This is a genomic window from Burkholderia sp. 9777_1386, assembly GCF_015712265.1.
Taxonomy (GTDB): domain Bacteria; phylum Pseudomonadota; class Gammaproteobacteria; order Burkholderiales; family Burkholderiaceae; genus Burkholderia; species Burkholderia cenocepacia.
Genome location: NZ_JACCQB010000057.1, coordinates 1 through 40,718 on the forward strand (window position 1 = coordinate 1; position 40,718 = coordinate 40,718).

The following is a 40,718-nucleotide window of genomic DNA, read 5'->3' on the forward strand; positions in this document are numbered from 1 at the left end:
GAGCTGTGATTCGAGCTTAACGGCTCGCAGGAGACACAAGCTGTGCCGTAGCCGCCAACCGGCAAAGCAGCGCGCCAAACGGCGCGCCACCACTGAAGTTTGAAGCAAATCGAAGATATAAGGAGACAAGCGATGTTGCTCGACAACAGGACCATCATCGTGACCGGCGCCGCATCGCCGCGCGGAATCGGCAAGGCAACGGCCCGCGCGCTGGCCGCGCACGGCGCACGCGTGGCGATCCTCGACCTTCGCCGCGAAGACGCGGAAGCGGCCGCCGCCGAACTCGGCGCCGGCCATCTCGGCCTCGCCTGCGACGTAACCGACCGCGACGCGTGCGCGGCGGCAGCCCGCGTCGCGCTTGAGCACTTCGGCCGCATCGACGGCCTCGTGAACAACGCCGGCATCACGCAGCCCGTGCGCACGCTGGAGATCTCGGCGCGCGACTTCGATGCGATCGTCGACGTGAACCTGCGCGGCACGCTGTACATGTCGCAAGCGGTGCTGCCCGCGATGAAAGAGCAGCGCGGCGGCAGCATCGTCTGCATGTCGTCGGTGTCCGCGCAACGCGGCGGCGGCATCTTCGGCGGGCCGCACTATAGCGCCGCCAAGGCCGGCGTGCTCGGCCTCGCGAGGGCGATGGCGCGCGAATTCGGCGCCGACCAGATTCGCGTCAATTCGATCACGCCCGGCCTGATTCAGACCGACATCACCGGCGACAAGCTGACGCCCGCGATGCGCGATGACATCATCAAGGGCATTCCGCTCGGCCGGCTCGGCGATGCCGACGACGTCGCCAATGCGTGCCTGTTCCTGCTGAGCGACCTGTCGATCTACCTGACTGGCATCACGCTCGACGTCAATGGCGGGATGCTGATTCACTGAGAACGGCGCCGCCCGATGCGCGGCGCCGACCATCATGCACCCGGGAAAACCCGGGGCCATGGCAGGAGACAAGGATGAGAGCAAAGTACCCCGCACCGCCCGTTGAGGGCGAGATGCTGCAACGGGACGACGCCCGGACGTTCGAAGCGGTCACCTACGCGAAGGTCGCGCGACGGCTGATCCCGTTCCTGATGTTGTGCTACCTCGGCGCGTATCTCGACCGCGTCAATGTCGGCTTCGCGAAACTGCAGATGCTCAACGACCTGCGTTTCAGCGAGACGGTCTACGGGATGGGCGCAGGCATCTTTTTCCTCGGCTATTTCCTGTTCGAGGTGCCGAGCAATCTCATCCTGCATCGCGTCGGCGCGCGCCGCTGGCTCGCACGAATCATGCTGACGTGGGCGGTGATCTCGGCGAGCTTCGTGTTCGTCAAGTCGCCCACCGCGTTCTACGTGCTTCGGTTTGCGCTCGGCGTCGCCGAAGCCGGCTTCGCGCCGGGCGTGATCCTGTATCTCACGTACTGGTTCCCCTCGGCGCGGCGCGCGAAGGCGCTATCGCTGTTCTTCATGGCGATTCCGCTCGCCGGGATCATCGGCGGGCCGCTGTCGGGCGCGATCATGCATTCCCTGCACGGCGCGATGTCGATGGCCGGCTGGAAGTGGCTGTTCCTGCTCGAGGCGCTGCCGTCGTTTGTGTTGGGCTTCGCGATCCTGCTGTATCTCGACGACGGCATCTCCGGCGCGAAATGGCTGACCGATGCCGAAAAAGCTTTGCTCGCGCGCAACGTGTCGGCCGATGCCGCGCACACGACCGCCCACGTGTCGATTCGGACGTTCGTCGCGGATCGCCGGCTGTGGCTGATGGCCGCGATCTACTTCTGCGTGGTGCTCGGGCAGTACGGCCTCACGTTCTGGCTGCCGACGATCATTCGCAGGGCCGGCGTGGCCGATCCGCTGTGGGTCGGCCTGTTCACCGCGATTCCGTATGCGTGTGCGATCGTCGCGCTGCCGCTGATTGGCATCAGCGCCGATCGTCGCCGGGAGCGCCGCTTCCATCTCGCGGTGCCGATGCTGGTCGCGGCGGCGGGCTTCGCCACGTTGCCGATGCTCGGCAGCGTCGCCGCGTCGATCGTGTGTCTGAGCATCGCGTCCGCCGGCATCCTCGCGTCGTCGTCGCAGTTTTGGTCGCTGCCGACCGCGTTACTGGGCGGGATGTCGGCGGCGGCGGGCATCGCCGCGGTCAACTGCTTCGCGAACCTGGCGGGCTTCGTCTCGCCGGCGATCGTCGGCTGGCTGAACGACCTGACCGGCAAATCCACCGCGGGGCTCGTGTTCATCTCCGTCGCGATCACGGCCGGTGCGCTGCTGGTGTTCCTCGTGCCCCGATCGGTGAACCGCTGACAACCACTGATTCATTTGCATTCCTTCCGACCCGATACTGGAGTGATCGATGGCTACCGAAACCATCCATGAAGCGGTCACGCTCGCCGAGCGCGCGTACCGCATCCGAAGAAACGCCGTGCTGATGGGCGAAGTGCAGGGGCAGGGCTATGTCGGCCAGGCGCTCGACATCGCCGACGTGCTGGCCGTCGCGTATTTCGGCGCGATGCGCTATCGCGCCGATGATCCCGACTGGGAAGGGCGCGACCGCTTCCTGCTGTCGAACGGGCACTACGCGATCGCGCTGTACGCGGCGCTGTTCGAAGCCGGCATCCTGCCGGCTGCTGAACTCGAAACCTATGGCAGCGACGACAGCCGCTTGCCGATGTCCGGCATGGCGAGCTACACGCCCGGCATGGAAATGTCCGGCGGCTCGCTCGGGCAGGGGCTGACGATCGCGGTCGGCCGGTGCCTCGGCTTGAAGCGCAAGGGCTCGGACGCGTTCATCTATACGCTGTTTTCCGACGGCGAGCTCGACGAAGGCGCGATCTGGGAAGGGCTGATGTCGGCCGCGCACTGGAAGCTCGACAACCTGATCGCGATCGTCGACGTGAACAACCAGCAGGCCGACGGCCCGTCGACGCAGGTCATGGCGTTCGAGCCGCTGGTCGACAAGCTCCAGGCGTTCGGCTGGTACGTGCAACGCGTGGACGGCAACGACATCGACGCGGTGAAACGCGCGTTCGACGATGCGCGCGGGCATCGCGCGCCGCAGCCGCGCATCATCGTCTGCGACACCAGGATGGGGTGCGGCGTGCCGTTCCTCGAAGCACGCGAGAAAAGCCATTTCATCCGGGTCGAAGCGCACGAGTGGCAACTCGCGCTCGACGCACTCGAAGCAGGGAGACACGCATGAGCACCGTCGACAACAAGCCGCGCCTGAAGACCTCGGCGATGATCGCCTCCATCGCGGCCGAAGGGCAGGCGACCCGCTCCGCGCCGTTCGGCCATGCGCTGACCGAACTCGCGCGCACCAACGGCAACGTGATCGGCATGACGGCCGATCTCGGCAAATACACCGACCTGCACATCTTCGCGAAGGCATTCCCCGAGCGTTACTACCAGATGGGCATGGCAGAGCAGTTGCTGATGGGGGCCGCCGCCGGGTTCGCGCACGAAGGCGCGCAGCCGTTCGTCACGACCTATGCGGTGTTTGCGACGCGCCGCGCGTACGACTTCATTCATCAGGCGATCGCCGAGGACAATCTCGACGTGAAGCTGATCTGCGCATTGCCGGGGCTCACGACCGGCTACGGGCCGAGCCACCAGGCCGCCGAGGATCTGGCGCTGATGCGCGCGATGCCGAACATGACCGTGATCGATCCGTGCGACGCGCTGGACATCGAACAGATCGTGCCGGCCATCGCCGCGCACAAGGGGCCCGTGTATGCGCGTCTGCTGCGCGGCAACGTGCCGGCCGTGCTCGACGAATACGATTACCGCTTCGAACTCGGCAAGGCTAAGCTGCTGCGCGACGGCAACGACGTGCTGCTGATCTCGTCCGGCATCATGACGATGCGTGCGCTCGAGGTGGCGAAGGCGCTCGAAGCCGATCGCGTCGATGTCGCCGTGCTGCACGTGCCGACGATCAAGCCGCTCGACACGGCGACCATCGTCCGCGAAGCCGCGCGAAAAGGGCGCATGGTCATCGTCGCGGAGAACCATACGACGATCGGCGGGCTCGGCGAAGCGGTCGCGACCGCGTTGCTCGCGGCGGGCGTCGCGGTGCCGTTCCGGCAGATCGCGCTGCCGGATGCGTATCTCGCCGCGGGCGCGCTGCCGACATTGCATGAGCGCTACGGGATCTCGCCTGGCGCGATGCGCGCGAATATCCGGTCGTGGCTCGGGTGACGGATCGGAATCGCTGGTATGCCGGTAGACCGGTATCTCGCGCAGCGACGTCATTTTGGCCGTTTTCCTGATCCGGCCGAGGCGAGAGGCTGATGTGGGCCGCGCAAGAGTCGCGGCCACTTTGGCTATCGCCAGATGTCGGCCTGGCTGGCGTTGAGCGAATCGCGGGGCGGCGACTGTGGCGAGCGCTGCAGCTCGACATTCCGCGATTCCGAGAATCTCGACGCGAGACGCGCGGTACGATTCGTCACGGAATTCCGCCGCGGGTCAGCGTGAGCACGTCCCGCAAATGAAGCCCATCATATCGACCTTGCGCCTGCTGCCCAGTGTGCAGGAAAACCCGCCACGCATATCGCAGGTTCGCAGCAGACAACATCGAACTTTGCCAATCCGTGGATATGGAACGGGTCTTCGGCAATCATTGTCTCTATATCCCGTGGTTGGCCCGCATACGCGAGCACGAAACCGCCGCTTTCTCCATGCAGCGGACCCGCGGCAAGGATATTTCCCGCTTGCGCGTATTTGATGAGCCACGCCTTGTGAGCATCGAGATGCGCCTGGATTTCTTCGATGGGACGGACGTAGCCGAGCTTGATGGCGAACAGCATAAGCGACTCCTGTTACTGGATGGTTTGCGCACCGGACGTGCGTATGTCGACGAGTACGTCGGTCAGGGTCGCCCTGGCAAGCGCGATGCTCTCGTCCCGGACGGCTTGACCCTTCGACGCTCCTTCGGCCCGCACGAAGCGGACGTCGGTGATGCCCAGGAAACCGAAGAACGCCTTCAGGTAGCTTTCCTGGAAGTCCATGTATGAGAGCGGTGCGTCCGCGTAAAATCCGCCGCGCGCAGAGGCTACGATCACCTGCTTGCCGCCTGCCAGGCCGACCGGGCCGTTTTCGGTATACTGGAACGTGCGCCCGGCCTGGGCTACACGATCGAGCCATGCTTTCAACTGACTCGGCACCGAAAAGTTGTACATCGGCGCACCGATGACAATGACGTCGCTCGCTAGAAACTCCTTGACGAGTGCTTCGGAGAGCTCATGTTCGCGCGCGGTGGCGTCGTCGAGAGCACCGACGTCGATCTGCCGAAATCCTGCTGCGATTGGGCCGGTGAGATGCCGGATTTCGTCGTGGACGAGATCACGGTACGTCACATGCGCCGACGGATGCTGCGCCCGCAGACCAGCTACCACGGCTGCGGACAGCTCTCGTGTGATGGAACTGTTGCCGAGCATGCTCGAATCGAGATGAAGGATATTCATTGAAGCCTCGCTGACAGGGGAGGAGTGAAGCGCGTCGAAACGCGCTGGAATTCATTGCGATGCCTTCCGGGCGGCCAGATCGATCAGCCTCGCGACCTCGTCCGGGTGAGATAGCATCGACATGTGGCTGGAGCGAATCGACGTGACCGTTGCCCCGATGTGCTGCGCAATGGCTTGCTGCACGGCGGGCTTCAGCGCATTGTCGTTGGTGGTTCGCAGATACCAGACAGGCTTGTCGTGCCAGGCCGCGTGCTGGATTTTCCCAGTGAAGCAGGCCGCTGCGACAGGCTGTTGAACCGATGCCAGGACGCGAGCCTGTTCGAGCGGAATGTCCGCTGCCATGACGTGCTGAAACGCTCGCGCATCGTCGAGCCAGATTAGCCCATGGGCGTCCGATGCGAGGCCGGTCATCGGCGCGTGGAGGCGTTGCAGCAGGTCGGCGACGGACTCGCCGTCGTCCGGTACCAGCGCGGACAGATAGACCAGGCCTTTCACACTGGCAGCGTTGCCGGCCTGCGTGACGACCGCGCCGGCCCAGGAGTGGCCCACCAGTAGTACGTCGCCGGTTTGCCGATGCAGGACGCTTTCGGTGGCGGCAACGTCGTCTGCGAGCGAAGTGAGGGGGTTTTGCACGGCGGTGACCCGGTAACCCATGCGCTGTAGCCGGACGATCACGGGACTCCAACTTGATCCGTCCGCAAAGGCGCCATGCACAAGCACGATGTTGCGCACTGCCGGCGCCGCAGTCGCTGCCGCATGAGCCGTCGTCAGCGTCGCCGTGAAGGCTACGGCAGCAACTAGTCGGCTGAACCATACGGACCGACGGCGCGCCCTTCTCTGAAAGAGCGAGACCGGACAGTCGTGAAGGAATGGGAATTTCATGTGAAAGTGAATCATTGAGGGGACGTGCCAAATTTATCCGGCTTCAGCGAACCGTTGCAGGTGGCAAACTCGCCAACATTCATGCAAAATTCGCCAACCCCCTGAGACACGGAGCGCGCCGTGCGCATAGGAATCGTTGCCGTCGAAGGCAGCCTGCTGTCCGCCATCAGCGGCCTTGCCGACCTGTTCTGGATGACCGAGCAAGCGTTACGCGCACCGCCTGCCGACGCGTCATATGACCTGCCTGGCCGAGCTCTCCCAACCTTCGAGACCATCATCGCAAGCGCGGATGGGAAGGGCCTGCGCGATCCGCAGGGCCGGCAGATTCCGATCGACGCCTCGTTTCGGGAATTAACGCAATGCGACGTGGCGCTTGTCACAGGTATGGCGCTGGGGCCGGACCGGCTCCCTCCTGTATCCGCATCGATCGGCCACGCGGCAACGTGGCTGCAAGAGCGTCATCAGGCCGGTGCGCTAGTGGGCGCTGCGTGTGCAGGTACCTTCGTGCTCGGAGAGGCCGGCTTGCTGAACGGCAGGCGCTGTACGACCACGTGGTGGCTCCACCATGCGTTCAGGCAGCGGTTTCCCAAGGCACGCGCGGTGTGGGGCACAGCGGTGGAAGAGCAGGATCGGATCGTGACGACAGGCGGTCCGCTGTCCTGGGTGGATCTGGCCTTGCACGTGATCAGGCGCGAGGCAGGGCCCGATGTGGCCCGTCTCGCCGCAGATATTTCCGTGGCCGACAGCTTGCCGCTGCCGCAACTGGTTTATGCGCCCCGCGGGTTCGTCAACGCCACCGACTCGCTGCTTCTGCAAGCAGAGCAGATCGTTCGCCATGCCAGCCCTGGATTGACCGCTGAAGCGCTGGCGAGCGCGCTGAGTCTCAGCGAACGGACACTGCACCGGCGGCTGAAGCGCTTGACCAACGAGTCACCCAAAGGGTTCATTACCCGCGTGCGGATCGAAATGGCTTGCGTGTTGCTCGAGCGGCCTGGAGCAAGCATTAAGCAGGTAGCACTGCAATGCGGCTACAGTGAGGAAACGTCGTTTCGGCGTGCCTTCAGCCAACTCACCGGCATGACGCCAGCCGACTACAGGCGCTGGTCAGATGGGCGAAACGTCAGGCGTCTACCCAGTCCCCACGCACTCGAGGCCAGCGGCGATTGACACCGCGGCTGTCGCGCCTGCAACGATAGCGGCGCTATTTGACTGGAACCTCGCTGACGTTGCGCATTACTGTCCTCAAGTAAGCCATCACGTCGGCGACCGCTGCGTCGCGCGCGTGCGCGCACCTTAGCCAATAGGAATCAATCGATAGCCGTCCTGTTCCCGCGCCAAGTGGCCCAAAGCCGGAAATGGAAAGTGGAATCCTTGAATGAGCATCCCTTCCGCTACGGCCCGGTCATACAGTTTGATTCGTGCTTGCTGTGCCATCTCAGGATCCATGTCCGTGGCTCCGTGCCAGTGCGGATGGCGGATGAATAGCGCTGGATGTGTGGTCACGTCGCCTTGAATGACCACCTTATCGGCGCCAGATTCGACGACGAAGGACGTATGTCCCGGCGTGTGACCGTGTGTGGCCATGGACGTGACGCCTGGTGCAACCTCTGTGTCCGGCTCGAATGTTCTGACGGAATCGCCGAGAATCCCGAAAATGCGGCGTGCGCGCTGGAAATTCGCCATTGTGGCTTCCGATTCCGCTCGAGCCATGTTTGCGTCGTTCAGCCAAAACGCGTATTCAGCTGCCGGTACCCAAATATCGGAATTCGGAAATGCTGCGCGGCCATCTGCAGTCACCAGCCCACCAATGTGATCGGCATGGAAATGCGTGATCAATACCCGATCGACGGCGGCCGCATCGTAGCCGGCCGCATCAAGGTTGGTATGGAACTGTCCGCCGACGCCGTTGCTCTGTCTGAAGGCCGCTTCCCCGAGTCCGGTATCAATTACGACCACGCGCCCGTCAGTTTTGAGGACGACCGGGGTGAACGTTAGCGTGATGGTGTCTGTCGGCAAACGAGCAGCCTGCAGTGCGCGGACGACGTCCGCTGGCGGAACATTCGAGACGAAGTTTTCTCGACGCGGAAAGCTGTTGGCGCCATCGGAGACGGAGAGCATCTCGATCTTCCCGACAGTCCGCAGGAATACTCCGGGTATGGGTGCGGTCATGGCCGGCGATGAAGCCTCGCGAGCCGTTGCGTATTTCCCCGGCGCAAGCGTCGCGACTGCGGCTGCTGCGGTTCCTGCGAGGAAAGTTCGACGCGAATGATTTGTCATGGCTGTTACGTCCGTGGTGGTTGGAGACCAGACGATGTGCGGGGAATATCGCTCGTCATCTGTTACGTCTTGCACACCATCAATTTTGCGGGTTTACACCATTGAATTGCAGGTATAAATAAGAAAAACAGTTATATTGACAAATCATGAAACCGGGGCCGGAAACGCATGAACCGAGATGACCTAATCGACCTGAATGCCTTCGTCGCTGTTGCAGAGGAAAGGAGTTTCACGCGCGCCGCAGCTCGTCTGCTGACGTCGCAGTCCGCTCTAAGCCATACTTTGCGGCGGCTTGAAACGCGGCTCGGTGTTCGTCTTCTGACGCGCACCACACGAAGCGTCGCGTTGACTCCGGCAGGCGAGACCTTCTTGCAGGGACTGAAGCCGGCTTTCGAAGCCATTGACCTGACACTTGGTACTGTCGGCTCTCTACGGGAAAGCCCCCGGGGCACTCTCCGCATCACTACCCCGCGGCATGCCGCGGTTAGCGTGTTATGGCCTGTGCTGCAGAAGTTCGTCAGAGACTACCCGGACATTCAAGTCGAGGTGAACATTGACGCAGCTTTCCGCGACCTCGCGGACGATCGATTCGATGCCGGTATCAGACTAGGGGAGCTCGTGGCGCCAAACATGGTCGCCGTAAAAATCGGCCCCGATCTCCGCCTGGCGATCGTGGCCACGCCCGGCTACGTTGCTCAACGCGGCATACCTACGCATCCCCATCAGTTGGCCCAGCACGCCTGCATCAATTTTCGCCTGCCCGGCTCAGGGGCGCTCTATGCCTGGCAGTTCAAAAAAGGCCAACAGGAAATGAAAGTGCGCGTTGAAGGACCATTGACTTTCGATGACCCGGACATGATCCTGGCGGCTGCGGTGGACGGGCAGGGTATTTCCTGCCTCGTCGAAGACCATGCTGCCCCGATGATTCGCGATGGTCGTCTCGTTCGTCTTCTTGAGGATTGGTGTTCACCCTTTTCCGGCTACCATCTCTATTACCCGACAAGAAAGAACAAATCTGCAGCGTTCCGCTTGCTGGTTGACCGACTGCGCACTCAGCCCTGACATTCTTGGAACGTAAGAAGCCTGACGCCCCCCAAGCATGCGAGGTGGCCGCGATTGACGCCGCGGCGAGCCTGATTGCCGCGACGACGAGCTAGTTGCCCGGCGCGTCGCCGCCGCTACCCAGCACTGTCTTGAGATACGCCATCACGTCGACGATTGCCGCGTCGCGCGCTTGCGCATTGCCTCCAACGTGAGGGTCGGTCTGAACGCAATCATCGTGAAAGGAAAAGGGCGCACCGGTCGCCTCGTTCACCAGTTCGCCGCTTTCGTTTTCGACGATACGGCACGCACGTACCGTTTGCGCGCCCTTTACGACGACAGTGGGCATCGCGTACGGCATGTCGAACGCATGCGATGCGTGCGGAAAGACTGTCATGGTGGCGTCTCTGCCGGCCTGTTGCAGCCGCTCGAAGTATGCGGCACAGGCCGGCGCGGGGTCGTAGTCGTCGTCTGCCCCATGGAATTCGCGGATTGGCCCGTTGACGTCGGTGTCGTCGCGATAACGGGTCATGCAGTCGGGATAGAAAGGCATATAGGCGCGAAAGCGAACACCAGACGTATTCCACAGGCGATTGAGTCGCGTCATGGCGGCGTAGAGCGTTGCCTGTCCACCTCTCGAAAAGCCCATCAGCATGATCTTGTCCGGATCGACGCGGGAATCGTGCGAGAGCAGGTCCAGCGCCCGATATGCGTCGAGAACGAGGTTCAGCCGACCAAGCTGCGACTGATCCTGGCTGGTGGACCTGATCCCGCGGCCGGTGAATCCATCGATTGCGAACGTCCCGATACCGTTCTCGTTGAACGTGCGCTCCCACATTTCGATGTTCGCGCCCATTCCGCTCGAACCATGAATCAGCACCACTACCGGCTGTCTTCCCGTGTGCTTCGCGAGGCGCAGGATGCCGGCTACCGTCACGGCTTTTCCATTCTTGTTGCCGGTCAGCATCTGACTGTCGGTGAGGGTGAGTGAGGAAATCTGGTGGACCTCGACGTGGGCAGCCATGTCGGAACTGCTTCGCGCGTGTGCACACTGCGCGGCAATCCATAGCGCGGCGACGAACAGCGCTTTGATGAGCTTCATTGATGCGTCTCCAGGATGACGGGCTAACGGCTGCGCTGCCTCAAGCGCCCGATACTTTTGATTACTCCGTGGCGGTCGCGTATCGCCGGCCGGGCAGCCCGACACAAACGCTCGGCGCCGCCCGCGCTCGACGTCGTCAATGTCCGGTTTGCAGAGTGCCCCGCGCGATTTGATCGCGTTCGAGCGACTGGAACAAAGCCTTGAAGTTGCCTTCGCCGAAACCGTCGTCGCCTTGTCGCTGAATGAACTCGAAAAAGACGGGCCCGAGCAGCGTTTGAGAGAAGATCTGCAGCAACAGGCGTGGCTTTTCATCTGCCGTGCTGCCGTCCAGCAGGATGCCGCGCGTTTTCAGTTGGTCGACCGGCTGGCCATGCCCCGGCAAGCGCGCTTCCAGCGCGTCGTAGTAGAAATCGTTGGGCGCGGTCATCAACGGCACACCGGCGAACTGCAACCGGTCGATCGTGTCCACGAGGTTATCCGTAGCGAGGGCGATATGCTGTATTCCTTCGCCGTTGAACTGCATCAAGAATTCCTCGATCTGTCCGCTGCCGCGCGACGACTCCTCGTTGAGCGGGATGCGAATTTTGCCGTCAGGCGCTGTCATCGCCCGCGAAGCGAGGCCCGTGTACTCGCCCCGTATATCGAAGTAGCGAATCTCGCGGAAGTTGAAGAGCTTCTCGTAGAATCCGGCCCAGTGCGCCATTCGGCCGCGGTAGACGTTGTGTGTCAGATGATCGATGCGCGTCAAACCGTGCCCGACCGGATGTCGGTCAACGCCTTCGATGAACGAAAAGTCGATGTCGTAGATGGACTGGCCATTTTCGTACCGGTCGATCAGGTAGATAGGTGCGCCGCCGATGCCGCGAATCGCGGGGAGCCGCAGTTCCATTGGCCCAGTCGGAATGTCGACGGGCTGGGCGCCCATTGCAAGGGCGCGATCGTAGGCACGGTGGGCATCGCGGACGCGGAACGCCATCCCGCAGGCGCTCGGACCGTGCTCAGCAGCGAAGTACGCAGCCTGGCTTTGTGGCTGACGGTTGACGATGAAATTGATATCGCCTTGTCGGTACAGCAACACGTCTTTCGAACGATGGTGCGCAACCAGCGTGAAACCGAGTTTCTCGAAAACGGGTTCAAGGGTGCCGGGAAGAGGGGACGCGAATTCGACAAACTCGAATCCCATCAGCCCCATTGGGTTCTCAAAAAGGTCAGTCATTGTGGTTCTCCACGGAATGCACAGGGTCAGGCCGCATTACTGCCGAGTTCGCTGATGAGCTCCGGCACGAGCGCGAACAGATCGCCGACGAGGCCGTAATCGGCCACGCTGAAGATCGGTGCTTCGGGATCCTTGTTGATCGCGACGATCACCTTCGAATCCTTCATGCCGGCCAGGTGCTGGATCGCACCCGAAATGCCGACCGCGATGTACAGCTGCGGCGCGACGATCTTGCCGGTCTGGCCGACCTGGTAGTCGTTCGGCACGTAGCCGGCGTCGACTGCCGCGCGCGATGCGCCGAGCGCTGCCGACAGCTTGTCGGCCAGCGGCTCCAGCACCTTCGTGTAGTTCTCGCCGCTGCCCAGGCCGCGGCCGCCCGACACGATGATGCTCGCCGACGTCAGTTCCGGACGGTCCAGCTTCGTCACTTCGCGGCTCACGAACTGCGACTTGCCGGCGTCGGCCGCCGCTTCGATCTTGTCGACCGCTGCGCTGCCGCCTTCCGCTGCCACCGGATCGAAACCCGTCGCACGCACCGTGATGACCTTGATCGGGTCGCTCGACTGCACCGTCGCGATCGCGTTGCCCGCGTAGATCGGGCGCTCGAACGTGTCGGCACTGTCGACCGCCGTGATGTCCGAGATCTGCGCGACGTCCAGCTTCGCGGCGATACGCGGCGCGATGTTCTTGCCGTACGCGGTGGCCGGCGCGAGGATGTGCGAGTAGTCCTTCGCGATGTTCAACGCGGTTGCCTCGACGTTTTCCGCCAGGCCCGCGGCCAGTTGCGGCGCGTCGGCCAGCAGCACCTTGGACACGCCTGCGATCTTTGCTGCCGCGTCAGCCGCTGCTTGTGCATTGTGGCCCGCGACCAGCACGTGGATGTCACCGCCGATCTTCGCTGCCGCCGCCACCGTGTTCAGCGTCGCGGCCTTGATCGACGCGTTGTCGTGTTCTGCAATCACCAGAATCGTCATTTCTTTCCGCTCCCTCTTACAGCACCTTGGCTTCGGTCTTCAGCTTCTCGACCAGCGTCTTCACGTCCGGCACCTTCACGCCGGCCGCGCGCTTCGGCGGCTCGACCACCTTCAGCGTCTTCAGACGCGGCGCGACGTCCACACCGAGGTCTTCCGGCTTCACGGTTTCCAGCGGCTTCTTCTTCGCCTTCATGATGTTCGGCAGCGTCACGTAACGCGGCTCGTTCAGGCGCAGGTCGGTCGTCACGACCGCCGGCAGCGTCAGCGACAGCGTTTCCGCGCCGCCGTCGACTTCGCGTGCAACCGTTGCCTTGCCGTCCGCGATCGTGACTTTCGACGCGAACGTCGCTTGCGGCAGGCCGGCCAGCGCGGCCAGCATCTGACCCGTCTGATTCGAATCGTCGTCGATCGCCTGCTTGCCGAGGATCACGAGCTGCGGCTGTTCCTTGTCGACCAGCGCCTTCAGGATCTTCGCGACGGCCAGCGGCTCGACGCTGTCGTTCGATTCGACGAGGATCGCGCGATCCGCGCCGATCGCCAGCGCCGTGCGCAGCGTTTCCTGCGCTTGCGTGACGCCCACTGACACCGCGATCACTTCGGTCGCGACGCCCGCTTCCTTCAGGCGCACGGCTTCTTCGACGGCGATTTCGTCGAAAGGGTTCATCGACATCTTCACGTTCGCGATGTCGACGCCCGTGTTGTCCGACTTCACGCGGACCTTCACGTTGTAATCGACCACTCTTTTCACCGCGACGATTATCTTCATGTATCTTCCGTTCAGTCTTTTCGTAGAATCCGGCCAGCATTCAGTACGCCTGCCGGGTCCAGCAGGTCCTTGATCGCTTGCATCAATGCAATCTCGTCGGCAGAACGGCTATGGTGCAGAAAGTCGCGCTTCACGACTCCGATGCCGTGCTCGGCAGAGATCGAGCCGCCCACGTCGGCGACTGCCCGGTAGACGAGATCTTCAACGCGATGCAGGTCGTCCGGGCTGCCGTGGGGACCCGAAAGCACGTGAAGGTTTCCGTCGCCGATATGGCCGAAGAACAGGTGACGTTGGCATGCAAATTGCTGCGTTAGCGCTTTGCGCGTCGAATCGACGAACCGCTCCATTGTTGCCATCGGAATGCCAACATCGAAAGCAGCGTGCGGCTTGAGATGTGCCAGCAGTTCGCCTATGGCTTCGCGATAGGCCCAAAGCCGCTGCGCGTCGTCGATCGATTGGGCTACGACGGCATCGGTCGCGAGACCATGGTCGAACGCATTGGCCAGAAATTCCTCGAGTTGTCGCCGTTCGTCCGCTTCGTCGGTACCGAGCGTCTCCAGCAATGCGTACACCGGCGCGGGGGCATCGAAGGCTGGGCGCAACTTGTGGACTTCGCGAGCGGCGGCCATGAAGTCGTCCCACATGACCTCGAACGCGGAGAGGCCCGGCAGTGTGGCGCGAGCGTCGCGTATGAGCTGCGTTGCGGCGTCAAACGACGGAAGCGCGCAGAGCGCAGTGCATGCGCTCGTAGGCAGGGGAGAAAGCTTGAGGACGAGTCTGGTAATCACGCCCAAAGTACCTTCGCTGCCGATGAACAGGTGCTTCAGATCTACGCCGGTTGTGTTTTTCGTGACGCGATTGAGCATGCTGAGGAGACGCCCGTCGGGTAACGCGACTTCGAGGCCAAGCACCATATCGCGCATTGTGCCGAACCGGATCACACGGTTACCACCAGCATTGACAGCGGCATTGCCGCCGATCTGGCATGAACCGCGAGCGCCGAGATCGAGCGGAAAGTACCAGCCTTGTGCTTCGACGCGTTGCTGCAGTTCTTCGAGAACGACGCCAGCCTGCACGGTGGCGGTGCCTCCGATGGTGTCGATTTCCTCGATTGCATCGAGCTTCGATAACGAAAGCGCAATTTCCCCTTCGCGCGGCGTCGCGCCACCGGCGAGACCTGTCAAGCCGCCTTGCACGACGGCACGGCGACGAAAGCGGCTGCAGATCTCAAGTGTCGCCGCCACCTGTTGCGGCGTGCGCGGGAACACGACGATGCCCGGCATGCAATGTGGTGCTTCACTCCAGTCGCCGGCGTGGGCCGACGCGACAGACGGGTCGAGCACAACCGAGCTGCCGCCGAGCGTGCTTTCGAGCGCTGCGACGAATAGGTCGACAGGCTGTTCGATGAACGGAGTCATTGAGTGTGTCCGATGTTGAGTTGCCGATCCCGCCCGGCATTGCGCGGCATCGCAGCGACGATACCGGCCGACAGCAGCAGAAACGCTGCGGTGACGTAAAGCGCGACGCTCGCGCTGCCCGTGCGGTCTACGATCCAACCGATCATGTAAGGGCTGACGAACCCGGCAAGGTTGCCGATCGAATTGACCAGTGCGATGCCAGCGGCCGCAGCAACCCCACCCAGCAACGAAGTTGGAATGCGCCAGAACACAGGCGCAAGGCACTGCAATCCCATGCATGCAACCGTCAACGCCGCAAGCGAAACCACCTGGTGGCCGCTGTACAGCGCACTTGCGACGAGCCCGAGAGCCGCCGCAGCGCACGGTATGAGGTAATGCCAGCGATGTTCACCGCTTCGATCCGCGCTACGGCCGACCGCCAGCATCGCGCCGATGCCGAACGCGTATGGAATCGCGGACAGCAGGCCCACGTTCAGCGCAGACGCGACGCCCATATGTTTGATGATCGACGGAAGCCAGAAACCGAAGCCATACTGTCCCATTGCGGCACCGAAGTACGCCAATGCCAGCAGCCATACTGCGGGCCGACGCAACGCTTCGGAAAGCGATACGGTTTGTTTGCTTTGCGACTCTGCTTCGATGTTCGCCATCAGCCGGACGCGCGCTTCGTCGTTCAGCCACTTCGCGTTGCGGATACTGTCGTCGAGATAAAACAGTGCCGCGATGCCGACAATCAGCGACGGTACGCTCTCGAGCACAAACAGCCATTGCCACCCGGATAATCCAGCCGTGCCGTGGAATGTCGACAGAATCCATCCTGAGAGAATGCCGCCGCAGACGCCGGCGATCGGAATGGCGGTCATGAATGTTGCGATCACGCGGCTTCGGCGCTTCTCTGGATACCAATATGTCAGGTAGAGGATAATCCCAGGGAAGAAGCCCGCTTCGGCGGCGCCAATCAGGAAGCGGATCACATAGAAGGCCGTCGTCGTGTGCACGAATGCCATGAGGCCCGTCAGCACTGCCCAGGAAATCATGATTCGGGCGATCCAGCGGCGTGCGCCGACCCGATGCATGATCAGATTGCTCGGAACCTCGCATACGAAATACGCGAGAAAAAAGATACCGGCGCCGAAACCGTAGATCTGCTCGCTCCAGCCCAGCTCCGACACCATCTGCAATTTCGCGAACGCGATGTTGACGCGATCGAGGAACGCGATGACGAAGCACAGACAGAGGAACGGCACAAGCCGCCAGGTAACGATCGAGTAAGCGCGTTCTTCGAGCTGTTCCTCCTGCTCGAGGTGCGCGGTGAATGATTGCGCCACGGTGTGTCTCCTGAGTTGGAATAGTCGGTCTTTGTGGCGAAAGTTTGCGTCGGGCTATTCAATAAGACAAACGATGATTTCTGGCCTATTATTGAGAAAAACTTGTCAATGGAAAGAAGTTATGTCCGGGGCGCGATTCACACCAAGGCAGCTTGCTGCTTTCCTTACCGTGGCGGACGTCCGCAGCTTTGCGCGGGCCGGCGAGCGCCTGAACCTGTCGCCGTCCGCCGTAAGTCTGCTCATTGCGGAACTGGAAAGCGGTGTGGGCTTTCGTCTGTTCGATCGCACCACGCGCAGCGTCGCACTGTCGCCGGCCGGACGGGAGTTCGTCGTTCACGCGAAGAGCGTGATGAGGAATATCGAGCTTGCGCAGGCCGCGGCGGACGATATCCAGAATCGCGCTGCAGGGATCGTTCGGATTGCAGCTCCGTTGGTAATCGCGACGACGATGATGCCCACTGCGATCAAGAGATACGGGCTAACTCATCCCAAGGTGGTGATACGGATTCGGGATGCCGCAGTTGATAACCTCGTAGACATGGTTGCCAACGGGGACGTCGACCTCGCAGTCGGCCCCGATCAAGCTGTTGGTGATGACGTGGCGCGTATCGAACTGTTCAAAAGTCCTTGGGTGCTTTGGTGTGCGTCGGACAATCCTCTCTCAAAACGTGGGCGGATTACGTGGACCGACCTGCGAAAGCAGCCGGTTGTCGCGGCGGGGCGAGACTATGAACGTAACGTTTCACTTATGCGCGCAGGCGTCGCAGACGACGAGCGTATCGCGCCAATGGACGTCGTCGACAACATCAGTACCGCTCTCGGGATGGCGGCCGCCGGACTTGCGTTGACGCTGGCGCCGGCATATGTTGGCCTGCTGGCGCGACCGCTTGGTTTGATTATGCGCCGGATTGTAGAACCGGAAGTCATGCGTCAAGTGTGTCTTTACCATTCAGCAAACCGCGCGGTTTCACCAGCCGCCGAGGGCTTCCGGCAATACCTTGTAGACTCGTTGAGTGGCATGGAGTCGCTTGGAATAGCTCGGCGAAGTGCCAGATGCTGACCTTGTGCTACCGCACGGTAAGGCCGGCGAGCGTCCCGGATTGAAATGGGCGCAACGATGTGAGTGCGGGAAAACGCCGTGAACTTCGGTTGTCGGGGATGGATCGATACAGCATGGCTCTGTGCTTGAACGGCAGCGTTTGAAAATCGCGCAGGCTGAGCTGACCCGATGACCGCGCGTGGAATAGGATGCCTCGTTACAGCGATCTTTCATCATGCGCTCCTGCTCGATCAGTGTGGCAAGGAGACGGTACGCTCGCAGGCAAACGGCGTCGGCGGCAGTGTCATCCGGAGGAGACGAATGCGTTCCTGAATCTTGTTAGTAACTTGTTCTCGTCACCCTCGCGCGTAATCGTGACGAGCGTCGTGGTGAGATCAAGGTCCGTGACCGGCATGAACTTCACATCCCGACGATTGTTTCTGGCGATAGATCGCCCGACCAAGGTCGCTCCGAGTCCGGCGCCGACGAGCGCAAGTGCCGTATTAATCTCGATCGCTTCGTGGCCGACCAAGGGGCGTCCGCCCGAGGCCTGAAGCGCGCTCAACATCTGATGGCCAAATGGACTACGCGGATCCTTGGGATAAAGGATGAACGGTAGCGACGATAGTTCTGCCGTCGTCACCGCCTTCTGTTTCGCGAGCGAGTGATCTAGCGGAATCACGGCGACGAACGACTCGTCGCATATCAGCGAGTAGGAAAGGCCTTCATGCCGGTCAATTGGCCCGATGAAGCGCGATATACCAAAATCGATGCGCCCTTGTAGCAGCTGCTCAGGTTGATATTCGGAAAGCACTTCGACGAGATCGAGATGCACTTCCGGACAGGACTCGCGAAATCGCCTGATCGCGCGGGGCAACACGGAAAACGTCGTCGATCGTACGAATCCAACCCCCAGCCAACCGCGCTTGCCTGCCGCAATGCCGCGCGCTTCGTCATCCAGACGGCCCACATGTGACAGCAGTTCCTTCGCGCGCGGATAAAAATATTTGCCGAGGGAGGTCAGTTCCATCGGTCGCCGCGAACGATCGAACAGTTCGCCCCCAAGATGCGCCTCGAGTTGTGCGAGTTGCATGCTGATCGCGGTCGGGGCGACGAATAGCACCTCGGCGGCCAACGCAGCACTACCCGCATCTACGACCGCACAAAAGTAGCGAATCTGTCTTAAGTTCATAAATATTGATTTAGTATTCAAAAAACGATGTTTGATATCGATTTTATTTTATCTAAAAATGCATGTTCATTCAACGCATGGACCCGACATGAGTCGTTTTCACGCTTCCGCAGTGGACCTGCAAACGTTACGCGACCTCGGTAGCGCGACCGTATACGAAGCCCAAGGGGCAAAGGGCGCGTTGGACAGCGGCATCAAGCCGATTCATCCGTCGATGCGCGTTGCCGGCCCCGCGATGACGGTCGACATTCGCCCGGCCGACAATCTGATGCTCCACTACGCATTGCTCAAGGTGCAACCTGGCGAAGTGCTCGTGGTCGACGCCAAGGCGTTCGTCGAAGCGGGTCCCTGGGGCGACGTGCTTACCGAACAAGCGATCTCCAAGGGCGTGGCAGGTCTCGTTATCAATGGGGCGGTGCGAGACGCAACTTCAATCACCGAGATGGGCTTCCCGGTGTTTTGCCGGGCGCTGAGCATTAAGGGGACCGGCAAAAATCAGCCGGGCGAGATCAACATTCCGGTCCACATCGGGGGCGTGCGCATTCGCTCCGGCGACATCGTCGTGGGCGATCAGGACGGTATCGTAATTGTGCCCCGCGAGGACGTCACCCAAGTCGTCAGTAACGGCCTCGCACGTGAAGAAAAGGAAGCGACGTACCGGGCCCGGATCAAGGCAGGTGCGAACACCGTGGAATTGTTGGGACTCGAAGATACACTCCGACGACTCAACCTCGAATAAATCACAAACTTGGAGCGAGACGATGAAAAGAAAAGAGGCGGACTACTCTGCCCGTGACGCCGCGACCGCGCTCAAGCCGACCAGGTATCGCTGGACGATTGCCGCGCTGTTCTTTGTGATATATACGATCGCGGCTGCGGACCGCGCGAATCTTGGCATTGTGTTGCCGTTTCTGCGTCGGCAGGTCACGATGAGCAACGCAGAGGCCGGTGCACTAGTGAGTCTCTTCCTCGTTGCATATGCATTCGCTCAGCTTCCCTCCGCATGGCTTGTATCGAAGTTCGGCGTCCGCAAGGTTTTTTCGTTGTCGATGATCTTTACGTCAATCGCAACCGGCCTGACCGGCTTGGTCGGATCCTTGTTCGCCCTAAAGCTGTGTCGCATCGCACTCGGCTTCGCCGAAGGTCCGTTGCCGATCGGCATCGCGACGACGATCAATAACTGGTTCCCGTCGAAAGAGAAAGGCACTGCATCGGGCATTTTCTTGTCGGCTGTGAAGTTTGGTCCAGTCGTCACGCCGGTCATTGGCGCTGCGGTCATTGCCGCGTGGGGGTGGAAAGAGGTCTTCGTTTTGTTCGCGATGCCGGGGATCGTCTTGTCGGTCGTGTGGTTTGCCATGGTGGCCGACGCGCCTTCGAAAAGCCGCGCGGTCAATGAATGCGAGGTCAAATTGATCGGTGACGAACGTCATACGAATAGCTCACACGGTCTCTTGCCGATGTCGAAGCCGATACCTTGGCTCGACAAGTGGATTCGCACACGTGATGAGAAGGTGATCGACACGACGCGCGGCGTGTTCACATCATGGAACATCCATGGTTGCGCGCTTGGCTATTGTTGCCAGCTTGGTATTTCCAGCGTTCTTCTGGCGTGGATCCCAACGTATCTATTGACCGTGAAGAAGTTCACGGTTGTCGGCATGGGGTTTGTTGCCGCGGCGCCGTGGATCGGCGCTGTCGCGGGCAACATTTTCGGTGGGATTCTTTCAGACCGCCTACTTGGAAAGCGTCGCAAGCCGGGCATGATGCTGTCCGCGGCCACTACCGCAGGAATGATGTTCGCGCTCATCCATTCGCCTGAGAACGCGGTACTTTACGCGGTCCTGTTGTTTGCAACGGGCGTGCTGCTGAGCATCGGCTTCTCCGCCTACATGGTGTATCCGATGCCGTTCGTGTCGGAAGCTAAATTCCCGATCGCGAATGCTGTCGTCAACATGGGAGGGCAACTCGGCGGAGCGGCCACGCCGTTCATCACAGGACTGCTGCTGGATCATTACGGCTGGGATTCGGTGTTCGGCTTCATGGCTGGAATTTCGGCACTGACATTCGTCGTCCTGCTCACGATCTCCGAACCAATTAGGCTTAGGTCCGTACCTGACGTACGGTAGAGGCGATGCAGATGCTAAGCCGCAAACGATTCTTCTCCCTTAGACCGATTGATTTGGCTATGCGGCCGGGTCCGGTCCTTCGCACCCATGCATAGTCCCCTGGAAAACCGAAGAACCATTCCGCGACGTTTGCAGCGGATTCTTTGTCTTGACGACTTTGAGTTGGCCGCGCGCGCGCATCTGCCGCGGTCGCTGTTCGGATATGTCGCCGGCGCCGCCGAAACCAACGCATCGCTGAACGGCAATCGTGCGGCGTTCGACAAATATCGCTTCGTGCCCCGCGTAATGGTCGACGTCTCGCGCCGTAGCACTGAAACTTCGCTGCTTTCTCGAACTTATGCCGCACCATTTGGTATCGCGCCGCTTGGTCTTGCGGCGTTGATCGCATACCGGGGCGACCTGACGCTCGCGAAAGCGGCTGAAGCATCCGGCGTGCCGATGATCATGAGCGGATCGTCGCTAATCCGGCTCGAGGAGGTTGCATCACAGTGCCCGCAGGCGTGGTTTCAGGCCTACTTGCCCGGTATGCCGCACGAGATTGCCGCTTTGGTTGAACGAGTGCGGCGCGCCGGGTTCCGGACGCTGGTCGTCACGGCCGACACGCCCGTGGCAGCCAATCGCGAGAATAACGTGCGAGCTGGTTTTTCTACACCGCTTCGACTCACTTCCCGGCTTGTGCGGGATGGCTTCGCTCACCCCCGATGGCTTGCCGGCACGTTCGCCATGACGATCCTTCGGCACGGCTTGCCGCACTTCGAAAACAACCATGCTCGGCGCGGCGCGCCGATTCTATCGACGCAGGTCGAGCGCGACTTTTCAGATCGTGGACGGCTTGACTGGCGGACCTTCTCGGCGATTCGTCGTCAATGGAACGGGCAGTTGATCGTCAAGGGCATCCTCAATGTCGCCGATGCGCGCACCGCGTGCGAGCTCGGAGCGAGCGGCATCATCGTCTCCAATCATGGGGGGAGGCAACTGGATGGTGCGGTATCCCCTCTTGTCGTTCTGCCTGACATCGTGGCCGCATGCCGTGACGTTCCGGTAATGGTAGATGGGGGCATCCGCCGGGGCAGCGACGTGCTGAAGGCGCTCGCGCTCGGTGCCCGGTTCGTGTTTGTCGGGCGCCCGATCCTGTATGCCGCAGCGGTTGCCGGTGAAGCCGGCGTTGCCCATGCGATCAAGCTGCTAACGAGAGAGATTTCTAGGAATATGGCCATGCTTGGCATTACGTGCCTAGCGGAAATTGATGCACAAACGCATCTCACTGTAGTGGTCTAATGAATCCGGACACTGATTTAGGCGAGAATGGTCGCCATGAAGAGGTGCCTGATGAGCAAGCAACGACGTACGTTTTCCCCGGAGTTCAAACAACAAGCCGCCTGTCTGGTGCTCGACCAGGGCCTACCTTGATTTCGACACAATATTCCGGTTGGAACGCTTCGGGCTACAAGCGTCCGAGCGCACTGTCCCGGTTAAAAATATAAATAGAATCAAATGGTTACTATCTGCTTGCCAGCACCATTGGCCAATTTCATGAGCGCAGCAACAAGCGGTGATCAACGGTTATCCGGCTGGCCCGCCCGCGCCGAATCACCGAACGCCCGCTTACTGGCCGCCGGGCGGCTTTTTGACGATCGGTCTGGTGTTCATGGAAGTCACGCCCGGGCCATTCCGGGCGATTTCGGCAACCTTGTCGATCCGGGATGCGTCGAGACAGTATGCGCACCTGGATCCAGCAGGTTCGTACTGAAATCGCACGTCTGCGTCGCTAGTCGAACGATGTCGGTGGTCAGCGAATGAGCGTGTTCCGCACGATGCAGCGCGACATAGCGCACGGGCGGTAGTGCCGGCCGCGTCCGCACGATGCCCAGCGCATTGCAGGCGACCAGATGCGCGACGCATGCCTTTGGCAGATAGCTCACACCCAGTCCCGACAGCGTCAGGCCGATCTGCGCGATCAGGCTGTTGCTCGACAGCACGCGCTGCATGGCTACCCCATGCTCCTGCAGGAACCGCGTGTAGAGATGCCCCGTGCCCGACAGGCTACCCTGCAAGATCAGCGGAAACCGGGCGATGTCCGTTAACGAAATGGCGGCCTTTGGCTTCGGCATGAATCCGGCCGCACACATCCACGCATTGTCGACCTCGCCGACCAGCGTCGCCATGAACGATTCCGTCGCATGAATCTGCGGGACGACGATCAGGTCGATCGTGTCGGCCGCGAGACGCTCGCGTAGCGTCGCGGTCAGGTCCACTTCGGCCTCCACATGCACGCGTGGATACGTGGCCTGGATCGCCGAGATCAGGCGCGGAAGCCACGTCAGCGCGGTCAGCTCGGTCACGCCAATCCGGACGTGACGCACCAGGGCTTCCCTCGAACTCATCTGCTCGACCAAGCGGTCGCGCTGATCGAGCAATGCCTTCGCATGGTCGAACAGCTCCGCACCCTTGTCGGTGAGCCGCGCACTGCGATGCGCGCGATCGAACACGGTCAGGTCGAACGCCCGCTCGAGCTCCTGGATCCGCTTCGAGATGGCCGACTGCGTCGTGTTCAGGCGCGTCGCGGCCGCGTCGAACGAGCCGAGCTGCACGATCCAGTACAGCGCTTCCATCTGCTTGAACGTCAGCATCGTGTGTCACTCGATAGATGAATAAAAGCGATATTTTCTCATGTCAAAAAATCGCTTTTTTTACATATTTCGGCTGTTTAAGGTGCTTCCGTTGCGTCGCCTGGCGAGTGCGTTCATCAGAAAACGCGCCGCATCGCACCCAGCGGTCAATCGAACCCCTTTTTGGAGATTGCATGGACACCGTCATCGACTCCCCGCCCGTCGCAGTCGCGGCCCGCAAGCCGCGCGTCGGGCTCGCATGGCAAATCGTCATCGGCCTTGTCATCGGCATAGCGACCGGGCTCGCGTTGAACCGCTTCCCGCAATTGCGCGACACCGCCGTTTCCGGGTTGTTTCAGCCGGCCGGCGACATCTTCATCAAGCTGGTGCGGATGATCGTCGTGCCGATCGTGTTCACGAGCATGGTGATCGGCATCGCCGGCGTCGGCGACGGCAAGTCGCTCGGCCGTCTCGGCATCAAGACGCTGTTCTATTTCGAGGTGATCACGACGATCGCGATCGTGCTCGGCCTCGTGATCGGCAACGTGCTGCAGCCGGGCGTCGGCACCGACATGTCGCAACTCGGGCACACCGACATTTCCCGTTACCAGCAGACCACGCAACAGGTGCAGCAGGCACACCACGGGCTGATGGCGCTGGTGCTCGGCATCATTCCGGACAACATCGTCGCGTCGATGGCGAAGGGCGACCTGCTGCCGGTGATCTTTTTCTCGCTGCTGTTCGGGATCGGGCTGCAGTCGGTGCCGGAAGAACATCGCAAGCCGGTGCTCGCGATGCTCAAGGGCATCGCCGATGCGATGTTCAAGGTGACGAACATGGTGATGCGCTATGCGCCGGTCGGCGTGTGCGCGCTGATCGCGGTGACCGTTTCCAGCTTCGGCTTCGGATCGCTGCTGCCGCTGCTGAAACTCGTCGCCGTTACTTACTTCGCGATCCTGCTGTTCGCGATCGCCGTGCTCGGCGTGACCGCGCGACTGTTTGGGTTCCGCATCCTGACGCTGCTGCGCGTGATCAAGGACGAGCTGATCATCGCGTTCTCGACCTGCAGCTCGGCGACCGTGCTGCCGCAGTTGATGAAGAAGATGGAGGACTACGGCGTGCCGAAGAGCATCACGACGTTCGTCGTGCCGACCGGCTACACGTTCAATCTCGACGGCGCGTCGATCTATCTCGGCATCGGCACGCTGTTCGTCGCGCAGCTCTATGGCGTGCATCTCGGCTGGCAGCAGCAGGTGCTGCTGACGCTGACCATGGTCGTCACGTCGAAGGGCGCGGCCGGCGTGCCGGGCTTCATGTTCGTGATCATGCTCGCGACCCTCGCGAGTGCCGGGCTGCCGCTTGAAGGGCTGGCGTTCATCGCCGGCGTCGACCGAATCATGGACATGGGCCGTACCGCGCTGAACGTCGTCGGCAATGCCCTCGCGCCGCTCGTTATCGCGAAATGGGAAGGCCGGTACGACGCGGAGAAGGGCCGCGCGTACCTCGAATCACTCCGCGGCTGAACGCCGCCATTCAGGTATCGCACAACATTCGGAAGCAAACAGGAGTATCGAAGATGAGCAGTTCCCGAGGGGCACTTTTTCCCGACGCGTTGATGCAGCAGGTTAAGGCGCGCTTTCATCATGTCGATCGCGATATCGACGGCCGCGCGCGGCTGTTCTTCGACAACGCGGGCGGATCATTCCGGCTGAAGGCCGCAGTCGACGCATACACGCGGATCGATGCGCTGCCCGACTGCCCGGAGCGCATTCATGAGCGTGCGGTCGATCTCCAGGCGATCCAGTCGAGCGGCGAGGACGACGTTCGCACGATCCTGAACGCGCGCGACGGCACCGTGTATGCGTCGCTGACGGCGTCGGGCGCGATGTTCGACATGGTGCGCGCGATCATGGAGAACGTGCCTGGTACCAATGCGGTGACGACCGTGCTCGAGCATCCGTCGTCGTACGATGCGATGACGTATTACGCGGAACGTACCGGCAAGGCGCTGCGCATCGCGCCGAGCAATCCGCAGACCGGCGGCGTGGACGTCAATGCGATCGTGTCGCTGGTCGATGCCGACACCGCGCTGCTGAGCGTGATGGCCGCGTCGAACATCTCCGGCGCGAAATTCGACATCGAGACGATCGTCGCGCGTGCGCGGGAGAAGAAGCCAGACCTGTTCGTCGTCGTCGATGCGGTCCAGCATGCGCCGCACGGCATCATTGACGTGCAGCGCATGCCGGTCGACGGCATCAACTTCGCACCGTACAAGTTCTTCGGTTGCCGCGGGTCGGGCGTCTCGTGGCTGTCGCCCCGCGCGGCCGCGTTGCCGCATCACCGGCTTGCCGCGAAGGAGCGCGGCGTGTGGGAACTGGGCAGCCCGGCGCCTGCGCAATTCGCGGTCGTGACGTCGATCGTCGATTACGTGACCTGGATCGGCCGGTATTTCCTCGATTCGGACGACCGGCGCACGCTGTTCGTCGAGGGCATGCACCGGATCGAACTGCATGAGCGAGCGTTGCTGGCTGCGCTGCTCGACGGATACGGTGGCCGTCGCGGGCTGCGGTCGATCGACGGTGTCGAGGTCTACTGGGATCACGACGACCTGACGAAGCGCGACCTGATCGTCGGGATCGGCTTCGCGAACCTCGAACCGACGCAAGCGGTGCGGGAGTATGAGAAGCATGGAGTGATCGTCTACGAGCGCGTCGCGTCGAGCCTGTATTCGGGACGGATGCTGAAATCGTTCGGCCTCGGCGGCGCGGTAAGGATATCGCCGCTCCATTGCCATGCTCCTGACGATATCGCGCGATTCCTGGCGATTACCGACACGCTGGCAGCGCACCGCTGATCGACGACACGGCCCGGATCATCCGGGCCGTGTCGCATTCGGCGCAGGAATAAGCGCAGTGCAATTGTAGGCGTTCGTTATTAGCGCTAGCCGTGTTCAGAAACGTTGCTAGCGGAAATTCTCAAAGAAGCCTTGGCGAACAGGGGCTTTTTGATGTTTTCTGGCGGCTGCTTAGTTGTTGCGTTTCTGCAACGGAAACCTGGTCAATGTTCACTAACGTTGCTAGCACGTTGCACGTGTTCTTTAATCCTGCTAGCGCAAGTGTCGCGTGGATTGATAGGAATCCATATGGCTTCGATCGAAGAGCGTGCCGCTCGAGCAGCGAAGATTGCGTCCGTGCTTCGACCGCTTGGCAACGGCGTGCTTTCCCGACAGCAGGCTGAACGAGCAGCACAGCTATTCGGCGTTCACTGCACCACCGTATATCGCCTGCGTCGACTTTTCCTCGCAGATCCGGTCGTCAGCACATTAGAGCCAAGGCAGCCGGGTAGGGCGACCGGGGGCAGACTGGACGCCGCCGTCGAATGCGTCATCGACGAGGCCGTGCACGAATGGCTCCCTGATCAGCGACACCTTGCGCAGCCTGCAACTGATCTTGTACTTGAGGTGAAACGTCGCTGCAGCGTTGCAGGTCTATCGCCTTCAAGCGGGTGTTGCTGCGGTCCACCGCAACGCGACCGTCATGTCGCCGCTTATCTCGCCGCACGCCAGGGCGGCGCAGCAGCAACTGTTGCTCCCGCATGACCCGATACACGCGCTTGGCGTTGATGCACGGCGCACCGGTCTGCTCCCGACTGCGGCGCAGCAGCGCCCAGACACGCCGGTAGCCGTAGGTCTGCAGATGCGCCACATGGGCCTGAATTTCCTCGACCAGCCCGGCATCATTGGTCATGCGGGCACGGCGACCATCGCGCCAGTCAGACGAGCGAGCTCGCTTCACCGCCACGGCAGAGCGCGCCACGCCGAGAACTTCGCAGACCGTCTTCATCGGTCGTCCCCCGGCAGCAAGGGCGAGCACGCAATCAGGTTTTTTGAACGGCCCCATTCCACGGCTTCTTTCAGGATTTCGACCTCGAGCGTCTTCTTCCCTAGTAGCCGTTGCAGTTCCTTGATTTCCTTGATGGCGGCGGCCAGCTCAGATGCCGGCACAACGGTTTCGCCTGCCTTCACCGCTACCAGACTGCCTTCCTGGGATTGCTTGCGCCAGCCGAACACTTGGTTGGCATTGACGCCGTGCCGACGTGCAACGGCCGACACCGACGCTCCCGGCTCCCATGTTTCCTGAACGATGGCGATTTTTTCTTGCGCCGTGCGCCGACGACGGCGCTCCGGCTCGGTCAGAATTTCGATGCTTTCCACGTAACGACTAAGCTTACCGAGAGGCGCAAGACTATCCGTTATTTTAAGAGAGTCCTCGTGTCCTCAGATACGTGGGGCCGCTCCATTGGGCTCGATGCCATTCGGCTTGCACGTCACGACGAGAATGTCTCAAGTCCGCAAAAAATCCATCGCTGTACGCCTAGACTTGTACGTGCGCATCTGAGCAGCAATCAATGACAGTCCAACCTCGACCCATCAGCGTGTCGAGTTCCCCAGGCCCAAACGCATCCTTTCGCATCGCCAAGCACAGCAGATGGGTCGGGCGAGTCATCGCGACGTAATGTAACTTGAGCCGCCCGAGCGTTCTCGGGCCTTCAGGGACTTGCCGGCCCCTGGCGTTTGTCGAAAAGCCGCCCGACTTCGTGCCCAGCAACCATGGCTTCAGTTCGCTTAGATGATGCGCGTGGTAGAAACTGTCGAGGACGAGTGTCGCCGTGTGCGTTTCGCCCTTCACCGCATGGATCGAGCTCAGCCGAATGTGTACCTGCGGGGCGTCGGGCGGATAAGCAAACAAATTGTCTGCGCACGCGGCAATTGCGGCTTCGCCCTCAGCTACGGGCTGAGCCTGCGGCAGCGCTAAGAAGGTGGCAACATCCTCGCCGAGCACCTCTGCACCGCTCAGTTGCCGGATCACCGCCTCAATATGGGCTTGTGCTGCCGCGGCACAGAGCGCAGGGGTGATATCCCCTTGGTGTGTCAAGATGATTTCTTGCAATGCGAGATATTCGCATCTCGCGTCGCTGTCGCCAAGAATCTCGACCACCCGGCGATGAGGCGATTTTCGTGCGCTCGCCCCATACGGGACGCCGGCAAGCTCGCTTGCGGCGAGGAGCGCCGCCGCCACGGCGTTGATAAGCTTGCCCGTGTTTCTGCTGCCAGCCATCTCAAAACGAGCCCGCGCAAGGTATTGGGCGAAGCTGCTCGGCGTAGACTCCTTCCGAACGCATGCCGGGTCGTAACTGGGCACATAGTGTCCCATCGCTCGCGGGATGCGATCGTCGTCTCCGGGTTCGTGAACCCCAGCCACTGCAGTGAACACTCCGTTTTCCAGTACAGCCGCATCGAAGCTATCCAGCAGATGCTGGCCATAGCGCTCCAGCACTCTCTGGACCGACCCGTCATCGAAAAGGAAGATTGCCGACGCCTTAGGATCGGCGCTGAGGTGATCCGGTGGACCGGCGCCGATTAGCGCATGCGGCGTAACCCCCAATCCCTTTACTTGGTCCGCAAGATTCTGACCAAAACGGTAGCTGCGTGGCATTGGATGTACAACAGCGCCTGGAAACTGATCCGTCGTGGCGCCGCTCTGGCTGGCGCTTTCGTAGATGGCTTGGTTGGAGTCGCCGAAACGCTGACGGCGCGACGGCGCGTCGCCGCTGCAAAAGATGCGGTGCAGCAGCGCCGATTGTGCCTCACTGTTGTCCTGCGCCTCGTCGATGAATACCAGCGGAAAGCGCCGACGTAGCATTGGAATCGTCTCAGGATGCCGATCAAGCAATTCGCAGGCCCATACGAACATTTCGTCGAAGCAGAAATATCCGTGTTCGCTCGACCGGCGACGCGCATCGATGATCGCTTGATATGTCGGCGTCAGCGGTCCGAAACGGCCTGTCTTGCCCCCGCCATAGTCAGTCTGGTCGTAAATCAGGCAGGTTTCGCTCAGATTTGCCTGCTGCAAAGCCCAGCGCCGATTCGCGGGTAACAGGTTCCACCGCTTCGCAAGCGCAATCCTGGTATCGATGCAGCGCACTTCGACTCCTTTCGACCGGAGCCAAGGCAGCGCGAGATACTCGTTCACAAACGCATGGATCGTGCCGACGAAGTGCGGGTAGCGTGTCAAAGAGACACCCGGCGCCGTACTGCTGAGCTTCGCGCTGATTTCGTTGCGCGCGGCGTTGGTATGCGACAGCACGCAGATGCCCTGCTGACGGCTTGGCCAGCGCATCGCTAGCACTGCGAGTTTTGCGACCAGCAAAGTCGTCTTGCCACTTCCCGGGCATGCCTCGAAGTCGATTGTGTCGAGTCGCAGCATTGCTCGGAGTCGGCTGTCATCATCCTCGACAGCCGCAAATCCCGCGGGGCCAAGCCCCATCAATACTGCTGCCCAGGTAACGTCTTCCTCGCGGATTAGATCGTCGTACATCACTCAGGCCCCCGGTGCCGGCGCCATTACTGCCGCGCCCGGTTCTCCGGCCACGCCGCCTGCGAGCGGCGGTGCGAACGGCCCGGTGACATGCTCGATAGCCGCAACGATGTAGGGCGGCAGCAATGCGCGCAAGCTATTGGCATCCAGGTTATTGTCCCCAGCCTCCTTTTCCAGCAGTTCGGCAAGATATTGCGCGCCGATCGCCTTTGATGCCCCATCAGCCTCAAACAGCGCATAGACATGTGAGGCGAGCGTCGATGGATCATGCCCCGCATCGATCAGCGCTTGAAAGGCTGCATCGGCGGCGGCGAGGATGCCGGCCTGCTCGGCAGTGCCGGCAGAGAGGCGGTCATTGGCTAGCGCTAGCGTCCCTGCGCGGTAGACGTGCTTGCTGAGACCGTGGAATGCGAGGTCAAATTCAAGCGTCCATTCGTTAGCGACGAACGTCTCGACCTTTTGGCCTGAGGCCTTCGCCCTGCGGTCGGCTCGCCGCTGTTCAAGGTGTTCGCCCGGAAAATCGTCCTTAATCCGCCATTGCCGCTTTGAGGGAGGTCTTGGAGGGATCGGTTGCCCGTCCTCCAGCTTGCCGACGATCCAAGGCGCATTGTTGGGCATCACGTCCATGTCGGTGATGCAGGCGACGGGAATGTTAATGACCCCATCCTTCTCGACGTCTTCGCGCATGAAAATGCGTGCGTATCGGCCGAGCCCAACACCGCCGACATTAACCACGGAGACACCGTGATGGTGGAAATCGCGGTCAAGTAACCTCGCTATGACGGGCAGGAGGATGTTCTCGGCATCCCCCTCGACGATCATCACTGCGCGCGCGAAGAACAAGTTTGCCTTGGTGACGTCGAGGAAGCGCTCGAGAAATCGATAGTCTGATGCGCTGAGCTTGGTCTTACCCTCACACAGAGGGAAAGCCCGTCCGCCTTCAATCAATACGAGCTTGTCGAGTTGTAGGTCCGAAGCGAGATTGGCACTGTGCGTTGTAACGATGATCTGGATGCGCTGTCCATCGGCACGCGACTTCTTTGCCTGTGCCTGCAGGAACGACATAAGTTGCAACTGCCGCTGCGGATGGAGATGCGCCTCGGGCTCTTCGATCAGCAGCAACGGGAACCCGTCGCTTTCAGTGGCGAGAAGCAGGAGCTCGCACGCCATGAACAGCAGGTTGTTTGAGCCGAGTCCACGACTGTGCGCACTTTCGGCGTCAGACGACGCGGTCAGTACGAGCTCAAGCTTCTCAAGTAGCTGCCGCAATCTGAGGCTGTCCTCCTGCGCTCCTGCTACGCCGATCCGCGCATTCAGCATATCGTTAGCGAACGAGAGGGGCTTCAAGTACTCGTCATTGAGTCGCTTTCGAGCCTGCCTAATGCCTTCGCTCTCCCCAAGCAGATGTGTAGCATAGTCGCCGAGGCCCAACACACTCAACGTCGTCGGGTCGGGTGGCGGATCGGCAAGTTTGTCGAAAGGGTTTCCTGTGTCGCGGATTTCAGTGGTGTGCTGGAGAATCTGCGATAGTCGCGATCCTCGCCCAGAGCTCATGGCCCGCTCGGCGTCGCGCAACGGCCGCAGATACGTCGCCGTCAGCAGCGATCGTGCCCCCAGATCGAGCAATGGGCCGTCTCCCTTGGCACCCGTGCGCCACTCAGGCGGAAGAACGCGGCGCGAGCTGCCTTCCTTGGTGTTGCGTTTCGCAACCCAGGTCACGATCAGCGCGGTATTGATCGCCCCGGCTACCGTCTCATACGTGAGGAACTCGGCAAACGCACCTCGATCCGCCGTGGTGAGTCCTCTAAAAGTCAGACGGATGATAATTTCGTCGGCACTTGGACCACCGGCGGTGGGCTGATGAAAATCAAGTGGATCCACCCGCAGCAGGTCCTGGTCACGCGTGCCGACCACCAAACGTAGCGCGTCGATGACCGCTGTCTTGCCGGCATCATTCTCGCCGACCAATGCGGTAAGTCCCGGGGACAGTGGTAGCACGAGCGCTTTGTTACCGGCACCAAACAGCCGGAAGTTCTCGATTCGAATTTCTGCGATATACACAGTGACGCCCCTGCTGCGTAGAGTCCTACCGATAGGCTAATCCAATGACACATCCGAGAGACTGAAAATTGCTCGGAAATTCTAACCGATCATTGGGGCTGCAATAGGCCGGAAATAGAATTTCAGGTGCGTCTAGTAAACGGTAATCCTTCGCTTTTGACGCGAGTCGAAAGTCGCGTTTCTGTTGTGGCCACGAGCCCCTGTTTCGGCGCCATGGCGGCCAGGCCCATGTTAGGTCGCTCGTGATTGTATTGCCATATCCATTCGGTTGCGACGTGTTTAACATGCACGGTCGTCCGATTCGATTGCGACACAAATCCAACATGGTTGGAGAGTAGAGCGCGGGGACGACGTTTTCGCCACACAAGCTGATTTCATCGACTCAGATGACCAGAGAGGCCATGCGACTGAAGAGATCAGCGCGCTGCTGGTCGTGTCTGGTCCCGCAACCGCGGACGATGTGCAGGCGAATGCGTCTGGCGGTGTGTTGGTTTCGTTGTCCAGGCGCTTGGGCATTGTCAAGCCGGATGGCATTGCCCGCGAGGCGGTCACCAAACCCGCGTCCGAATGCCTGCTTTGTACGAGTGCCGACCGGTTGAATCCGCCGTCGTTCAGAGTCGATCGCATCGTTGCAGAACCGCCATTCACTGTCGCGTGCAGTTCGCGGCGTCGGGATCGACGCGACAGCAAGATACGGAACCTTATCACTATGCTGCGATTGCCTGCTCAAAACTCAGATTTCGCACAACGCATGACTGCCACTGCCGGCGTCGCAGGGGAGTTGACGCCGGTCTTCGTGAGTCGCGGCCGATGAAAACTTTTCATTGCAAACGGTGGCGCGTTCAATTCGGTCTACGTTTGTCACGCGAATTACTCCACCACCTTGAAAAGGCGGTTCTTGTTGATCATGCCGACTTTCGTCTGTTTGCCGTCGTCGTCAGCAGCGGGCCGCAGATGCCGATCGTCGAGCGTCGGCCCCGTATAGCGGCTGCGCGGCCGGATCACCTTGCCGACGCGCAGCTGTTCGATGCAGTGTGCGAGCAGTCCGACGCTGCGCGCGATCGAGAACAGCCCGAACGCCGCATCGCGCGGCAACTGAAGCTGCACCGACAGCATCGCCATCGCGACATCGATGGTCGGCCGCTGGCCGGTGAGCGTCGTGACCTTGTCGACGAAGTGCGCGAGTTCCGTCGGCGGATCGAGCCGCGCAAGCAGCGCGGCCGCGCGCGGATCGCCGTCGGGGTAAAGATGATGGCCGAAACCGGGAATCGGGATTGCGGACTTCAGGTGATGATCGACGACGCGCTCGGCACCCAATCGTTGCACATCGTCGAACACTGCGCGCACGCGTCCCGACGCGTCGCCGTGCAGCGGTCCCGACAACGTCGCGAGCCCCGTCAGCAGGCAGCCCGCGAGCGACGCGCCGGTCGATGCGGTGATGCGCGCGGCGAATGCCGAACTCGTGATCTCATGATCGGCGACCAGCACCATCGCGCGGCGCAGCAGGTCTGCGCCATGGCTGTCGAGGCCCCAGCCGGCCGCGAGCCGCTGATGGGTGTGAAGCGGGCTTGCGCCGGCGTCGTCTTGCGCGCCGAACGCGCGCGACACGATCGCAACGAGCTGCCCGGCCTCGATGTGCAGCGCGCTGTCGAGCCGGCCGAGCGTCGAATGGCCAAACGCGGCCAGCGTCGCGAGCATCGTGAACGCACATTGCCGGTCACGCTCGCCGGGCGGCAGCACGATCACCGGCGCGTCGAACGACACCGGCGCGGTGGCCTGCCAGAGCAGCGAAGCCGTTTCCTCGAGCGTCGCGGTATCTGCGAGTTCAATGCTGTCGCGGCCGCGATACCATGCGCGACCCTTCGAGAACGTGGTGATGCCGCTGTAAATGCACGGCTCGGCACCAAAGATCGTGCTGGCCGCGAGCGCCGCTCGCTTGCGGCCGACCTGCTTCTTGCGACACAGCGCGACCACATCCTCGGCCCGATACAGGCTCTTGCGCGGATCGTCGGGATCCTGCATCACGGCAATGCTGCCGCGGCTGGCGTACGCGTAGACGGTCTGCGCCCGCACGCCGAGCCGCCGCGCTGCTTCCGTCAGGGTGATCCAGTTCTGCATGGGGAGTCGTGATGAGGATGCGGCCGGTGCGCGGCCGCTTGCGCCGACTATAGACCGGGTTCAGTTGAATGTCATCTCGGCCGGGCGCCGCTCGAGCACCTCGACGAGGATGTCGCCGGGCGCGCGCACGAAACAGCCGCGCACGCCGGCGCGGATCCGCGTGACGGGCTGGACGATCTCCGCGCCGTTTTCGACCAGATGCGCGTAAGCCGCATCCAGATCCTCGACCAGCACGCCCAAGTGGTCGATCCCTTGCATGCGCGTGCCGTCCGGCACGATCGCCGGACACGCGTCCGGCAGCGCCGTGATGAAGAGGTTGATCGCCCCGATCCGCAGGTCGACGCGGCCGGGGCGCCGCACGATTTCGGCGTTCAGGCAGCGCGCGAACCACGCGGCGGTGGCCTCGGCATCAGCCGAGCAGAGTTGCAGGTGATCCCATTTGAATTCGATCATGGTCGTGTGCGGTACGTGCAGTGGAGCGTAAAAGGGGGCGAACCGGGTCAGAGCTCGATACGCGACAGCTTGCCGAGCAGCACCGAGTACGACAGCGTGCCGAGGAGGCAGATCGCACCCATCAGGTTCAGCGCCCAGAAAAAGTTGCCGGTGTGCTGCGCCACGTAGCCGATCATCAGCGGCGTGGTGACAGCTGCGATATTTGCTGCGAGGCTCGTGATGCTGCTGGTGAGCCCGACATAGCGTTTCGGCGCGATCTCGGACACCGCCGCCCACGACATCGAGCCGATTCCCTGTGCGAAGAACGCGACGGTTAGGATCGCGATCACCAGCGTGTTCGACTGCACGAAATTGACGAGCACGATCGATGCGCCGAGGAAGGTGCCGATCACGAGGGGCGCCTTGCGCGACGACGACATTGATACGCCGCGCCGGATGCAGAGATCGGACAAATAGCCCGCGATAAGGATCCCGAGCGTCGCGCCGATGAACGGCATCGCCTGGAAGAAACCGACCTTGATCATCGACATGTGCCGTTCCTCGACAAGGTAGGTCATGAACCAGGTCGTGAAGAACACCAGCAGCGTGTTGTTGCAGAACTTGCCGAGACAGATCGCGAGGATCTGCCGATAGCCCAGCAGGCGCAGCGCCATGCGCCAGTCGAACCGGTCGCGCGCCGTCACTACCGGCTGCCCTTCGGTGATGTACTGCAGCTCGGCCGCGTTGACGCGTGGATGGCGCGACGGATCGCGATAGAGCCGGTACCAGACGACGCTGAACAGAATGCCGAACGCGCCGGTCGCGAAGAACACGGCGCGCCAGCCGAATGCCGACGAGATCCACAGCAATAGCCCAGTGAAGAGCGGCGTGCCGATGTACTGACCCATCACGTATACGCTCGTCGCGAAGCCGCGCTCCTGGACCGGGAACCACATCGTCACCGCGCGCGCGTTCGACGGAAACGCGGGCGCTTCGAGCGCGCCCATCGCTAGCCGAGAGCCGAGCAGCATGTGGTAGCCATGCGCGAGCCCTTGCGTCAGCGTGGCCAGCGACCAACCGACGAGCGATAGCGCATACGCGACGCGCGAGCCGAGCAGGTCGGCGAGAGCGCCAGCCGGCAGCAGCGCGATCGAGTAGGCGAGGCCGAACACGGCGAACAGCTCGCCCATCTGCACGCGGGTAAGCGCGAGATCCTTCGACAACGCCGGCGCGACGATACCGAGCGCCGAGCGATCGACGTAGTTGAGGACGGTGGCCACCAGCAGCATCGACAGCACGCCGTAGCGCACCCGCGATCGCCTGGCGGCGCCTGCGTGCGCGTCGAACTCGCGCATGACCGAAACCTGTTCTTCAGCGGTTTTCAATGTTGTCTCCTGTTTTGTGATGGTTGTGCTGGTGCACCTGCCGTGTGCGCCGGCGCGCGTCCGGTCAGCCGCGTCCGACGAAGGGCATCGCGCTTGCCATGATCGTCATGTTCAGAATGTTCGCTTCGAGCGGCAGGCTCGCCATCTGCACGATCGCGTTCGCGACGTGCGCAACGTCGACGCGCGGCTCGGGCGCGATGCGGCCATCGGCCTGCAGCACGCCGTTGTTCATCCGCTCGGTCAGCGACGTGGCGGCGTTGCCGATATCGATCTGGCCGCAGGCGATGTTGAACGGTCGACCGTCGAGGGCAAGCGAACGCGTGATGCCGAGGACCGCGTGCTTCGTGGCCGTGTACGCGATCGTGTTCGGGCGCGGCGTGTGTGCGGAGATCGAACCGTTGTTGATGATGCGGCCGCCTTGCGGCGTCTGGCGCTTCATCTGGCGCCACGCGGCGCGTGCGCACAGGAACATGCCGGTCAGGTTGGTGGCGACCACGTCGTTCCAGAACTCAAGCGAATAATCGTCGAGCGGCACGGCGCCCGCGTTGCGGCCCGCGTTGTTGAACAGCACGTCGAGGCGGCCGAAGTCATGCGCAATCCGCGTGAAGCTCGCATCGACCGATGCCTCGTCGGAAACGTCGGTCGGAATGACCGCGGCCACGCCGCCTGCCCGCTCGACGATCTCCTGCGTCGCGAGTAGTGGATCAATGCGCCGGCCGAGCAGCGCGACGCTGAAACCGGCTTGCGCGAGCGCTACCGCCGCTGCCTGTCCGATTCCGGTGCCGGCGCCCGTCACTGCCGCGATTCTTTTCTCTGCCTGCATTTTCACGCCCTCGTCTTCAGTCCGTTGAACATGCAAAAAGCATTGCGCGGCGACGATTTCGCAGCAATCTTGATTCTTTCAATCAACATCAACCGCCCCGTCCCGACGGGCTGGCGTCAGGGTTTTCCTGAGCTCGCGACTGCGCCGTTCGCGCGCCGGCACGGCATCGCGTATAGCAGAGGACATGATCGGAATCGGTCGATTATCCGGTCGCTCAATGCCGCGCGGACATGTTGATCGAACCAATCAATATTGACCTGCGCCGACTGCGCTTCGTAGGCTGTGTTCCGTTTTCCGACCCAAGGACGAGACCATGCCTGACAACAATCGCACCCGCCTGTTGGTTGCGCGACGCGTTCCCGCCGCAGTCGCCGCACGCGCAGAATCCGAGTTCAACGCGTATGTAACGGACGCCGACATGGACGCGTCGTCCGTCGTCGAGTTCTGCAATCGCTACGAGACGCCGGCGGTGCTGATCGGCAAGAAATCGGGGCTGCAGGCCGAGCACATCGCAGCATTGCCACCGAGCGTGAAGATCATCGCGAACGCGAGCGCCGGGTACGACCACATGGATGTCGCCGCCGCACGCGCACGCGGAATCGCGGTCAGCAACGCCCCCGATGCGCTGACCGACTGCACGGCCGATTTCACGATGCTGCTGGTGCTGGCCGCGTGCCGGCGTGCATCGGAGTACGAGCGTATCGTGCGCGCGGGGTGGGGAAAGTCGTTCGGCATGACCGACATGCTCGGTACGCGCGTGAACGGCAAGACGCTCGGAATCGTCGGTTTCGGGCGGATCGGCCGTGCGGTCGCGCAGCGCGCGCGCGGCTTCGGGATGAAGATCGTCTATACCGACCGACGTCCCGCACCGCCCGAGATCGAGGCCGGCGCGCGCTATTGCGCGGATCTCGACACGCTGCTCCCGCAGTGCGACATCCTCACGCTGCACGTGCCCGGCGGCGGCACGCCGTTGATGACACGCCGCGAATTCGGCTTGCTGCGCGAAGGTGCCGTGTTCGTGAATGCGGCACGCGGCAGTCTCGTCGACGAGGATGCGCTTTACGATGCGTTGACGTCGCATCGGCTGTTCGCCGCGGGGCTCGACGTTTACCGGAGCGAACCCAATATCGATCCGCGCTTTGCCGCGCTCGACAACGTGTTTCTGTCGCCGCACATGGCGAGCGCGACCGTCGAGACGCGCGACCAGATGGGGTTTACCGCGCTCGACAACGTCGCGGCGGTGCTTGACGGGAAGGGGGCGCCGAACGCGCTGTGATGCCGGCGGGCGCGAGCGCTCGCCCATGCCGGGGTGTCCGATGACGGAACCCCCGGCTTCAACCGCGTCGTTACTTCAACACCCCCTCCGCCACCAGCACCTCATGCGCGGCCTTGAACGCGCTGAGACGATGCGGAATACCCGAATAGGCGGTCGCATGCAGCAGGGTCGTTTTTGTTACGTCCAGGGGGGTGACGACGGACGCCCTAACGTCGAGTTGCGATAGGGCTTCCGCCTAGGTCTCGCGTGATGCGCCAAACCATGCCGCCGCTCGGGCCTGTCAGTGTTTAAGGCATAACATGCTCCCAAGGAGAGTTTATGCCTCGCAATCCGAAAGCCCAGCCGCGGCTCTGCCGGCGATTCCGGCCGAGTTGCTCGAGCAGTTCGGCAACGGTCCGATGACGGCCGAAGCCATCAACGCCGCGACGCTGGCGTGTTGATTTCCACTGAATCTTGACCCACCCCGAGACAGCGTAGTACATCTATTCCGGTGTGGATAACTCCTCACTGCCTGCTGCTTTGCTGCTCTCTTTCTGGTTGCCTTCGCCTTGGCAGGACTGGACTTGAAGCGCCAGGATTCATTGCCTGTTTCGACGATGTGGCAGTGATGGGTGACGCGGTCCCGCAGCGCCGTCGTCATCTTTGCGTCCCCGAACACGGTCACCCACTCACCGAAGCTGAGGTTGGTGGTGATCGCGACACTCGTGTGTTCATACAGCTTCGAGAGCAAGTGGAACAGCAATGCGCCACCGGTTTGGCTGAACGGCAGGTAGCCCAGTTCGTCGAGGATCACCAGGTCGACGTACATTAGCTTATGGGCGATCTCGCCTTGACTTATGATGTTTCGCTGCACAGACCGCGAAGACGGAGCCCGCCATGCATACGACTGTGCCAACGGAAAAATGAGAGACGGCAGCAACTTCAAGGCACGAGGTTTGATGCAACGCGCATGTGGAGATGGCAACTTATGACGTGGGATTTCGTATCGAAGGCCGTTGCGATCACGACAATCACGATGCTGTGTTCTGGCTCATTGGATGCCGCGGAACTGGCAAAGAGTACAAACGTGAGCGGCGGCGGAATTCAAGGAGAGAACCGAGTGAAGATTGCGATCAGCATCGATGGCCGAAAAGTCGTCGCCGAGCTCGAAGACAGCGCGACAAGCAGAGATTTCCTGTCTCAGCTACCGATGACGTTGAAGTTCGAGGACTATCACGCGACCGAGAAGATTGGCTATCTTCCGCGCAAGCTGTCGACGTCTGGCGCGCCGGACGGTTTTGATCCATCTATTGGTACCGTCGCCTACTACGCGCCTTGGGGAAACATTGCTGTCTTTTATAACGACTTCGGATACTCGAGATCTCTGATCAATCTCGGGCAAGTCGTGTCCGGGTTGGATATCCTGACGAGAGCGTCGTCGTTCAACGCAAAGATCGAACGCGTTGAGGATGATTGAAGATTCCTTTCGCTTGACATTGCTCCGAGTTGACGCGTGCCAGTCGTGTTTTCATCTGAACATGATGGTGTTGCCACAAAGGATTAATCGTCGAGGCCCGACATGGGATGGTGATCCCCCGTTCTCTAGGGGTGCCTTTGATTCCCGCGCGTTTTTCCAGTTGGACGCCTTTAAGCCTGACAAGACCTTGCCTTGCGGCCCCAAATAACTATTCATATAAAACAATGGGTTAGTATCTACCTTTCGTTGCCGAACAAAAGAGCGTCTTCTGACATGGCCACATCGAAGATGGTGGATCAAGCTGAGCTTCCCCTGAAATTTCGCCTTCCATCGAGTCATGTATAAACTCGACGGAAAGGAAGGGAATCAGGGATGTTCAAGGTACCGAAACAATCGTACACGCCGGAATTCAAGGTTGCAGCCGTGCAGCGGGTCAAGGACGGCCAGGGCTTTGCTGTGGTGGCCCGGGAACTGGGCATGTCGGAGCAGACGCTGCGCCACTGGGTAAAGGCCGAGGCGTCGGGCAAGCTGAATGGAGCCGGAGCGAAGCCAGTTACGCCGGAGCAGATGGAGCTTTCGCGCATGCGCGCCGAGATCAAGCGCCTGCAAATGGAACTTGAGATCGCAAAAAAAGCGGCAGCATACTTCGCGAAGGACCTGCTGTGAGGTATGCCTGGATCGACCAGCAGGTCGGGCAGTATCCGCTGTCGTCGCTGTGCGGGGTGTTGTCGGTCAGCGTGAACGGTTATCGCGCGTGGAAGCGCGGCGGCAAGTCGGGGCGAACGCGACTGACGGACACGCAATTGCTGACGCTGATCTGGACGGTGCACGCCGAGGTCAAAGGAGCATACGGTTCGCCGCGCATGACTGAGGAAATCCGTGATCGAGGCTTTCCGGCCAGCAAGGAGCGCGTGGAACGGCTGATGCGTGAGCATGGCATCCGGGCGCGGCACAAGCGCCGTTACCGGGTGACGACCGATTCGAAACACAAGCTGCCGGTCGCGCCAAACCTGTTGAACCGCGAGTTCACGCCCGCCGCGCCGAATCAGGTGTTCAGCTCGGACATCACATATATCTGGACCGACGAGGGCTGGCTGTACCTGGCCGTGGTGCTCGACCTGTTCAACCGGGAGGTGGTGGGCTGGTCGATCAAGCCGCGCATGACGGCGGGTCTCGTGACGGACGCGCTGACGATGGCTTGGTTCCGCCGCCGTCCCGCGCCGGGTGCACTGTGCCATTCGGATAGAGGCAGCCAAGGCGAATTCAACCGGTCGTCGCAACACCTTTAATCGAGGAGGTGTTGCATGGGGCGAAGCGCAAAGCGGGTGTATCAGTTGACAGGCCGAGGAGCGATGCACTCGCCGGGCGCACCATCGCTTCGGC

Annotated in this window: 32 protein-coding genes and 4 pseudogenes; 15 read left to right on the top strand and 21 right to left on the bottom strand. The window is 61.5% G+C overall.

Features of this window, described 5'->3' with window-relative positions; all coding sequences use genetic code 11:
* Positions 1 to 132: 132 nt before the first annotated feature.
* From H0X91_RS29165 to H0X91_RS29180, 4 genes are all read left to right on the top strand, one after another.
* Positions 133 to 882, top strand: coding sequence for an SDR family NAD(P)-dependent oxidoreductase (locus H0X91_RS29165; RefSeq protein WP_062911564.1), 750 nt, complete (start codon positions 133 to 135; stop codon positions 880 to 882).
* A 74-nt stretch (positions 883 to 956) separates the two neighbouring features.
* A complete protein-coding gene (locus H0X91_RS29170) occupies positions 957 to 2,282 on the top strand; it encodes an MFS transporter (RefSeq protein ID WP_196433572.1) in 1,326 nt (441 codons plus the stop codon).
* Between the two features lie 49 nt (positions 2,283 to 2,331).
* Positions 2,332 to 3,177 (top strand): transketolase, encoded by an 846-nt coding sequence (locus H0X91_RS29175; RefSeq protein WP_062911566.1) that lies wholly within the window; start codon positions 2,332 to 2,334, stop codon positions 3,175 to 3,177.
* Positions 3,174 to 4,172 (top strand): transketolase family protein, encoded by a 999-nt coding sequence (locus H0X91_RS29180; RefSeq protein ID WP_062911567.1) that lies wholly within the window; start codon positions 3,174 to 3,176, stop codon positions 4,170 to 4,172. Before H0X91_RS29175 ends, H0X91_RS29180 begins: the two co-directional genes overlap by 4 nt.
* Positions 4,173 to 4,471: 299 nt before the next feature.
* On the opposite strand, the gene H0X91_RS29185 is transcribed toward H0X91_RS29180, so the two are convergent.
* Genes H0X91_RS29185 through H0X91_RS29195 form a run of 3 tightly spaced genes read right to left on the bottom strand, consistent with a single transcriptional unit; the run spans position 4,472 to position 6,319 of the window.
* Positions 4,472 to 4,780, bottom strand: a complete 309-nt coding sequence (locus H0X91_RS29185) for a YciI family protein (RefSeq protein WP_062911568.1) — start codon at positions 4,778 to 4,780, stop codon at positions 4,472 to 4,474.
* 12 nt (positions 4,781 to 4,792) lie between these two features.
* Positions 4,793 to 5,437: an FMN-dependent NADH-azoreductase gene (locus H0X91_RS29190; RefSeq protein WP_062911569.1), complete on the bottom strand. Its 645-nt coding sequence runs from the start codon at positions 5,435 to 5,437 to the stop codon at positions 4,793 to 4,795.
* A 51-nt stretch (positions 5,438 to 5,488) separates the two neighbouring features.
* Positions 5,489 to 6,319, bottom strand: coding sequence for an alpha/beta fold hydrolase (locus H0X91_RS29195; protein ID WP_080466999.1), 831 nt, complete (start codon positions 6,317 to 6,319; stop codon positions 5,489 to 5,491).
* Positions 6,320 to 6,439: 120 nt separating this feature from the next.
* Here H0X91_RS29195 and H0X91_RS29200 point away from each other — a divergent pair, with 120 nt between their 5' ends.
* Positions 6,440 to 7,486, top strand: coding sequence for a GlxA family transcriptional regulator (locus tag H0X91_RS29200; RefSeq protein ID WP_062911570.1), 1,047 nt, complete (start codon positions 6,440 to 6,442; stop codon positions 7,484 to 7,486).
* A 126-nt stretch (positions 7,487 to 7,612) separates the two neighbouring features.
* On the opposite strand, the gene H0X91_RS29205 is transcribed toward H0X91_RS29200, so the two are convergent.
* Positions 7,613 to 8,596 (bottom strand): MBL fold metallo-hydrolase, encoded by a 984-nt coding sequence (locus H0X91_RS29205; RefSeq protein WP_062911571.1) that lies wholly within the window; start codon positions 8,594 to 8,596, stop codon positions 7,613 to 7,615.
* Between the two features lie 168 nt (positions 8,597 to 8,764).
* Between H0X91_RS29205 and H0X91_RS29210 the strand changes: the two genes are divergently transcribed.
* The gene (locus H0X91_RS29210) at positions 8,765 to 9,658 is read left to right on the top strand and encodes a LysR family transcriptional regulator (RefSeq protein ID WP_062911572.1); all 894 of its coding nucleotides are present in this window, start codon (positions 8,765 to 8,767) and stop codon (positions 9,656 to 9,658) included.
* A gap of 91 nt (positions 9,659 to 9,749) precedes the next feature.
* Here the strand turns inward: H0X91_RS29210 and H0X91_RS29215 are convergent, their stop codons facing one another.
* From H0X91_RS29215 to H0X91_RS29240, 6 genes are all read right to left on the bottom strand, one after another.
* A complete protein-coding gene (locus H0X91_RS29215) occupies positions 9,750 to 10,739 on the bottom strand; it encodes a dienelactone hydrolase family protein (RefSeq protein ID WP_062911573.1) in 990 nt (329 codons plus the stop codon).
* A 136-nt stretch (positions 10,740 to 10,875) separates the two neighbouring features.
* Positions 10,876 to 11,955 (bottom strand): 4-hydroxyphenylpyruvate dioxygenase, encoded by a 1,080-nt coding sequence (gene hppD / locus H0X91_RS29220; protein WP_164531451.1) that lies wholly within the window; start codon positions 11,953 to 11,955, stop codon positions 10,876 to 10,878.
* Between the two features lie 26 nt (positions 11,956 to 11,981).
* Positions 11,982 to 12,929, bottom strand: a complete 948-nt coding sequence (locus H0X91_RS29225; RefSeq protein WP_164531452.1) for an electron transfer flavoprotein subunit alpha/FixB family protein — start codon at positions 12,927 to 12,929, stop codon at positions 11,982 to 11,984.
* Positions 12,930 to 12,945: 16 nt separating this feature from the next.
* Positions 12,946 to 13,695 (bottom strand): electron transfer flavoprotein subunit beta/FixA family protein, encoded by a 750-nt coding sequence (locus tag H0X91_RS29230; protein ID WP_062911575.1) that lies wholly within the window; start codon positions 13,693 to 13,695, stop codon positions 12,946 to 12,948.
* An 11-nt stretch (positions 13,696 to 13,706) separates the two neighbouring features.
* Complete coding sequence (locus H0X91_RS29235; protein ID WP_062911576.1) at positions 13,707 to 15,113, bottom strand: FAD-binding oxidoreductase; 1,407 nt, start codon at positions 15,111 to 15,113, stop codon at positions 13,707 to 13,709.
* Positions 15,110 to 16,441, bottom strand: coding sequence for an MFS transporter (locus H0X91_RS29240; protein WP_062911577.1), 1,332 nt, complete (start codon positions 16,439 to 16,441; stop codon positions 15,110 to 15,112). The genes H0X91_RS29235 and H0X91_RS29240 overlap by 4 nt, the downstream gene beginning before the upstream one ends.
* Before the next feature lie 121 nt (positions 16,442 to 16,562).
* Here H0X91_RS29240 and H0X91_RS29245 point away from each other — a divergent pair, with 121 nt between their 5' ends.
* The gene (locus tag H0X91_RS29245) at positions 16,563 to 17,501 is read left to right on the top strand and encodes a LysR family transcriptional regulator (RefSeq protein ID WP_062911578.1); all 939 of its coding nucleotides are present in this window, start codon (positions 16,563 to 16,565) and stop codon (positions 17,499 to 17,501) included.
* Between the two features lie 283 nt (positions 17,502 to 17,784).
* Here the strand turns inward: H0X91_RS29245 and H0X91_RS29250 are convergent, their stop codons facing one another.
* Positions 17,785 to 18,672: a LysR family transcriptional regulator gene (locus tag H0X91_RS29250; protein WP_062911579.1), complete on the bottom strand. Its 888-nt coding sequence runs from the start codon at positions 18,670 to 18,672 to the stop codon at positions 17,785 to 17,787.
* An 88-nt stretch (positions 18,673 to 18,760) separates the two neighbouring features.
* Here H0X91_RS29250 and H0X91_RS29255 point away from each other — a divergent pair, with 88 nt between their 5' ends.
* The 3 genes from H0X91_RS29255 (at position 18,761) to H0X91_RS29265 (ending at position 22,076) form a co-directional block, all read left to right on the top strand.
* A complete protein-coding gene (locus H0X91_RS29255; protein WP_062911580.1) occupies positions 18,761 to 19,411 on the top strand; it encodes a 4-carboxy-4-hydroxy-2-oxoadipate aldolase/oxaloacetate decarboxylase in 651 nt (216 codons plus the stop codon).
* Between the two features lie 22 nt (positions 19,412 to 19,433).
* The gene (locus H0X91_RS29260) at positions 19,434 to 20,798 is read left to right on the top strand and encodes an MFS transporter (RefSeq protein WP_062911581.1); all 1,365 of its coding nucleotides are present in this window, start codon (positions 19,434 to 19,436) and stop codon (positions 20,796 to 20,798) included.
* 87 nt (positions 20,799 to 20,885) lie between these two features.
* On the top strand, positions 20,886 to 22,076 hold the full coding sequence (locus H0X91_RS29265; RefSeq protein ID WP_062911582.1) for an alpha-hydroxy acid oxidase: 1,191 nt from the start codon (positions 20,886 to 20,888) through the stop codon (positions 22,074 to 22,076).
* 377 nt (positions 22,077 to 22,453) lie between these two features.
* On the opposite strand, the gene H0X91_RS29275 is transcribed toward H0X91_RS29265, so the two are convergent.
* The gene (locus H0X91_RS29275) at positions 22,454 to 23,428 is read right to left on the bottom strand and encodes a LysR family transcriptional regulator (protein WP_230391144.1); all 975 of its coding nucleotides are present in this window, start codon (positions 23,426 to 23,428) and stop codon (positions 22,454 to 22,456) included.
* Between the two features lie 173 nt (positions 23,429 to 23,601).
* On the opposite strand from H0X91_RS29275, the gene gltP reads away from it, so the two are divergent.
* Both gltP and H0X91_RS29285 read left to right on the top strand, forming a co-directional pair.
* Positions 23,602 to 24,930 carry a glutamate/aspartate:proton symporter GltP gene (gene gltP, locus H0X91_RS29280; RefSeq protein WP_062911583.1) on the top strand — a complete coding sequence of 443 codons (1,329 nt, stop codon included), beginning with the start codon at positions 23,602 to 23,604 and terminating at the stop codon, positions 24,928 to 24,930.
* A gap of 53 nt (positions 24,931 to 24,983) precedes the next feature.
* Complete coding sequence (locus H0X91_RS29285; RefSeq protein WP_062911584.1) at positions 24,984 to 26,261, top strand: aminotransferase class V-fold PLP-dependent enzyme; 1,278 nt, start codon at positions 24,984 to 24,986, stop codon at positions 26,259 to 26,261.
* 604 nt (positions 26,262 to 26,865) lie between these two features.
* Here the strand turns inward: H0X91_RS29285 and H0X91_RS29290 are convergent.
* The 7 genes and pseudogenes from H0X91_RS29290 to H0X91_RS29320 form a co-directional block, all read right to left on the bottom strand.
* Positions 26,866 to 27,611, bottom strand: a pseudogene (locus tag H0X91_RS29290) (transposase); the annotation flags it as partial.
* A 169-nt stretch (positions 27,612 to 27,780) separates the two neighbouring features.
* On the bottom strand, positions 27,781 to 29,784 hold the full coding sequence (locus H0X91_RS29295; protein WP_062911586.1) for a UvrD-helicase domain-containing protein: 2,004 nt from the start codon (positions 29,782 to 29,784) through the stop codon (positions 27,781 to 27,783).
* Between the two features lie 3 nt (positions 29,785 to 29,787).
* Complete coding sequence (locus H0X91_RS35360; protein WP_062911587.1) at positions 29,788 to 31,845, bottom strand: ATP-dependent nuclease; 2,058 nt, start codon at positions 31,843 to 31,845, stop codon at positions 29,788 to 29,790.
* An 870-nt stretch (positions 31,846 to 32,715) separates the two neighbouring features.
* The gene (locus tag H0X91_RS29305) at positions 32,716 to 33,963 is read right to left on the bottom strand and encodes a citrate synthase family protein (protein ID WP_062911588.1); all 1,248 of its coding nucleotides are present in this window, start codon (positions 33,961 to 33,963) and stop codon (positions 32,716 to 32,718) included.
* 60 nt (positions 33,964 to 34,023) lie between these two features.
* Complete coding sequence (locus H0X91_RS29310; protein ID WP_062911589.1) at positions 34,024 to 34,416, bottom strand: VOC family protein; 393 nt, start codon at positions 34,414 to 34,416, stop codon at positions 34,024 to 34,026.
* Between the two features lie 47 nt (positions 34,417 to 34,463).
* Positions 34,464 to 35,750, bottom strand: a complete 1,287-nt coding sequence (locus tag H0X91_RS29315; RefSeq protein ID WP_062911590.1) for an MFS transporter — start codon at positions 35,748 to 35,750, stop codon at positions 34,464 to 34,466.
* Between the two features lie 94 nt (positions 35,751 to 35,844).
* Positions 35,845 to 36,603 carry an SDR family oxidoreductase gene (locus tag H0X91_RS29320; RefSeq protein WP_124523057.1) on the bottom strand — a complete coding sequence of 253 codons (759 nt, stop codon included), beginning with the start codon at positions 36,601 to 36,603 and terminating at the stop codon, positions 35,845 to 35,847.
* 313 nt (positions 36,604 to 36,916) lie between these two features.
* On the opposite strand from H0X91_RS29320, the gene H0X91_RS29325 reads away from it, so the two are divergent.
* Positions 36,917 to 37,879, top strand: coding sequence for a 2-hydroxyacid dehydrogenase (locus tag H0X91_RS29325; protein ID WP_062911592.1), 963 nt, complete (start codon positions 36,917 to 36,919; stop codon positions 37,877 to 37,879).
* A gap of 70 nt (positions 37,880 to 37,949) precedes the next feature.
* Here the strand turns inward: H0X91_RS29325 and H0X91_RS35365 are convergent.
* Positions 37,950 to 38,054 (bottom strand): annotated as a pseudogene (locus H0X91_RS35365) (carboxymuconolactone decarboxylase family protein); the annotation flags it as partial.
* A 336-nt stretch (positions 38,055 to 38,390) separates the two neighbouring features.
* Positions 38,391 to 38,708, bottom strand: a pseudogene (locus H0X91_RS29330) (ATP-binding protein); the annotation flags it as partial.
* Between the two features lie 138 nt (positions 38,709 to 38,846).
* Between H0X91_RS29330 and H0X91_RS29335 the strand changes: the two are divergent.
* Positions 38,847 to 39,335, top strand: a complete 489-nt coding sequence (locus H0X91_RS29335) for a cyclophilin-like fold protein (protein WP_230391145.1) — start codon at positions 38,847 to 38,849, stop codon at positions 39,333 to 39,335.
* A gap of 372 nt (positions 39,336 to 39,707) precedes the next feature.
* Positions 39,708 to 40,591 (top strand): annotated as a pseudogene (locus H0X91_RS29340) (IS3 family transposase); the annotation flags it as partial.
* Positions 40,592 to 40,718: the final 127 nt, after the last annotated feature.

Coding starts and splice junctions, on each gene's coding strand:
- H0X91_RS29165 (WP_062911564.1), top strand. CDS start 133: ATGTTGCTCGACAACAGGACCATCATCGTGACCGGCGCCGCATCGCCG.
- H0X91_RS29170 (WP_196433572.1), top strand. CDS start 957: ATGAGAGCAAAGTACCCCGCACCGCCCGTTGAGGGCGAGATGCTGCAA.
- H0X91_RS29175 (WP_062911566.1), top strand. CDS start 2,332: ATGGCTACCGAAACCATCCATGAAGCGGTCACGCTCGCCGAGCGCGCG.
- H0X91_RS29180 (WP_062911567.1), top strand. CDS start 3,174: ATGAGCACCGTCGACAACAAGCCGCGCCTGAAGACCTCGGCGATGATC.
- H0X91_RS29185 (WP_062911568.1), bottom strand. CDS start 4,780: ATGCTGTTCGCCATCAAGCTCGGCTACGTCCGTCCCATCGAAGAAATC.
- H0X91_RS29190 (WP_062911569.1), bottom strand. CDS start 5,437: ATGAATATCCTTCATCTCGATTCGAGCATGCTCGGCAACAGTTCCATC.
- H0X91_RS29195 (WP_080466999.1), bottom strand. CDS start 6,319: ATGAAATTCCCATTCCTTCACGACTGTCCGGTCTCGCTCTTTCAGAGA.
- H0X91_RS29205 (WP_062911571.1), bottom strand. CDS start 8,596: ATGACAAATCATTCGCGTCGAACTTTCCTCGCAGGAACCGCAGCAGCC.
- H0X91_RS29210 (WP_062911572.1), top strand. CDS start 8,765: ATGAACCGAGATGACCTAATCGACCTGAATGCCTTCGTCGCTGTTGCA.
- H0X91_RS29215 (WP_062911573.1), bottom strand. CDS start 10,739: ATGAAGCTCATCAAAGCGCTGTTCGTCGCCGCGCTATGGATTGCCGCG.
- hppD (WP_164531451.1), bottom strand. CDS start 11,955: ATGACTGACCTTTTTGAGAACCCAATGGGGCTGATGGGATTCGAGTTT.
- H0X91_RS29225 (WP_164531452.1), bottom strand. CDS start 12,929: ATGACGATTCTGGTGATTGCAGAACACGACAACGCGTCGATCAAGGCC.
- H0X91_RS29230 (WP_062911575.1), bottom strand. CDS start 13,695: ATGAAGATAATCGTCGCGGTGAAAAGAGTGGTCGATTACAACGTGAAG.
- H0X91_RS29235 (WP_062911576.1), bottom strand. CDS start 15,113: ATGACTCCGTTCATCGAACAGCCTGTCGACCTATTCGTCGCAGCGCTC.
- H0X91_RS29245 (WP_062911578.1), top strand. CDS start 16,563: ATGTCCGGGGCGCGATTCACACCAAGGCAGCTTGCTGCTTTCCTTACC.
- H0X91_RS29250 (WP_062911579.1), bottom strand. CDS start 18,672: ATGAACTTAAGACAGATTCGCTACTTTTGTGCGGTCGTAGATGCGGGT.
- H0X91_RS29255 (WP_062911580.1), top strand. CDS start 18,761: ATGAGTCGTTTTCACGCTTCCGCAGTGGACCTGCAAACGTTACGCGAC.
- H0X91_RS29260 (WP_062911581.1), top strand. CDS start 19,434: ATGAAAAGAAAAGAGGCGGACTACTCTGCCCGTGACGCCGCGACCGCG.
- H0X91_RS29265 (WP_062911582.1), top strand. CDS start 20,886: ATGCATAGTCCCCTGGAAAACCGAAGAACCATTCCGCGACGTTTGCAG.
- H0X91_RS29275 (WP_230391144.1), bottom strand. CDS start 23,428: ATGCTGACGTTCAAGCAGATGGAAGCGCTGTACTGGATCGTGCAGCTC.
- gltP (WP_062911583.1), top strand. CDS start 23,602: ATGGACACCGTCATCGACTCCCCGCCCGTCGCAGTCGCGGCCCGCAAG.
- H0X91_RS29285 (WP_062911584.1), top strand. CDS start 24,984: ATGAGCAGTTCCCGAGGGGCACTTTTTCCCGACGCGTTGATGCAGCAG.
- H0X91_RS29295 (WP_062911586.1), bottom strand. CDS start 29,784: ATGTACGACGATCTAATCCGCGAGGAAGACGTTACCTGGGCAGCAGTA.
- H0X91_RS29305 (WP_062911588.1), bottom strand. CDS start 33,963: ATGCAGAACTGGATCACCCTGACGGAAGCAGCGCGGCGGCTCGGCGTG.
- H0X91_RS29310 (WP_062911589.1), bottom strand. CDS start 34,416: ATGATCGAATTCAAATGGGATCACCTGCAACTCTGCTCGGCTGATGCC.
- H0X91_RS29315 (WP_062911590.1), bottom strand. CDS start 35,750: ATGCGCGAGTTCGACGCGCACGCAGGCGCCGCCAGGCGATCGCGGGTG.
- H0X91_RS29320 (WP_124523057.1), bottom strand. CDS start 36,603: ATGCAGGCAGAGAAAAGAATCGCGGCAGTGACGGGCGCCGGCACCGGA.
- H0X91_RS29325 (WP_062911592.1), top strand. CDS start 36,917: ATGCCTGACAACAATCGCACCCGCCTGTTGGTTGCGCGACGCGTTCCC.
- H0X91_RS29335 (WP_230391145.1), top strand. CDS start 38,847: ATGACGTGGGATTTCGTATCGAAGGCCGTTGCGATCACGACAATCACG.